Genomic DNA, 56,192 nt, shown 5'->3' with positions numbered 1-56,192 from the left:
AAACCAACCAGCAGATGTTCGAATACCAGGGCGCCTATATCCAGCAACTGGTGGACGCCACCGACTACCCGAACTTCGATATCGCCGCGGTCAACGACACCTTCCTGCACTGGAAGCACGACAAGGCCCACAACATCATGGGTTACCGCGACAAGTCCTACCGATCGCTGATGACTGGTACCCAGTCGCCACCCCACCACACGCCCTGGCTGCATGCCCTTGACGACTCCATGGCGGCGTACCTCGCTGAACCGCCGATGTCCGTCAAGTCGATCGGTTGACCCGGGAGCCTCACCATGAACGCACCTCGTGTTTCCAGCCCGCGGGAGCCCGGACTCTTTGCCCGGGCCCCGGCCCTGGAGCGCTATCGGGTGGCCGCTGGCGGCCTGACCCTTGTCGCGCTACAGCCCGGCGACAGCCTGCAAGTGATCGATCTCGAAGGCCGGCAACCTTGCGAATTGTTGGCCGTGGACAGGCTCGGTCGCAGCGCCTTGGCAGCCTGGGCACTGAGCGGCTCGACGGCCTGCGGATTTATCGGCGCACGGCTCACCGAACCGACCTTGCAGGCTCGGCGCATCTGCCAGGCGTTGAGCCGACGCGGGATTGACCCGCAACACCTGCCCAGCGCCGCGTCACTCTGGGACGAGGACAACCCCGCCGACTTCAGCCGCCACTTCGTCGCCAGCGATGAGCTACTGGTGATCATCGCGGCGCCCGCCGGACCGACCGCCGTTGACCGGCAATACCGGCCTAGCGAACTCAGGTCATGGGTGACACGGGCCAATCCCTCGCCCCTGCTACTCCCCGCGCTGCCAGAACCGTTGGGCGAATTAATTGACGAGTTCACCATTGGCGCCGGCACCGCCCACAGTTACACCGTCGCCAAAGGGCAGTACGTGCAGGTGCTGGACGTCGCCGGCCGCCAGTGCTCGGACTTCGTCGCCCTGGACCGGAGGGCACTGGATCGCGGCCAGGAACTGGACCTGGACCAGACCGTGACCCGCACCCTGAACGGCAGCGCCTACCCGGCACCGGGGCTGTTCTCGAAGTTTTTCGACCGACAGATGCAGCCGATGCTGGAGGTGGTGCGTGACACCGTCGGCCGCCACGATTCCTTCGCCCTGGCCTGCGCCGCGCGCTATTACGAGAGCCATGGCTACTTCGGGCACGACAACTGCAGCGACAACCTCAACCGAGTGCTCGCGCCCCATGGGGTCAAGGCCCGTAATGGCTGGCCGGCGATCAATTTCTTTTTCAATACCGGGATCGACGCCCACCAGCAGATGACGTTGGACGAGCCCTGGTCGCGTCCCGGCGATTACGTGCTGCTGCGGGCCATGACCGATCTGCTGTGTGGCAGCACCTCGTGCCCGGATGACATCGACCCGGCCAACGGCTGGAACCCGACCGATATCCATGTCCGCATCTACAGCGAAAAGGAGCGTTTTTCCATCGCCATGAGCACTCGAACGACGGCCGATGCCGACCCGATTCTGACCCGTGAGTCCGCGTTCCACTCACGCACCAGCGCCTTGACCGGCAGCTTTACCGACTACCGCAATTGGTGGCTGCCGCTGCGCTACGACGGCTATGGCGCCATCGAGGAATACCTCGGTTGCCGCGAACGTGTCGCAGTGATGGACCTGACCGCCCTGCGCAAATTCGAAATCATCGGCCCCGACGCCGAAGCCCTGCTGCAGTACTGCCTGACCCGGGATGTGCGGCGCCTGGCGGTCGGTCAAGTGGTGTACTCGGCGATGTGCCACGAACACGGCGGCATGCTCGACGACGGCACCCTGCTGCGCCTGGGCCCGGACAATTTCCGCTGGATCTGCGGCGAGGATTACGCCGGGGTCTGGCTACGCGAGCAGGCGCAAAAGCTCGGCATGAAGGTCTGGGTCAAATCCGCCAGCGAGCAGATTCACAACCTGGCCGTCCAGGGCCCGATGAGTCGTGAACTGCTCAAACAGATGGTCTGGACCCCACCGACCCAACCGAGCCTGGAGACCCTGGGCTGGTTCCGTTTCCTGGTGGGCCGCCTGGACGGTTACGACGGCTGCCCGCTGATGATCTCGCGCACCGGCTACACCGGCGAGTTGGGCTACGAAGTCTGGTGCCAGCCCGAGGATGCCGAGCAGGTCTGGGACCGGATCTGGCAACTGGGCCAACCCTTGGGCCTGGTGCCGCTGGGCTTGGAAGCGTTGGACATGCTGCGCATCGAAGCCGGGCTGATTTTCGCCGGCTACGAGTTCAACGACCAGACCGATCCGTTCGAGGCCGGTATCGGCTTTTCCGTGCCGCTGAAAAGCAAAACCGACGATTTCATCGGCCGGGATGCGCTGTTGCGGCGCAGCGCCCATCCCGCTCACAAACTGGTGGGCCTGCAACTGAGCGGCAATGAAGGCGCCCACCACGGCGACCCGGTGTACCGCGGCCGAGCCCAGGTCGGGGTCATCACCAGTGCCTGCCGCTCGCCGCTGCTGGCCAGCAATATCGCGCTGTGCCGGGTCGACGTGGCCTGCGCCGACGTCGGCACGACGCTTGAGATCGGCAAAGTCGATGGCCTTCAGAAGCGCATCAGCGCCACGGTCACCGCAGCGATTTTCTACGACCCGGACAAGAGCCGGGTACGCAGTTGATCGATCACACGAGCCTGTGCGTCACCCGACCTTGACTGCCCCACTACCACTCTACTCAGACATGGGAATACGAAGATGGAAGCGACTACGTTCGAGGCCGTACCGCAGGCCGCCAGCTCAGTGGGCAGCTTGCACCGCAAGATCGATTGGCGCGGGGCGTTCTGGGTCGCCAGTGGCGTGCCCGCGCTGGTGCTGTTCTCTATCGGAGCGATTGCCGCCACCGTAGGCAAACCGGCCTGGATCGTCTGGATCGTGTCGATCCTGTTCGGGTTCATCCAGGCCTTCACCTATGCCGAAATCGCCGGGCTGTTCCCGCACAAATCCGGTGGTGCCTCGGTCTATGGCGCGGTCGCCTGGGTGCGCTACAGCAAGCTGATCGCACCGGTCTCGGTGTGGTGCAACTGGCTGGCCTGGTCGCCGGTGCTGTCGATCGGTTCAGGGCTGGCAGCCGGTTACATCCTCACCGCGCTGTTTCCCGCTGATGCGCTGATCAACACCTGGCAACTGACCCTGCTTGACCTGGGCTGGATCAAGAGTGGCCTGTCGCTGCGGATCAACGCGACGTTCGCCATCGGCCTGTTGATTTTACTGACGGTGTTCGCCGTGCAGCATGGCGGTATCTTGCGCTCGGCACGCCTGACCCTGGTGCTTGGCGTGACCTCGCTGATTCCACTGTTGCTGGTGGGTGTGGTGCCGTTGTTCACCGGGGATTCAGCCCAAGCCAACTTCCTGCCCCTGTACCCGCTGGCCCATGATGCGGCCGGGCAAGTGATCGACGGGCCTTGGGATATTTCCGGATGGTCATTGATGGCCGGAGGCCTGTTCATGGCCGCGTGGTCCACTTACGGCTTCGAAACCGCAGTGTGCTATACCCGGGAATTCAAGGACCCCAAGCGTGACACCTTCAAGGCCATTTTTTACGCCGGCCTGCTGTGCATTCTGGTGTTCACCCTGGTGCCCCTGGCGTTTCAAGGCAGCCTGGGACTCGGGCAACTGGTGACCCCGGCGGTGCTCGATGCCAGCGGCGCGGTGGTTACACCGGCGGTCTACAGCGGACTGTTGTCGCCGGCGATCTACAGCGGCATGGGCGTCGGCCAGGTGATGGCGGACAGCATCGGCGGCGGCAAACTGGTCGCCAACATCGTGCTGATCATGCTGGTCCTGGCCACCCTGCTGGCGATCATGACTTCGATGTCCGGCTCGTCGCGCACCTTATATCAAGCGTCGGTGGATGGCTGGCTGCCGAAGTACCTGGGCCGCACCAATGAACATGGCGCGCCCACCGCCGCGATGTGGACCGACCTGTCGTTCAACCTGCTGCTGTTGCTGATGTCCGACTATGTCTTCGTGCTCGCCGCGTCCAACGTCAGCTACATCATCTTCAACTTCCTCAACCTCAATGCCGGCTGGATCCATCGCCTGGACCGTCCCGACTGGATACGCCCGTACAAGGCCCCGACCGTGCTGTTGGTCGCGGGTGGCGTACTGAGTTTCGTCAACCTGGCGTGTATGGGGCTGGGCGCCGATATCTGGGGCGCCGGCACCCTGTTGACCGGCCTGTTGCTGGCGTTGTTGATTCTTCCGGTGTTCTGCTTCCGCCACTATGTGCAGGACAAGGGACGCTTCCCCGAGACCATGCTCAGCGATCTGTACATTCAGACCGATGCCGGTCAAAAACGCGCCGGCTGGTTGCCTTATGCCACGCTGATCGCGGGCGTACTGGTGGTGTACGGTTGCCATCAACTGGTAGCCTGAGCGCCCTTGCCAGCGGGTCTCTGACGGATCATCGGGGCGCAACGACGCCTCGATGATCACTTCGCCCCCTATCAATCAAGACCACGGTGACTCTTTTGATCAGCACCCCCCCTGCACTTGCCCGTGTTATCGACGGCAAAGCCATCTCTGTCCAGGTTCTCGACGAAGTTCGAGAAGAGGTTCTGCTCTTGGCCGGACAGCAGATTTACCCCGCCCTGGCCGTGCTGCTCGTTGGTGAAGACCCGGCCAGCGAGGTCTATGTGCGCAATAAATTACTGCGGGCCAAGGACGTCGGGATCCGCTCCCTTGAATACCGTCTGCCGGAAACCGCCAGCCAGGTGCAAATACTGGAACTGATTGCGCAGCTCAATGCCGATACCACGGTGAACGGCATCCTGGTGCAGCTGCCATTGCCGGTCCATGTCGACGAAGGAGCGGTGATCCATGCCATTGCTCCGATCAAGGACGTGGACGGTTTTCATCGCGAAAACGTTGGCGGCCTGGTGCAAGGCATCGACGTCCTGACACCCTGCACACCCAGTGGCTGCATGCGCCTGCTGCACGAAACCTGTGGTGATGTGAGCGGCTTGCACGCCGTGGTCGTCGGGCGTTCGAACATCGTCGGCAAACCCATGGCGACCTTGCTGCTGCAGGCTCACTGTTCGGTCAGCGTGGTGCACTCACGCAGCGTCGATGCCCCGGCGTTGTGTCGACTGGCCGATATCGTCGTCGCGGCAGTGGGCCGTCCTGGGCTGATCGATGCCAGTTGGCTCAAGCCTGGAGCGGTGGTGATCGATGTCGGAATCAATCGTGTTACTGACGAATCCGGCAGCCATCTGGTGGGCGATGTCGACTACGCCAGTGCGCGCACCGTCGCCCGTGCGATCACGCCGGTTCCGGGAGGTGTGGGGCCCATGACCATTGCTTATCTGCTGAAGAACACCCTGATCGCCAGTCAATTGCAGCGTGCGGCCCAGGCCCGTGAGCAGAAATCCGCCAGCCATCTGGCTGAGATTTGAGCACCACGAAAACGGCCCACTCGAAGGTGGGCCGTGTCGTTGAACAGTAACGATCAGTGGTTGTAGGCACGCTCATTGTGCTCGGCCAGGTCCAGTCCCATCTCCTCCACCGACTCATCGGCGCGCAAGCCGATCACCGCGTTGATGACCTTGAGAATGATCCAACTGATGGCGAAGCAGTACACCGTCGTCAGCAACACGCCCTTGATCTGCGCCACGACCTGAGCGCCCATGCTCACGCCTTCCACCAACCCGCCCAGGGACGGCACGCAGAACACGCCGGTCAACACCGCGCCAATCATTCCGCCGATACCGTGCAAGCCGAACACGTCAAGGCTGTCGTCATACCCGAAGCGGCGCTTCAGCACCGTGACGCTCAAGTAGCAGAACACCCCGCACAGCAGACCGATGGCCAACGCGCCGCCGACGCCCACATACGCACACGCCGGAGTAATGCCGACCAAACCGGCCAAGGCACCGCTGGCCAGGCCCAAAGCACTCGGCTTGCCGACCTTGAACCACTCGGTGAACATCCAGCCGAGAACCCCGGCGCAGGCACCCAGTTGCGTATTGAGCATGACAATGCCCGAAGTGCCATTGAGACCGCCACCGGAACCGATGTTGAAGCCGAACCAGCCCACCCAGAGCATCGCCGCGCCGGCCATGGTCAGGCTCAGGTTGTGGGCTGGCATCGGCGTGTTCTGATAGCCCTTGCGCTTGCCGAGAATCAGGCACGCCGCCAATGCAGCGACGCCGGCATTGATATGCACCGCAGTGCCACCGGCAAAATCGAGAACGCCCCAGTTATGCATCAAAGCGCCCGCACCACCCCAAACCATATGCGCCACTGGGGCATACACCAGGGTGAACCACAACGCCATGAACCACAGCGCTGCCGAGAACTTCATGCGCTCGGCGAATGCACCGGCAATCAGCGCCGGGGTGATGATCGCGAAGGTCATCTGGAAGGTCACGAACACGCCTTCCGGGATGTCGCCGACCAGGCTTTCCGGGGTCATGCCCGCCAGAAACGCCCGGTTCAAACCACCGACGAAACTGTTGAACGTCACCTGCCCCTCAATCATGCCGGTGCTGTCGACCACCATGCTGTAGCCATAGATCACCCACAGCACGCCGACCAGGCCGGCGATGCCGAAGCACTGGGTAAACAGCGAGAGCATGTTTTTCGCCCGCACCAGACCGCCGTAAAACAAGGCGAGACCCGGTAGACACATAAACAGCACCAGCACCGCGGCAGTAACCATCCAGGCGGTGCTGCCGGTGTTCAAGGTGGGGGCGTCGGCTGCCTGGGCGAGCGGCGCGAGCGCGCTGGCCGCCAATAAGCCAAGAAGGGATTTGCCGAGAAGACGATTGACCATGTTCAAAGCTCCTGCGAAGAAAGGTGGGTGTCGGGCAGCGAGCAATAAAGAATGAGATACGGGCCTTTTCGGCCTCTCGAATATAAATGCCATGGACAGGACTTGTGGGAGCAAGCCTGCTCGCGATAGCGGTGGGTCAACTTGCATCGGTTTTGACTGTGCCACCTTCATCGCGAGCAAGCTCGCTCCCACAAGGGATTTGTGGCGTGCGCAATGTAAGTGAACGCCCCGAAAAATTGTGGGAGCGAGCTTGCTCGCGATGAAGGTGGCACAGTCAAAACCGATGCAAGCTGACCCACCGCTATCGCGAGCAAGCTCGCTCCCACAAGGGATTAGCGGCGGACACAACGCCTGTGAGCACCGCAAAAAACTGTGGGAGCAAGCCTGCTCGCGATAGCGGCAGCAGCCCCATCCCTGTCCAACCGCCAGAATTAATCCCCGCTTAACCTTCTTGCGGTCTATTCCCTCCAATGTCGACGCTCGCTGCTCGTTCACTGTCATGGTCAGCGTGTAGACTTCGGTACATCCGATCGCGCGCCGGGTGTCGCGAGGCTGCGCGTCGATCCATGTAGACAAAGGGAAACGCAATGAGTGAGGAAATGATGCGGCTAGGCCGTGAGCGGCGCTATCTGGTGTTGCTGGGGCTGATCTGCCTGGCGCTGATCGGCGGCGCGCTGTACATGCAGGTGGCCCTCGGCGAGGCACCGTGCCCGCTGTGTATCTTGCAACGCTATGCGCTGTTGCTGATCGCAATCTTCGCCTTCATCGGCGCCGCCATGCGCACCCGCCGCAGCCTGACGATCTTCGAAGGCCTGGTGGTGCTCTGTGCCCTGGCCGGTGCCGGTGTGGCAGGGCATCACGTGTACACCCAGTTCTTCCCCGCGGTCAGTTGCGGCATCGACGTATTGCAACCGATTGTCGATGACCTGCCGCTGGCGAAGATCTTCCCGCTGGGTTTCCAGGTCGATGGCTTTTGCTCCACGCCCTACCCACCGATCCTGGGCCTGTCCCTGGCGCAATGGGCGCTGGTGGCCTTCGTGTTGACGGTGGTGCTGGTGCCGTTGCTGGTGTCGCGTAACCGCAAACCGCTTCGCTGAAACGCCTCGATGAAACGCCCCGGTTCTCTCCTGGAGAGCCGGGGCGTTTTACGTTTCACGCTCAAGACGGAGCGTCCTTGATCCGAGGCAAGAATGACCTGCGGCAATGTGCGACACGTTGTCACATATCTTGCGGCGCTCAGCCTTTGCGAGAGAGATAACGCACGCTTTCCTGTAACAAAAAAATGTCTGGTTTCGCAACTGGCGTATCGCCTGCAGCAGGCATTTTTAACAGCGACGCGTCAGGCGCCGAAGGCCCCGAAAACTGGGCGCTTGTCGGGCAAAAAACCTCTTGATGATCCTCTCGAGCTGTCTAAATCGGGCGTAGTAGACCTACGTTTTTTGGGGTTCTTGTTGAGAATGAATTTCGATAACATGCTGGCCCGTTGCAATATCGGCAAGAGATTGTTGCCGGATCGGATAAAAATTATTTCGGGATGAGACATGGTCTACAGCGCGTCACCTCACTACAATCGCCCGCACCGATTTTCCGACCCGGCTCAGGCTTGAGCATGAGAGTGGTCGAAGGGCGCCAGCGCCCCATGCGACCCCAGGTGTCGGTGCCTCCAACTACCCGCACCAAATGGAATTGGGCTTGAACTAGGCCTTTTGACCAACGAATAAGAACTCACTGCTGGCCCGGGATGTGTCGAACAGCCGCTGACGTTCGATGGGCAGCCCTTATTCAATCCAAGAAATGCCAACCCTTGGCAGGGTGAAGTGTTGGCGATCAAAACCCAACTGCATTGCGCAAGCTGCTTTAGAGGTCGTGAGATGAGTAAAAACAGGTACCCCCGATTACTAGGCTTGTTGCCGCTGCTCGGCACGTTGCTGCTGGGAGGCTGCAACATGACCTTGCTCGATCCCAAGGGCCAGGTCGGCCTGGATGAACGAAACCTGATCATCACCGCCACACTGCTGATGTTGCTGGTCGTCGTGCCGGTCATCGTCATGACCTTCCTGTTCGCCTGGAAGTACCGCGCAACCAACACCAAGGCCACCTACACGCCGAAATGGTCGCATTCGACCAAGATCGAAGTGGCGGTGTGGACGATTCCAGTGCTGATCATCATTGCCCTGGGTTACATCACCTACAAGTCGACCCACGCCCTGGACCCGTATCGTCCGCTGGATTCGGACGTCAAGCCGATCACCATTGAAGTGGTTTCGATGGACTGGAAATGGCTGTTCATCTATCCGGAACAAGGCATCGCCACCGTCAACAAGATCGTGTTCCCGGCCCACACGCCGATCAACTTCAAGGTCACCTCCGACACCGTGATGAACTCGTTTTTCATCCCGGGCCTGGGCGGCCAGATCTACGCGATGGCGGGCATGCAGACCAAGCTGCACCTGATCGCCAACCAGAACGCCGAACTCGACGGTATCTCCGCCAACTACAGCGGCGCGGGTTTCACCGGCATGAAGTTCAAAGCGACCGCCACCACCCAGGAAGAATTCGACGCCTGGGTCAACGATGTGAAGAAGGCACCTAAACAGCTTGAAAAAGCTGAATACGAAGCCCTTTCCAAGCCGAGCCAGAACAACCCAGTCGAACTCTACTCGTCAGTCACGCCGAACCTGTTCCAGACCATCATCGACAAGTATGAAGGGATGAATCCGGGCAAGCCGATGCACCACGAGAAGAACGAGAAGGAAGTGGCTCACAACATGGAAGGGATGGACATGAGCTCGCATTCAGCTGCCGGGGCAGAGGAGTAAACGATGTTTGGTAAATTAAGTTGGGAAGCGATCCCGTTCCACGAGCCGATTGTCATGGTGACCCTCGCCATCATCGCGCTCGGTGGTCTGGCATTGTTTGCAGGCATCACTTACTTCAAGAAGTGGACCTACCTGTGGACCGAGTGGCTGACATCGGTCGACCACAAGAAAATCGGCGTGATGTACATCATCGTCGCCATGATCATGCTGCTGCGCGGTTTTGCCGACGCCATCATGATGCGTACCCAGTTGGCCATGGCCACCGAGGGTTCGCCTGGCTACCTGCCGCCTGAACACTATGACCAGATCTTCACCGCCCACGGTGTGATCATGATCATCTTCATGGCGATGCCGTTCTTCACCGGCCTGATGAACCTTGCAGTGCCGCTGCAGATCGGCGCCCGTGACGTGGCCTATCCGTTCCTGAACTCCCTGAGCTTCTGGCTGCTGGTGTCCGGCGTGGTGCTGATCAACCTGTCCCTGGGCGTTGGCGAATTCGCCAAGACCGGCTGGGTGGCCTATCCGCCGCTGTCGGGCTTGCAATACAGTCCGGGCGTGGGGATGGATTACTACATCTGGGCGCTACAGCTTTCCGGATTGGGTACGACGCTGACGGGGGTCAACTTCCTCGCCACCGTACTGAAGATGCGTACGCCAGGCATGAAGCTGATGGACATGCCGATCTTCACCTGGACCTGCACCTGGGCCAACGTCCTGATCGTCGCTTCCTTCCCGATCCTGACCGCTACCCTGGCTTTGCTGACGCTTGACCGCTACATGGATTTCCACATTTTCACCAATGAACTGGGTGGAAATCCGATGATGTACGTCAACCTGTTCTGGGCCTGGGGTCACCCCGAGGTGTACATCCTGATCCTGCCGGCGTTCGGGATTTTCTCCGAAGTCATCTCGACCTTCTCCGGCAAGAAGCTGTTTGGCCACCACTCGATGATCTACGCTTCCGGCGCGATCTCGGTACTGGGCTTCATGGTCTGGCTGCACCACTTCTTCACCATGGGTTCGGGTGCCAGCGTCAACGCCTTCTTCGGCCTGGCGACGATGCTGATCTCGATCCCGACGGGTGTGAAGCTGTTCAACTGGCTGTTCACCATCTACCAAGGCCGCCTGCGTTTCACCAGCCACGTGCTGTGGACGCTGGGCTTCATGGTGACCTTCGCCATCGGCGGCATGACCGGTGTACTGCTGGCCATTCCGGGTGCTGACTTCGTCCTGCACAACAGCCTGTTCGTGATCGCGCATTTCCATAACGTGATCATCGGCGGCGCCGTGTTCGGCTACATCGCCGGCTTTGCGTTCTACTTCCCGAAAGCGTTTGGCTTCAAGCTGCACGAAGGTTGGGGCAAGGCTGCGTTCTGGTTCTGGATCTCCGGCTTCTTTGTCGCGTTCATGCCGCTCTATGCACTGGGCTTCATGGGTATGACCCGTCGCCTGAACGCCACCACCAACCCTGAGTGGGTGCCGTACCTGTACGTCGCCATGTTCGGTGCGGTGATGATCGCTGTCGGCATCGCCTGCCAGTTGATCCAGTTGTATGTCAGCGTGCGCGACCGCAACAAGCCAGAGAACATGTGCGAACACGGCGACCCGTGGAATGCCCATACCCTGGAATGGTCGACCTCTTCGCCACCGCCGTTCTACAACTTTGCCGTACTGCCAAAAGCAGACGTCATCGACCCGTTCACCGAAGCCAAGGAAGCCGGCACCGCGTACCAGGCTCCGACCAAGTACGAGCCGATCCACATGCCTAACAACACCGCCACCGGTGTGGTCATGGGCGCGCTGTTGACCGTGTTCGGTTTCGCGATGATCTGGCACATCTGGTGGCTGGCCATCGCCAGCCTGGTCGGCACCGTGGTGTATTTCGTGATCCATGCCGCCCGTGACGATCAGGGCTACATGGTGCCGGTGGATGTCATCGAACGCATCGAAGCCGAGCAGCACAAGCGCCTGGTAGCGGCCGGGAAAGTTCCCGCCACCGCCACCCGTGTTGAAACCTCGTTGGAACAGGCTTAAACCATGTCGAACTTAGTGACCAATGTTGGACACGCCCATGGTCATGACCATGGGCACGATGACCATCACCACGACTCGGGCGAGATGACCGTATTCGGTTTCTGGCTCTACCTGATGACCGACTGCATTCTGTTTGCGTCGATCTTCGCGGTATACGCGGTGCTGGTTAACAACGTCGCCGGTGGCCCGTCGGGCCACGACATCTTCGAACTGCCGTACGTACTGGGCGAAACCGCTCTGCTGCTGTTCAGCTCGATCACCTACGGCTTCGCCATGCTGGCGTTGTTCAAGGGCAAGAAAAACCAGGTCCTGGGCTGGCTGGCCATGACCTTCCTGTTCGGTGCCGGCTTTATTGCCATGGAGATCAACGAGTTCCACATCCTGATCGCCGAAGGCTACGGTCCTAGCCGCAGTGGCTTCCTGTCCGGGTTCTTCACCCTGGTCGGCACCCACGGTCTGCACGTGACCAGCGGCCTGATCTGGATGGCGATCATGATGTATCAGGTCCAGAAAAACGGCCTGACCGCCACCAACAAGACGCGCCTGAGCTGCCTGAGCCTGTTCTGGCACTTCCTGGACGTGGTGTGGATCTGCGTATTCACCGTTGTTTATCTGATGGGGACCTTGTAAATGGCTAACGCACATTCCCATGATGGCCATGACGCCGGCCACGGCAGCGTCAAGTCCTACGCCATCGGTTTCATCCTGTCGGTGATCCTGACCGTCATCCCGTTCGGCCTGGTGATGTACCCGTCGCTGCCCAAGAGCCTGACCCTGTGGATCATCCTGATCTTCGCCGTGGTCCAGGTATTGGTGCACCTGGTGTACTTCCTGCACCTGGACCGCTCCGCCGCCCAACGTAACAACGTGGTCGCGTTTGTCTTTGCCGCGATCGTGATTGTCCTGCTGGTTGGCCTGTCGTTGTGGATCATGTTCAGCATCCACACCAACATGATGGCGCACTGAGGAAAGTCCGGATGTCCCTGAAGCACTTTATCCAAATCACCAAGCCGGGGATCATTTTCGGTAACGTGCTTTCTGTGGCAGGCGGGTTTTTCCTGGCCTCGAAAGGGCATGTCGATCTGGCCATCTTCCTGGCGGCGATGATCGGCACTTCCCTGGTGGTGGCGTCCGGTTGCGTGTTCAACAACTGCATCGACCGCGACATCGACATCAAGATGGAACGCACCAAGAATCGGGCGCTGGTCCAAGGCCTGATTCCGGTGCAACTGGCCCTGGCATTCGCCACGGTGCTGGGTGTGGCCGGGGTGGCGCTGCTGTATTGGGTCGCCAATCCGTTGGCGGCGTTGTTCGCGGTGATCGGTTTTGTCATCTACGTCGGCCTCTACAGCCTGTACCTCAAGCGCAAGTCGGTCCACGGCACGCTGGTGGGCAGCCTGTCGGGGGCGATGCCGCCGGTGATCGGCTACGTGGCGGTGAGCAACAGCTTCGACATGGCGGCGCTGACGCTGCTGGTGATGTTCAGCCTGTGGCAGATGCCGCATTCCTACGCCATCGCGATCTTCCGCTTCAACGACTACCTGGCGGCCTCGATTCCGGTGCTGCCGGTCAAGCGCGGTATCCGCGTGGCCAAGAAGCACATCCTGCTCTACATCCTGGCCTTCCTGGTGGCGACCTTGATGCTGACCTTCAGCGGCTACGCCGGCATGAGCTACCTCGCCGTCGCCGCCGCCATGGGCATGTACTGGCTGTACATGGCCTGGACCGGCTACAAGGCGGTGGATGACACGGTCTGGGCACGCAAGCTGTTCGTGTTCTCGATCTTCACCATCACCGCCCTGAGCGTCATGATGTCCCTGGACTTCAAAGTGCCGAGTGAGCTGCTGCTGACGTACGCGCCTTAAGCTTCAAATGCTGCAAAAAAAGCCCCGCCTTCGAGAGAAGCGCGGGGTTTTTTCATGGACGTTGCCCTGGCTGCCGATGTTCCTGTGGGAGCGAGCTTGCTCGCGATAGCGGTGGTTCAGCCTGCATGAGTGCTGAATATGACGGCCTCATCGCGAGCAAGCTCGCTCCCACAAGGGTTGCGGAGTATCTGTTATTGCCTTATGAATGCTGGTCGGTTTTGGATGTTCGCTATCTCTGATAAGCAAGGACGAGTTGGAAAACCTGACCTCCGAGCAAGAGAAGATGCTCAAGCGCGCCATAGAAGCTGAGTTGAAAGTGCGAGGTACCTTATGAAAAAACGTGATCTGTTTGCCGAGATGATACAAGGCGTCGAGGAGATGGCCGCTCACCGGGAGGGCAAGATCACCCTTCGTCAGCTGTCGATCGAGGATAAACCGGTTCCCGAGGTGTCGGCTCGGGAAATCGTGGCGTTGCGCGACAAGCTCCATATGTCTCAGGCCGTTTTCGCCAAGAGCATCAGGACCAGTCCTGGCACCCTTAGGAACTGGGAGCAGGAGAAGTCCAAACCCAACGCCCAGGCGGCTCTTCTGATCAGGTTGGTCGAGAAGTTTCCAGACATGGTCGAGCGGCTCGGCGCTGTTTGAGGAACTCATATCTCTCCCATGAAAAAGCCCCGCCTTCGAGAGAAGCGCGGGGCTTTTTCATGGGGGTTGCGGGCTGCCGATGTTCCTGTGGGAGCGAGCTTGCTCGCGATGGCGGTGGTTCAGCCTGCATGAGTGCTGAATGTGCCGGCTTCATCGCGAACAAGCTCGCTCCCACAGTGGCCTCGGGTGAGGCTTATTGCTGGGCGATGCTGTAGCCGTCGAAGGCTTTCTGCTGTTGCAACGCAGTGACGATGCCTTTGCGGGTGGCCGGTTGTTCGGTGCCGTCGTTGTCCAGGAAGGTTTCGCTTTCCAACTCGGCTTCGTCGCCTTCGCCTACGAAGTTGAAGCCCAGGAACTCGAAGGCTTCGCGGTCGACGTTCGGCTTGGAGCGTGGTGTGCGCAGGGGCAGGGTGACGCTGATGCCGTCCTTGCTGATGACAAACACTTCGGCTTCCTTCTTGCGCGAGGCCTTGCCCTTGCTGCCGCTTGGGTTGCTGATGGCCTGATGGGTCTGGTTCAGTACTTTCAGGGCCAGGCCGTAGACCAGTTCCTGGAACGATGGGTCGTCCTTGTAGCTGGAGAGGATGCGGCTGATCGGGAAGCGGCTGCTCAGGTCTTCCAGGGCCGCGAAGTCAGCGGCTTCGGCGTCCTTGAGCTGTTTGAGCTGGCCCATCAGTTCGTAGGCCTTGTCGTCGTCGAAGGCATCGTGGGCCTGACGGATGGCGTTGCGCAGTTCGCGGATCTGGTCGCTTTCGCGGTTCGACTGGAACGCATCGAGGACCATTTCGCTGATGGTTTTGGCCTGGGGCAGATGCTGTGAAAGATTGATGGAGTTTTCGTATTCCGCTTTGGACGACAGGGTGACTACGGATTCAGCGGTGTTGGAATCGGACATTGAAATTTCACTACTTCTGTTAGCGGGATGAGGCGAGAAAGGCATTGAGCTTTTTTCCGGTCGCCTAATCTATTGGACCCGAGCGGTGTTGTCACGGTCGGACCGGCAGCAACTGACCATTTGTTGCCGGTGACGGCTTTGCGTCTTGCATCAGGCCCATCAAGCGCAACGCGTCGGCGGTCGCAGCGCCACTGGCGGTGTTGTCGAAGATGCACCAGGTCGGGGTACCGTTCATTCGCAAATCACATTCTTGCCCGCCATCTTGGAGCGATACAGCGCCTGGTCTGCCCGGTGCAGCAACGCCGAGTGCTGTTCATCCTCCAAGCGCTGCACCACGCCAAAACTCATGGTGATCTGGAAGTCGCCCACCGGCAGCAGGTCGGACAGGCCACGACGAATGCTTTCCGCCAGCAGGCGGGCGTCGGCCAGGGTGGTGTTGGGCAAGATCATGATGAATTCGTCGCCGCCCCAGCGCACCAGCAGGTCACTGCCGCGCTCGCAGCGCTTGACGCTCTGTACCACTTGCACCAGCGCTGCGTCACCGAAGGCGTGGCCGTAGCGATCGTTGATGTCCTTGAAGTCATCGACGTCCATGGCGATCAGCGACAACGGCTCGCGGAAACGCTGTGCGCGCTCACAGGCCAGCGGCAGTGCCTGGTCCAGGCGATAACGGTTGGCGACCCGCGTCAGGGCATCGGTTTCGGCAAGCCTGCGGTTTTCGTCGAGTTGGAGCTGCAACTGATGGTTGACCCGGGACAGTTCGCGGGTGCGTTCTTCAATGATGGCTTCCAAGGATTTGTTACGCCGTTCCAATTGTTCGAACAGGCGCTTCTTGTCGTCGATACTGCGATGGGCGCCGATCATGCGGGCCACCGTGCCGTCCGGATTGCGGGCGATCACGTAGCCGCGATCCTCGATCCAGATGTAGGACCCGTCGCACGTGCGGCAACGGTACTCGGCTTGGTAGCGGTGGGATCGTTGTTCCAGGTAGTCGTCGAACAACGCCATGACCCGTGGGTAATCCTCCGGGTGGATCACGCTTTCCCAGGTCAGCACGGTGTTGTCCAGTGAATGAGGCAGGTAGCCAAGCATCGTGTACCAGCCGGGGTTGCGGTAGACGAAGCCGGTGTTGGCATTCCAGTCCCAGATGCCATCGCTGACCAGTTCCAGGATGGTGTGCAGTACGCCTTCGTCCAGATCGGACAGGTCGAACCGCAGCATGTCGATGTTCGAGGCATCTCCCATCGTCGTTTCCTCATCACCCTTGATATCAAAATGCTCGTCCAAGGAGGAAGAGTAGCTGATGGGGCGCGGGGTCACTAGCGGGGGCGATGTCCTGTAGGAGCTGCCGAAGGCTGCGATCTTTCGGGCTTTCGCTCGGGACTCAAGCGTCTGGGGAAAGATCGCAGCCTCGTTGCACTCGTCAGCTCCTGCGTCGTCATTCGGGTTGGGCTTGGGGTTTACCCCATTTCTCCAGCGCGAACTCGACAAAACTGCGCAGTTTCGGCAAGCGGTAGCGATCCTGCGCGTACATCAGGCTCATCGGCCGATGGGGCAATTGGTAGCCCTGCAGCAACGCCACCAAGTGCCCCTCCTTCAGGTCCTGGGCCACCAGGGCATCGGGCAGCATCACCACGCCCATCCCGGCCAGGGCGGCGCGATGCAGGCCCGAGGAACTGTTGATCAGCATCGGTCCGTTCACCGGGACTTTGATCTCGCCGTCCGGCCCGTTGATGGGCCAGTGATCCTGGGCGAAGCGCCATTCGTCTGCTGCCGAATAGGCAAACGACAGGCAGTCGTGTCGTTGCAGGTCCGCCGGTTGTTCCGGCGTGCCGCGCCGGGCCAGGTAAGCGGGGGAGGCGCAGATGGTCAGGGTGTAGTCCAGCAACGGACGGGCAATCAGCTTCGGGTCGGGATGGCCGAGGCGGATGGCGACGTCGAAGCCATGGTCGAGCAGGTCCAGGCGCTGGTTGGTCAGCACCACGTCGAGCTTGACCTGGGCGAAGCGCTGGCTGAATTCGGCCAGCGCCGGTGAAAGGCGTTCGGTACCGAAGGTCAGTGGTGCGGTGATGCGCAGGGTGCCAGTGGGCTCGCCTTGGGTCTGTTCGGCCAGGCGTTCGGAGTCGGCCACCAGCCCCAGTACTTCCAGACAGCGCTGGTAGTAGGCCGAGCCGAATTCGGTCAGGCGCTGGCGCCGCGTCGTACGGTTGATCAGGCGCACGCCGAGGCGTTGCTCCAGGGCACGAAGATGATTGCCCACCATGGTGGTGGACATTTCGCACGCCTGGGCCGCCGCCGTCAGGCTCCCGGTTTCTACCACCTTCACGTAAACGGTCATCGCCTGGAACAGGTCCATTATCAAGCTCAGCTTATAAATGATTGAAGTAAAGCAGCGTTTATCCAGCCTTGGTGGCTAACCATACTGGAAAAAACCACCCGATGGAGCTTGATGCCATGACCGCTGCCTGCCTGATGACCACTTACCAACCCCTGGCGCTGAATTTCACCCATGGTTTGGGGACGCGCCTGTGGGATCAGGACGGTCGTGAATACCTCGATGCGGTGGCGGGCGTGGCGGTGACCAATGTCGGCCATTCCCACCCGCGGCTGGTGGCCGCCATCAGCGAGCAGGCCGGCCTGCTGTTGCACACCTCCAACCTGTACAGCATCGATTGGCAGCAACGCCTGGCGCAAAAGCTCACCCAGCTGTCGGGGATGGAGCGGGCGTTTTTCAATAACTCAGGCGCCGAGGCCAACGAAACCGCGCTGAAGCTGGCGCGCCTCTACGGCTGGCACAAGGGTATCGAGCAGCCCTTGGTGGTGGTCATGGACAACGCATTCCATGGACGCACCTTGGGCACCATGTCCGCCAGTGACGGTCCGTCCGTGCGGCTGGGTTACAACCGGTTGCCGGGGGATTTCATCAAGGTGCCGTTCGGCGATCTCGCGGCGCTGGAACAGATTCAACAGGCTCACGCCGAACGCATCGTCGCGGTGCTGGTGGAGCCGATCCAGGGTGAGAGCGGTGTGCAACTCGCCCCACCAGGGTACCTCAAGGCCTTGCGGCAGTTATGCAGTCGGCGCGCCTGGCTGTTGATGCTCGACGAGATCCAGACCGGCATCGGGCGCACCGGCCAATGGTTCGCGTTCCAGCACGAGGGCATCGTGCCGGATGTCATGACCCTGGCCAAAGGCCTGGGCAACGGTGTGCCTATCGGTGCCTGCCTGGCACGGGGCAAGGCTGCCGAGCTGTTTACCCCTGGCAGCCATGGCAGTACGTTCGGCGGCAATCCGCTGGCCTGTCGGGTCGGTTGCACAGTGTTGGACATCATCGAGGAGCAAGCGCTGGTGGGTAACGCCAGGCACCAGGGCGAACAATTGCTGAGCCGGCTGCGGACCGAGCTGGCGGACAATCCGAATGTCTTGGCGATTCGCGGCCAGGGCTTGATGATCGGCATCGAACTCAAGCAACCGGTCCGCGACCTGACCCTTCGCGCCGCCCGGGACCACGGCCTGCTGATCAATGTCACCCGGGGCCAGACCATCCGCCTGCTGCCGCCGCTGACGATCGATGGGCGGGAAGTGGAGATGATTGTCAGGGGCGTGAGCCGCTGCCTGGCGCAAGGCTGAGGCAACCCGCCCAGACGACGGTTTTTTCTGAAGCAGCCGGGCGAAGCGCAACGCAGCGGGACGGAATTTTTAACGATTGCCGCGTTCCAACGCCTGCCAGAGTCGATTGCCTACGCCCTGGCACTTCAGACTGAAAACCAGGAGCATTCCATGTTCACCTCGCGTCGCTTGATCGTTGTCGCTACTGCTGTGGCCTTGTTGTCCGGCTGTGCGTCGCCTAACCCCTATGACAACCAGGGCCAGGCCTCTACCGAATCGTCGGGCATGAGCAAAACCGCCAAGTACGGCGGCCTCGGTGCACTGGCGGGGGCGTTGGCCGGTGCGGCCATCGGTCACGATAACCGGGGCAAGGGTGCGTTGATCGGTGCGGCGGTGGTGGGGGCTTCCGCGGCCGGCTACGGTTACTACGCCGACCAGCAGGAAAAGAAACTGCGCGCCAGCATGGCCAATACCGGCGTTGAAGTACAGCGCCAGGGCGACCAGATCAAGTTGATCATGCCGGGCAACATCACCTTCGCCACCGACTCGGCGAACATCGCGTCCAGCTTCTACCAGCCGCTGAACAACCTGGCCAACTCCCTCAAGGAGTTCAACCAGAACCAGATCGAGATCGTCGGTTACACCGACAGCACCGGCAGCCGCCAGCACAACATGGACCTGTCCCAGCGCCGTGCCCAGAGCGTGGCGACCTACCTGACGTCCCAGGGCGTGAGCGGTGCCAACCTCTCGGCCCGTGGCGCCGGCCCGGACAATCCGGTGGCCAGCAACGCCGACGTCAATGGCCGCGCGCAAAACCGTCGTGTCGAGGTCAACCTCAAGGCCATTCCTGGCCAGCAATATCAGGAGGCGCCGCAGCAGCAGGGGCAGACTTACCAACAGTACCCATGATCGCTGGGCGGTAAATGAAACGGGGGCTCTGGAAACAGGGCCCCCGTTTTTTGTGGCTGGCGCCACCCCTGTGGGAGCGAGCTTGCTCGCGATAGCGGTCTGCCTGAGCCGGTGATGTGGGATGTGCCGCCATCATCGCGAGCAAGCTCGCTCCCACAGGGGATTTTCCTGGACTAAAAAAAAGCCCGCCCGATCATGTGATCGGGCGGGCTTTTGGTGTCGCTCGCAAATTACTTCTTCAAACCGTAATGCTCATCGAGCATGCCGGGCGAATTCGGGGCCTTGGGGGCGTAGTCCCGCGGCGGTTCCTGGATCCCTTTTGGTGGGGTCAGGCGTTCCCGTGGAGTCTGTGCCGCATCGGCTTGCAGGGCGGCCAGCAGGCGCTGGCGAGTCTGCTCGTCCAGGGCCAGGCGATTGGCACCCTCGGACAAATGATCCTGGACATCCTGGTAGCTCTGGGTGAGTTTTTTCACCAGAGAAGCGGTGCTGTTGAAGTGGGTGACCACTTCATTCTGATAACTGTCGAAACGTTCCTGAATGTCGTCCAGCTGACGTTGCGTGCTGTTGGGCACCGCATTGGGCAGCAGTCGGGCAAGCAGGAATCCAATGGCGACACCGGCAACCAGGGCAAGAGTCGGCAACAACCAAACTAAGAGCGAGTGTTCCACGAGTCCTTCCTCTATAAACGGCTTTGCTTTACGTTAACGGCTCGGACCTGCGCTGTATACCGCGAAGAACATCGCAATCATGCCAGGCACAGACTTTAGCTAGACGAGTCGACCCAATTCGGGGTCACGGAGTTCTTTCCCTTGCTTATGCGCGAAACCCCTGTCGTCATCGATGGCCCCGTGGGCCAACTGGAAGCCTTGTACCTGGACAGCGAGGCCCCCCGTGGCCTGGCGCTGATCTGCCACCCGAACCCGGTGCAGGGCGGGACCATGCTCAACAAAGTGGTCTCGACCCTGCAACGCACTGCCCGCGATGCTGGGCTCGTTACGTTGCGTTTCAATTATCGTGGCGTGGGTGCCAGCGCCGGCACCCATGACATGGGCACTGGCGAAGTGGATGACGCCCAGGCTGTTGCCCAATGGTTGCGTGAAAAATACCCGCAATTGCCCCTGACCCTGTTCGGTTTTTCCTTTGGCGGCTTTGTCGCCGCCAGCCTGGGCGGGCGCCTGGAAGCCCAGGGGCAACCGGTCAAGCACCTGTTCATGGTGGCCCCGGCGGTGATGCGCCTGGACGAGCGATCGCCCTTGCCGACCGGTGGCGAATTGACCGTGATCCAGCCGGAAACCGACGAAGTGGTCGATCCGCAGCTGGTTTACGAATGGTCCGACACGCTCCAACGCCCCCATGAGCTGCTGAAAGTGGCAGAATGCGGACACTTTTTTCATGGCAAGCTGACCGATCTCAAGGATCTGATCCTGCCGCGCCTCTCGAATTGATAGCAGTCTGACAAGCGATAACCCATGACGACGCGTACCCGTATCCTGACCGGCATCACCACCACCGGCACCCCGCACCTGGGCAACTATGCCGGCGCCATCCGTCCGGCGATCCTCGCCAGCCGCGACAGCAACGCCGATTCGTTCTACTTCCTGGCCGACTACCACGCCCTGATCAAGTGCGATGACCCGCTGCGTATCCAGCGTTCGCGCCTGGAGATCGCCGCCACTTGGCTGGCCGGCGGCCTGGATGTGGACCGCGTGACGTTCTATCGCCAGTCCGATATTCCCGAGATCCCGGAACTGACCTGGCTGCTGACCTGCGTCGCGGCCAAGGGCCTGCTCAACCGTGCCCACGCCTACAAGGCCTCGGTGGACAAGAATGTCGAGGCCGGCGAAGACCCGGACGCCGGTGTCACCATGGGCCTCTACAGCTACCCGATCCTCATGGCCGCCGACATTCTGATGTTCAACGCCCACAAGGTCCCGGTCGGTCGCGACCAGATCCAGCACGTGGAAATGGCCCGCGACATCGGCCAGCGCTTCAATCACCTGTTCGGCCAGGGCAAGGAGTTCTTCACCATGCCCGAGGCGCTGATCGAAGAAAGCGTGGCCACGCTGCCGGGCCTCGATGGCCGCAAGATGTCCAAGAGCTACGACAACACCATCCCGTTGTTCAGCAGCGCCAAGGACATGAAGGACGCGATCTCGCGGATCGTCACCGACTCCCGTGCCCCGGGCGAAGCCAAGGATCCGGACAATTCGCACCTGTTCACCCTGTTCCAGGCCTTCGCCACTGCCGAACAGTCCGCCGAGTTCCGCAGCGAACTGCTGCAAGGCCTGGGTTGGGGCGAAGCCAAGAACCGCCTGTTCCAGTTGCTCGACAACGAGCTGGGTGAAGCGCGCGAGCGTTATCACCAGTTCATCGAACGTCCGTCGGACCTTGAAGACATCCTGCAACTGGGCGCGAGCAAGGCCCGGGCCGTGGCAACGCCGTTCCTCAACGAACTGCGCGAGGCCGTTGGCCTGCGTTCGTTCGTCAGCCAGGTCCAGGTGGCAACCCAGGTCAAAAAGAAAGCGGCCAAGGCGGCTCGTTTCGTCAGCTTCCGCGAGGATGACGGCAGTTTCCGTTTCCGCCTGCTTTCTGCCGATGGCGAGCAACTGTTGCTCTCGAACAATTTTGCCGATGGCAAGACTGCAGGGCAGGTGACCAAGCAATTGCAATCCGGCCAACCCTTGGACGTGCGCAGCGACGACCTGGGTTTCAGCGTCTGGCTCGACGGTGAGTGCGTGGCGAACAGCCCGGCCTTCGCCGACAGCGCCGCCCGGGATGCGGCCATCGATGCGCTGCGCGTTGCCCTGACGCCTGCCCAGGACTGATCGCGGCGCGTCACCCGACCATCGGCCCGAATAAGGGCCGATTGCCATTCCTCTGGGCCATCGCTACAGTGACGGCCCGTTTTTGTTGCCTTGCTAACGAATATGACGCCCCTAGAACGATATCAAGCTGATCTGAAACGCCCGGAGTTCTTCCACGACGCAGCCCAGGAAACGGCGGTGCGGCATTTGCAGCGCCTGTACGACGACCTGGTCGCGGCCTCGAACAACAAGCCGGGCCTGTTGGGCAAACTGTTCGGCAAAAAAGACCAGGCACCGGTCAAGGGCCTGTATTTCTGGGGCGGCGTTGGCCGTGGCAAGACCTACCTGGTGGACACCTTCTTCGAAGCGCTGCCGTTCAAGGAAAAGACACGCACGCACTTCCACCGCTTCATGAAGCGCGTGCACGAGGAAATGAAGACCCTGGGGGGCGAGAAGAACCCGCTGACCATCATCGCCAAGCGTTTTGCCGACGAGACCCGGGTGATCTGCTTCGATGAGTTCTTCGTTTCCGACATCACCGACGCCATGATCCTGGGCACCTTGATGGAAGAGCTGTTCAAGAATGGCGTGACCCTGGTCGCCACCTCGAACATCGTGCCGGACGGCCTGTACAAGGACGGCCTGCAGCGGGCGCGGTTCCTGCCGGCCATCGCGCTGATCAAGGAACACACCGAAATCGTCAACGTCGACAGCGGCGTCGACTACCGCCTGCGTCACCTCGAACAAGCGGAGTTGTTCCACTTTCCGTTGGATGCCGCCGCCGAAGAAAGCCTGCGCAAGAGCTTCCGCGCCCTGACGCCGGAATGCACCCAGGCGGTGGAAAACGATGTGCTGATCATCGAAAACCGCGAGATCCGCGCCATCCGCACCTGTGACGACGTGGCCTGGTTCGACTTCCGCGAACTGTGCGACGGCCCGCGCAGCCAGAACGACTACATCGAGCTGGGCAAGATCTTCCACGCCGTGTTGCTCAGCGGCGTCGAGCAGATGAGCGTCACCACCGACGACATCGCCCGTCGCTTCATCAACATGGTCGACGAGTTCTACGACCGTAACGTGAAGCTGATCATTTCGGCCGAAGTCGAACTCAAGGACCTCTACACCGGCGGTCGCCTGACCTTCGAGTTCCAGCGGACCTTGAGTCGTTTGCTGGAGATGCAGTCCCACGAATTCCTGTCGCGAGCGCATAAGCCGTAGGGCGATTCGCAAAGCAAAAAAAGCCTGCGATTGCAGGCTTTTTTTGTACGCTCGAAATCAGTCGTTCACTGCAAAACCCTGTGGGAGCGAGCTTGCTCGCGATGGCGTCTTATCAGTCAACATTAGGCCTGCTGAACCACCGCCATCGCGAGCAAGCTCGCTCCCACATGGGATTGCGTTCAGCTCTGGTTCACGCCGCCTGCTGAAACTGCTGCCGATACTGGTTCGGCGACAGGTCGGTATGTTGCCGGAACAACCGTGCGAAAAAGCTCGCGTCGTCGTAGCCGACTTCGTAGCTGATGGTCTTGATGCTCTTGCGACTGCCGGAGAGCAGGCCCTTGGCGGTTTCGATCCGCAGTCGTTGCAGGTAATGCAGCGGCTTGTCGCCCGTGGCGGTCTGGAAGCGGCGCATGAAATTGCGGATGCTCATGCCATGCTCCCGGGCAACATCCTCGAAGCGGAATTTATCGGCGAAGTGCTCTTCGAGCCATTGCTGGATCTGCAGGATGATCACGTCCTGGTGCAGTTTCTGCCCGCCAAAGCCGATCCGTCCCGGCGAATAGCTGCGTTGCACTTCATACAGGATGTCCCGCGCCACGGCCTGGGCCACATTGGCGCCGCAGAAGCGTTCAATGAGGTAAATGTAGAGGTCGCAGGCTGAGGTCGTGCCGCCGGCGCAAAACAGGTTGTCGGCGTCGGTCAGGTGCTTGTCCTGGTTCAGGTGCACCTGGGGGAAGCGCTCCTTGAAGGCGTTGAAGAAGCGCCAGTAGGTGGTCGCTTCCTTGCCGTCGAGCAGACCGGCTTCGGCCAGCCAGAACACCCCGGTGGCTTCGCCGCAGAGGACCGCGCCGCGAGCGTGTTGTTCGCGTAGCCAGGGCAGTACCTGGGGGTAGCGTTGGCAGAGGTTGGCGAAATCATCCCAGAAGGCCGGCAGGATGATGACGTCGGTGTTTTCCAGGCCTCCGTCCACCGGCATGATCACATCGCTGAAGCTGTTCACCGGTTTGCCATCGGGGCTGACCAGCCGGGTTTCAAACGCCGGTGTCAGACCGTGGCCCAGCTGTTTGCCATAGCGCAGGCTGGCCAGGTGGAAAAAATCCTTGGCTTGCATGAGGGTGAAGGCGAAGACCCGGTCGATTGCCAGGATGCTGACGCGCCGCAAGGGCGTGGAGGCGTGCATAGACATAATTCATCTTTTTTTTTATAGGGGAAAGTGGTCACTAGACGGCTGGATCGTCTTATTTTTTGTCGGATGTGTCCAGTGTCCTGTCGTACACCGCAGGCTTAGGCTCTGTCGGATAACCACGTCCAACAATAATCAAAGGTGCGCCATGATCCCAAGAACACTGTTCAGTCCCGAGCACGAATTGTTTCGCGACAGCGTACGAACCTTCCTCGAAAAAGAAGCCGTGCCGTACCACAGTCAGTGGGAAAAACAGGGGCATGTCGATCGCCAGCTCTGGGACAAGGCGGGGGAGGCGGGCATGTTGTGCTCGCACCTTCCAGAGGCTTATGGCGGGTTGGACGCGGACTTCCTCTACAGCACGGTGGTGATCGAGGAGATCGGCCGCCTGGGGCTGACGGGGATCGGTTTCTCGCTGCATTCCGACATCGTCGCGCCGTACATCCTGCATTACGGCAGTGAGGCGCTGAAACACAAGTACCTGCCGAAACTGGTGTCTGGCGAAATGGTCACGGCCATCGCGATGACCGAGCCGGGCGCCGGTTCCGACCTGCAAGGGGTTAAGACCACGGCGGTGCTGGACGGTGACGAATACGTCATCAACGGCTCCAAGACGTTCATCACCAATGGTTTCCTGGCGGACCTGGTGATTGTGGTCGCCAAGACCGATCCCAAGGCTGGTGCCAAGGGCACCAGCCTGTTCCTGGTGGAGGCGGGCACGCCGGGCTTCGAAAAGGGCAAGCGCCTGGAAAAAGTCGGAATGAAGGCCCAGGACACGTCGGAACTGTTTTTCCAGGATGTCCGCGTGCCGAAGGACAACCTGCTCGGGCAGGCCGGAATGGGCTTTGCCTACCTGATGCAAGAGCTCCCCCAGGAGCGCCTGACCGTCGCCATCGGCGGCCTGGCTTCGGCCGAAGCGGCGCTGCAATGGACCCTGGACTACACCCGCGAGCGCAAGGCGTTCGGCAAAACCATCGCCGACTTCCAGAACACCCGTTTCAAGCTCGCGGAAATGGCTACCGAAATCCAGATTGGCCGGGTCTTCGTCGACCGCTGCCTGGAACTGCACCTGCAAGGCAAGCTGGACGTGCCGACGGCGGCGATGGCCAAGTACTGGGGCACCGACCTGCAATGCAAGGTGCTCGACGAGTGCGTGCAGTTGCATGGCGGCTACGGCTTCATGTGGGAATACCCGATTGCCCGGGCATGGGCGGATGCGCGGGTGCAGCGGATCTATGCCGGGACCAATGAAATCATGAAGGAGATCATTGCGCGGTCGCTTTGATGCGGTGGTGGGCTTGGGTCCGCTATCGCGAGCAAGCTCGCTCCCACATGGGGCTCCTGCATTGGCGCAGAAACCCTGTGGGAGCGAGCTTGCTCGTGATGGGGCCTATGAATCAATCAAGGCGCAGGGTTCGGCTGATCCTTGTGAATCGCCTCGATCCCCGCCAGCACTTCGTCCGACAGCTTCAGGTCGGCGCTTTCGATGTTGCTGTCCAGTTGCTCCAGGGTGGTGGCGCCAATGATGTTGCTGGTCACGAACGGCTGTTGGGTGACGAACGCCAGGGCCATCTGCGCCGGGTCCAGGCCGTGCTCACGGGCCAGCGCCACGTACCGGCTGCACGCGGCTTCCGATTGAGCGTTGAAATAGCGTGTGAAGCGGCTGTAGAGCGTCAAACGACCCTTGGCCGGTCGTGCGCCGTTCTCATATTTGCCCGACAGGAAGCCGAACGCCAAGGGTGAGTAAGCCAGCAGGCCGCACTGTTCACGGATGGCGATTTCCGCCAGGCCGACCTCGAAGCTGCGGTTGAGCAGGTTGTACGGGTTCTGGATCGACACCGCCCGCGGCCAGCCACGGGCCTCGGCCAGGGCCAGGAACTTCATGGTGCCCCACGGTGTTTCGTTGGACAGGCCGATGTGGCGGATCTTGCCGGCCCGGACCTGTTCGTCCAGGGCTTCGAGGGTTTCCTCCAGTGGGGTGAACGTTTCGTCGGCCTTGTGCTGGTAGCCCAGTTGACCGAAGAAGTTGGTGCTGCGCTCCGGCCAGTGCAACTGATAGAGGTCGATGTAGTCGGTTTGCAGGCGCTTGAGGCTGGCGTCCAGCGCTTCGACGATGTGCTGGCGGTTGTGCTTGAGGTTCTTGTCGCGGATGTAGTCGATGGTGTTGCCGGGACCGGCGATCTTGCTCGCCAGGATCCAGTCGGCACGGTCGCCGCGGCTTTTGAAATAATTGCCGATGTAGCGCTCGGTGGTGGCGTAGGTCTCGGCCTTGGGGGGCACCGGGTACATCTCGGCGGTGTCCATGAAATTGATGCCGGCACCCTTGGCGCGTTCGATCTGGGCGAAGGCCTCGGCCTCGCTGTTCTGCTCACCCCAGGTCATGGTGCCGAGGCACAGGGCACTCACGTTCAGATCGGTACGGCCTAGCTGGCGATAGTCCATCGGGAACTCCTTGGGCAAAACAATCATAAAAGCAGGTTGAAATATTTTTCGCAATCTGCATAATTGCGCACCTCTTTCTGCAGTGGAAGTGATGCGCCGCCGCCGAAGAATCTTGCCGTTGAACGGACGCGCCGACCCGAGCCCCCGAAAGCGTCTGTATCCGGCTGCCTTTGACTTGTCAAAGTACGCACTATTCAGTAAGATCCGCCGTCTAATTTACAGGGCGGCCCCTGAGGCTATAAAGAATGAAAACTTTTACTGCTAAACCGGAAACAGTAAAGCGCGACTGGTTTGTCGTCGACGCTGCTGGTCAGACCCTGGGTCGTCTGGCCACCGAAATCGCGAGCCGTCTGCGTGGCAAGCACAAGCCTGAGTACACCCCTCACGTTGACACCGGTGACTACATCGTCGTGATCAACGCTGAGCAAGTACGTGTTACTGGCGCTAAAACCACTGACAAAATGTACTACTCCCACTCCGGTTTTCCTGGCGGCATCAAGTCGATCAACTTTGAAAAGCTGATCGCCAAAGCCCCTGAGCGCGTGATCGAGACCGCGGTTAAAGGCATGCTGCCTAAGAACCCACTGGGTCGCGACATGTATCGTAAGCTGAAGGTTTATGCGGGCGCTGCTCACCCTCATACTGCTCAGCAGCCCCAAGAACTGAAGTTTTAACGGAATAGTTCATTATGTCGGCGACTCAAAATTACGGCACTGGCCGTCGCAAGACTGCAACCGCACGCGTTTTCCTGCGTCCGGGCACTGGTAACATCTCCATCAACAACCGCTCCCTGGATAACTTCTTCGGCCGCGAAACTGCCCGCATGGTAGTTCGTCAGCCGCTGGAACTGACCGAGACCGTCGAAAAATTCGACATCTACGTCACTGTTATCGGTGGTGGTGTAAGTGGTCAAGCTGGCGCAATCCGCCACGGCATCACTCGCGCTCTGATGGATTACGACGAGACTCTGCGTGGTGCTCTGCGCAAAGCCGGCTTCGTAACTCGCGATGCTCGCGAAGTTGAACGTAAGAAAGTCGGTCTGCGTAAAGCGCGTAAGCGTCCGCAGTACTCGAAGCGTTAATTTCGCTTCCGCTTTCAAAAGGCGCCCAGTTCCTCACGGAGCTGGGCGTTTTTTTATGGGCAAAAGAATTGCTCTGTGACAACTTGCCACATTCGTAGAGCCCCTATACTACAAGGCTTGGCGGTTTGGCCGCTTGGTAATTACCTTGTCAGAATTGGGGCTTTTCATTACCATTCGGCAAAATTTTTATAAGTTCAGATTTTTACTTAGTAGACGCCTGATCTAACAGGCCACAAAGCTGATGGGAGAGGACTGAATGAGCAATGACGGCGTGAATGCAGGCCGGCGTCGCTTCCTGGTAGCAGCCACATCCGTGGTGGGTGCTGCAGGAGCGGTGGGGGCTGCGGTCCCGTTCGTGGGGTCATGGTTTCCCAGCGCCAAGGCGAAAGCCGCAGGTGCACCGGTGAAAGTGAATGTCAGCAAGATCGAGCCAGGCCAGCAGATGATTGCTGAGTGGCGCGGCCAGCCGGTGTTCATCGTCCGCCGTACAGAGGAAATCCTGGGGAATCTGAAAAAGATCGAGGGTCAGTTGTCCGACCCGTCCTCGAAGAACTCTACGCAACCGACCTATGTCGACCCGCAGACGCGTTCGATCAAGCCAGAGGTCCTGCTGCTGATCGGGATCTGTACGCACCTGGGTTGCTCGCCAACGTTCCGCCCTGAAGTGGCGCCTGCCGACCTGGGCAAGGACTGGGTCGGTGGTTATTTCTGCCCTTGCCACGGCTCCCACTACGACCTGGCCGGTCGCGTCTACAAGTCGCAGCCTGCACCTCTGAACCTGCCAGTTCCCCCGCATTCCTATGAGACCGATGACATCATTGTCGTTGGCGTCGATACGGAGAAAGCGTGATGAGCAAACTAATGGATTGGGTTGATGCGCGCTTTCCCGCGACCAAAATGTGGGAAGACCATCTCAGCAAGTACTACGCTCCGAAGAACTTCAACTTCTTCTACTTCTTTGGCTCCCTGGCGCTGCTCGTTCTGGTCAACCAGATCGTCACCGGTGTCTGGCTGACCATGAGCTACACCCCGTCGGCGGAAGAAGCGTTTGCCTCCGTCGAATACATCATGCGCGACGTCGAGTACGGCTCGATCCTGCGTCTGCTGCACTCCACCGGCGCTTCGGCGTTCTTCATCGTGGTCTACCTGCACATGTTCCGTGGCTTGCTCTACGGTTCGTACCAGAAGCCGCGTGAACTGGTGTGGGTCTTCGGCATGCTGATCTACCTGGCGCTGATGGCCGAGGCCTTCATGGGCTACCTGCTGCCGTGGGGCCAGATGTCCTACTGGGGTGCCCAGGTGATCATCTCGCTGTTCGGTGCGATCCCGGTCATCGGTGACGACCTGACCCAGTGGATTCGTGGTGACTACCTGATCTCGGGCATCACCCTGAACCGCTTCTTCGCCCTGCACGTGGTCGCCCTGCCGATCGTGATCCTCGGCCTGGTGGTGCTGCACATCCTCGCGCTGCACGAAGTCGGCTCGAACAACCCGGATGGCGTGGACATCAAGAAACACAAGGACGAGAACGGCGTACCGCTGGATGGCATTGCCTTCCACCCGTACTACACCGTGAAAGACATCGTCGGCGTGGTGGTCTTCCTGTTCATCTTCTGCTCCATCGTGTTCTTCTTCCCGGAAATGGGTGGTTACTTCCTCGAGAAGCCGAACTTCGAGCAGGCAAACGCGTTCAAGACCCCTGAGCACATTGCCCCGGTCTGGTACTTCACGCCGTTCTACGCGATCCTACGGGCGATCCCGGACAAGCTGCTGGGCGTTATCGCCATGGGCGCGGCCATTGCCGTGCTGTTCGTCCTGCCGTGGCTGGACCGCAGCCCCGTCAAGTCGATGCGCTACAAAGGCTGGCTGAGCAAGATCTGGCTCGTGGTGTTCTGCATTTCGTTCGTGATCCTGGGCGTGCTGGGCGTACTGGCACCGACACCAGGGCGCACGTTGCTGTCGCAGGTTTGCACCTTCCTGTACTTCGCCTACTTCATTCTGATGCCTTTCTACACCAGGCTCGAGAAGACCAAACCGGTTCCGGAAAGGGTGACTGGCTGATGAAAAAGCTATTTGCTGTACTGATTCTTGCTGCTATGCCTGTACTGTCCTTCGCGGCTGAACACGGTGGTCCGGAGCTGGAAAAAGTCGACATCGACGTTTCCGACAAAGCGGCCATGCAGGACGGCGCACGTACGTTCGCCAACTACTGCATGGGTTGCCACAGTGCCAAGTTCCAGCGCTATGAGCGCGTTGCCGATGACCTGGGTATCCCCCATGAGCTGATGCTCGAGAAGCTTGTGTTCACCGGTGCCAAACTGGGCGATCACATGACCATCGGCATGCAGCCTGCGGACGCCAAGACCTGGTTCGGCGCCGCGCCGCCGGACCTGACCCTGGTTGCCCGCGTGCGTGGCACCGACTGGCTTTACGGTTACCTGCGTTCGTTCTACGAAGACCCTGCACGTCCATGGGGCGTGAACAACAAGGTCTTCCCGAACGTCGGCATGCCTAACGTTCTGGTCGGCCTCCAGGGGCGCCAGGTGGTAGGCTGCAAACAGGTTCAGATCGTTGAAGACGGCAAAAAGCAATTCGATCCGCTGACTGGCTCCGCTTTGACCCATGAAGCCTGCGACCAGCTGACCGTATTGCCGAACACCGGCAGCCTGACCCCGGAGCAGTTCGATGAGAAGGTCAAGAACCTGGTGACCTTCCTGGCCTACTCGGCCAACCCGGTGAAGCTGGAGCATCAGCGCATCGGTACCTATGTATTGCTGTACCTGGCGTTCTTCTTCGTATTCGCTTACCTGCTCAAGCGTGAATACTGGAAAGACGTGCATTGATAAAGCTGTAAGCCATTGCTGTGAATCGTGCGCGCCCAAGGGCGTCTCTAGACATGTAACGAGCCTGGCCCGCCAGGTGTTACGGGAGACGCCCTCTGGGCGCGCTCGTTTTTCCGTTTTTCGATAATTTCAACAAGCGAGGAGGATCGCCATGGGCGTGACCAATCGGTTGGCCTGTTACTCCGACCCCGCCGACCACTATTCCCACCGGGTACGCATCGTACTGGCAGAGAAGGGTGTCAGCGCCGAGATCATTTACGTCGAAGCGGGTCGTCAGCCGCCGAAGCTGATCGAAGTGAACCCTTACGGCAGCCTGCCCACATTGGTCGATCGTGACCTGGCGTTGTGGGAGTCGACCGTGGTGATGGAATACCTGGATGAGCGTTATCCGCATCCACCCTTGCTGCCGGTTTATCCTGTCGCGCGTGCCAACAGCCGTTTGCTGATCCATCGCATCCAGCGTGACTGGTGCGGGTTGGTGGATCTGATCCTGGATTCCCGGACCAAGGAGCCGGCGCGGGTCGTGGCGCGCAAGGAATTGCGTGAAAGCCTGACGGGCGTATCGCCGTTGTTCGTCGACAAGCCGTTTTTCCTCAGTGAGGAACAAAGTCTGGTGGATTGCTGCCTATTGCCCATACTCTGGCGTTTGCCGATTCTGGGTATCGAACTGCCGCGGCCTGCCAAGCCGCTGCTTGATTATATGGAGCGCCAATTTGCGCGTGAGGCATTCCAGGCGAGTCTGTCTGGTGTCGAACGCGACATGCGCTAAGGCTTAGGGAGCCGCTATGAACTCCAGTCGACCTTATCTGGTCCGCGCGCTCTACGAGTGGATTGTGGACAATGATTGCACCCCGCACATGCTCGTCAATGCCGAGTTTCCATCGGTGCAGGTGCCGCAGGGTTTTGCCAATGATGGGCAGATTGTCCTGAACGTGTCGCCAGCCGCTGTGCGTCACCTGCACATGGATAATGATGCCGTCAGTTTTGAAGGGCGCTTTGGTGGTGTGCCACACACCCTGTACGTGCCTGTTGCGGCGATTCTGGGGATTTATGCCCGGGAGAATGGCCAGGGCATGGTGTTTGAGCTGGAAGCGCCGTTGGACGGTGAAGAAGAGTTCGAGCCGGATGATGACCTGCCACCGCCGGATGACGAGCCGCCGAGGCCTAGTGGTCGGCCTAGTCTTAAGGTGGTGAAGTAGCGGGGCAGGTAATCTGTTCGCTGTTCGCTGTTCGCTGTTCGCTGTTCGCTGTTCGCTGAGGAAAATGCCCGTGTCGTGAGATGTGGGCATTTTTTTTTGGCTGCATTCACTGGTGGATTGGTGTGTATATCCGTTTCTGCGGTAACGGCTACTGGCGGTTCCGCCCTTACGGCGGGTCACTTTTGAAAGGGCGCCAAAAGTAACCAAAAGCGCCTTGCCCCACCACTAGGCACCTCGCCTAGGCTCGGTGTTCCCTCACTCCGGCATTGCTCCGTGGGCCGCCGCGAAGGGCCATCCATGGCCCAGCGCGGCTATCCCGGCATCCATGCCGGGATGCCCACTGCGCAATGCCTGCGTTCGGCCGGCGTGGTTAATGGGGCGCCCAGATCAAAAGCAAAAGCAAAGCAAAGCAAAAGCGAGGCGGCCTTATAGCCGACCTGTCTCCTCCGGCTGTACCCGATGATCCCATTGTGGGAGCGAGCTTGCTCGCGATGGCGTCAGGTCAGCGGCATCGATGTTGGCTGATACACCGCAATCGCGAGCAAGCTTGCTCCCACAGTTGATTGGGGTGCAGCCAGAGAGGCGGGTCGGCTATAAGGCCGCCTGGCTTTTGCTTTTGATCTGGGCGCCCCGACCAAATAAAAAAACGGCGCTCCTCTGTATGAGTGAGCGCCGTTTTTTCCAGCCACATGCAGCCTCAAGAGCCGCGAGTCGCCTCAGTCGATGTATTCAAACAACTTGACGATTTTCTGCACGCCGGACACACCCTGCACCAGGTTGGTCGCCTGGGCGGCTTCCTGCTTGGTCAGCAGGCCCAACAGATAGACGATGCCGTTCTCGGTCACAACCTTGATGCGCGAGCCAGGAATGCTGGCGTCGGTGAGCATCTGGGTCTTGATCTTGGTGGTCAGCCACGCATCGTTCTGGCGCGCCAGCAGCGAGGAGGGTTGCAGGACCTGCAGTTCGTTATGCACGGTCTTGACCCGCTGTACGGCGCTGGCTTCCTGCTCGGCCTTGGCCTTGAGGTCGGCACGTGGGGTCTGGCCGGCCAGCAGTACGACACCGTTGAAGCTGGTGACGACGATGTGCGAGTTGTTGTCCAGGTCCGGGTCGGCCTTGGCAATGTTCACGCCGACCTTGGTTTCAATCAGGGAGTCGTCGATCTTGCTGCCGAAGGTGCGGGTGCCGCGGTCGTCTTCAATCGGCTTTTCCCGGCTGGCGTTAACCACCGATGTGCAGCCGCTGATGCCGAGGCACAGGGTCAGGGCCAGAAGGCCTAGGCGATTAGGGGTCATTCTTCACTCCCGAACAGTTGGCTGTCGATCAAGTCGCAAAGGCAGTGGATCGCCAGCAGGTGGACTTCCTGGATACGTGCGGTGACATTGGCCGGTACGCGGATCTCGACGTCTTCGGGCAATAGCAGTGATGCCATGCCGCCGCCGTCACGACCGGTCAATGCTACGACAATCATTTCGCGATCATGTGCGGCCTGGATCGCTTGAATAATATTGGCCGAGTTGCCGCTGGTGGAAATCGCCAGCAGCACATCGCCGGGTTGGCCCAGGGCGCGGATCTGTTTGGAGAAGACTTCGTTGTAGCTGTAGTCGTTGGCGATCGAGGTGATCGTCGAGCTGTCGGTGGTCAGGGCGATTGCCGGCAGGCTCGGGCGTTCGCGCTCGAAGCGGTTGAGCAGCTCCGACGAGAAATGCTGGGCGTCGCCGGCCGAGCCGCCATTGCCGCACGAAAGCATTTTGCCCTCGTTGAGCAAGGCGTTGACCATCACTTGGCTGGCTTGCTCGATGTGCGGTGCAAGTACGTCCATCGCCTGTTGCTTGGTGTCGATACTGGCCTGAAAAAGCTGGCGAATTCGCGATTGCATGTCCATCTGTGTGACCTTAAGTAGCGCGGCTTATGGGCACAAACATGTGCGGCGCGCAAAGCAAAGAGCAAAAAAGTTAGGTGAAGGTGTCCGGCTCGGCATGGGCGCTCAACTGTCGAAGGCGTTCTGCAGCCAGTTCAACTGGGCGGCGTTGCTGTCGATGGCAACCACGTCGAAGCGGCAGGGGTAATCGGCCCAGCGAGACTCGCGTTGCAGGAAATACTGCGCGGCGAACACCAGCTTCTGGCGCTTGCGCTCGTCAATGCTGTCGAGCGCGCCACCCCATTGGGTATTTTTTCTGTAGCGGACTTCGACGAATACTACTGTATCGCCGTCAAGCATGACCAGATCAAGCTCGCCGCGTTTGCACAACCAGTTCTGCGCCACCAGCCGCAGACCGTGTTGCTGGAGATGCGCGAGGGCCTGGCCCTCGGCATCCCGTCCGCTTTGCTGGCGTGATCGGTCAGGCATCAGCGCTGGGTGTCCGGCAGGCGCTGCACCTGGCCATTGACGAACTCGGCCCATGGCAGTTGACGCTGTACGCGCTGGGTGGGCGACACGGCCAGACTGCCCGACAAGCCTTCGATGCGGCTGTCCGGCAACGTCTTGAGTTGGCCAAGGCGTGGTGCCAGGCGATAGGCATCTGCGCCCATCGCGTACAGCCGACCCAGGCTGCCACCCGCCTGGGGCCACTGCGCCGTGACCTGCTTGCGCAGCGGGTCATTGGCGTCGAGCAGCCACGGAGTTTCGCAGAAGCGGATGCCGCTCATGTCGTTGTACTGGTTCTGGTCGCCGCTGGCGCTGAACACCGAAGACGTCGCGTAGACCGGCACGTCGCCGGCGTATTGGAAGTTCAGGGTTGGCTTGATCTGCTGGGCCTGCTGCGGTGTCGAGGCCAGGAAGATGAATTCGATGTCCTGGCGACGGGACGGCTGGGCCGCGACCGTGGTGCCCACGGTGCTTTGCAGGCTCTTGGCGCGACCTTCGCTCTGGCGCAACTGGAACATGTCGGCGATCTGCTGGGCCAGTTGGACCGGCTGGTCGACCCGTTCGATCGCGACGATGGTGCCGCCGTTGGCCTGCCAGTCCTGGCTGAAGGCTTTCAGTACACGATCGCCCCATTCGCCCTTCGGCACCATGGCGGCGGCGCGGTGCAGGCCATCGGCGCGGGCGCGACGGGACACTTCGCGAGCTTCATCCTCGGGTGCCAGGCCGAACTGGAACAGTTGCGGTGGCCCTTGTTCACCTTCGCTGTAGTTCAGCGCCAGGGTAGTGATTGGCAATTGCGGGCGGGTGCTGATCTGCTTGACCAGGGGTTTTTCCAGCGGGCCGATGACCAGTTGCACGCCGTCGGCCTGGGCCTTGCGATAGAACTCCTCCATGGAGGTCAGGCTGGCGCTGTCATAGAACTGGATGCTTGGTGGCGTTTGCCCGGCCTGCTGGGCCTGGTAGTGCGCGGCCATGAAACCCTCGCGCAAGGCCTTGGCAACCGCTGCCAGCTGGCCACTTTGTGGCAGCAGCAGGGCGATCTTGCTCAGTGGCTGGCTGGCCAGTTCCTTGAGCTTGACCAGGGGCGTCGGCAGTTGCAGGGCCGCGGGATGCTTCGGGTTCTGTTCGCGCCAGTGGTCGATGGCCGCCTGCTGCTGTTCCAGGGTGCCGGCGGTCTTGACGGCCTGGGCCAGGCTCAGCCAGCCGCCGAGGTCGTCGTTGGAGGCGGGCTGCAACTGGTCGGTGGGCAGCGAGGCGATCAGCGACCAGATGGCTTCGTGGTTTTTCGCCGCGGCGTCGTCCTTCAGCAAGGGCGCGATGAAGATGCGCTCCTTGGCGGCGGCCAGGGTCTGGCCGTCGGCTTCGAGGGCGCGGGCGCGGACGGTCCCGGTGCGGACCTGCTGCTCCACTGGCATTTCGCTCAGGTGTTGCAGGCTTGGGTGGCTCAGGGCGGTCAGCGCGGCCTTGGGCTGGTTGCGGGTCATCGCCAGTTCCGCCGACAGCGTGCTGGCGAAAATCTGCTGGCCGGGCTTGAGTTGTTCCATCGGCACTTGTTGCAGGATCTGTGCGGACTGGCCGGCATTGCCCTGGCGGTAGGCCAGGTCTGCGGCGCTCAGGCGCAGCAGGGCGGCTTTTTCCGGGGTTTTGCTTTGGGTGGCCTGTTCGAGCAACTGCTCGATACTGGCATCCGGGGTCCGTGGAAGTTCGCCAAGGCTGGACGAGGGCGAGCTGGCGCAGGCCGCCAGGAGGGCAGCGAGGCAGAGGGCGGAGAGCAGCCGCAGGCAAGCGATCATGTAAGTGTTCCTGATACGAGATCAAATTAGCGTCGAATTGTACCCAAGCACTGGCCGGGGCGCGATGTTACTGGCGTGAATCGATCAATTTAGGTATTTCAAAGAGTGCGGCGCGCCACAAAAGACAGGGTATTGCCTCTGTGGTGAACAGCTTAGGCGGCCGTCACACGCTACAATGGCGGTTTTTACGATCATGAGGTGCGCGTTTTGACTGCTCCAGGTGCTTTGAATTCCGCTGCCGGCTCGCTTTATGTGGTGGCGACGCCCATCGGCAACCTGGACGATATCAGTGCCCGGGCGCTGAAAATCCTGCAGGAGGTCGCGCTGATCGCGGCTGAAGATACGCGTCACTCCCAGCGCCTGCTGCAACATTTCGGCATCTCCACGCCGTTGGCGGCCTGTCATGAGCACAATGAGCGGGACGAAGGCAGTCGTTTTATTACCCGGCTGCTGGCTGGCGATAACATCGCGCTGATTTCCGATGCGGGTACGCCGTTGATTTCCGACCCCGGCTATCATCTGGTGCGCCAGGCCCGGGCGGCGGGTATCAGTGTGGTACCGGTGCCGGGGGCTTGCGCGTTGATCGCGGCGCTGTCGGCGGCAGGCCTGCCGTCGGACCGTTTCATCTTCGAAGGTTTCCTGCCGGCCAAGGCGGTGGGGCGGCGGGCGCGCCTGGAAGCTATAAAGGAAGAGCCGCGCACGCTGATCTTCTATGAGGCGCCGCACCGCATTCTGGAGTGCCTGCAGGACATGGAGCTGGTGTTCGGTGCCGAACGCCAGGCGCTGCTGGCCCGGGAGTTGACCAAGACCTTTGAAACCCTCAAGGGGCTGCCGTTGACCGAGTTGCGCGCCTTTGTGGAAAACGACAGCAACCAGCAGCGCGGCGAGTGCGTCGTGCTGGTGGCGGGCTGGACGCCGCCGCAAAGCGAGGATGCCGTCAGCGGCGAGGCGATGCGCGTCCTGAACCTGCTGCTCGAGGAAATGCCCCTCAAGCGCGCCGCGGCCCTTGCGGCGCAGATCACTGGCGAGCGCAAGAATGTGCTGTATCAGGTCGCACTGGAAAAACAGAAAGACCAGTGAAACCGGGACAAGGTGCTGGCCCGGGGCTTTTAGCGCTTGTTCTTCAAGCGCTCTACCGTTAACCTTCGCGGCGGAGAGTCGATCGGACAGTCGCTGCCCTCTATGAGAATTAGGGGGGGGAGGAAAGTCCGGGCTCCATAGGGCGAAGTGCCAGGTAATGCCTGGGAGGCGTGAGCCTACGGAAAGTGCCACAGAAAATAACCGCCTAAGCGTTTCGGCGCCGGTAAGGGTGAAAAGGTGCGGTAAGAGCGCACCGCACGGCTGGCAACAGTTCGTGGCTAGGTAAACCCCACTTGGAGCAAGACCAAATAGGGTCCCAAGGCGTGGCCCGCGCTGGGACCGGGTAGGTTGCTAAAGATGTCCAGTGATGGCCATCGTAGACGAATGACTGTTCAAGACAGAACCCGGCTTACAGATCGACTCTCCACCTTTTCCCTTCCTGCCGGAATCACTGGCAGACGCAGTTCCTAAGACCAAAAAAATCTTACTCTTAACAAATCACTTTAACTTGTGCGCGCAGTCCCCTGTGCTGCTTCAGGTTGGGGCGAATTTTCCTACGTCAGATTCTTGTTACCCCTCCTGAAACGCTCCTAAATCTCCGATCTATAAGGCTTTTCCTTCATTACGCGCCTTGACGGTGCGGTGGGCGCATTCCTATAGTGTGCGCAAGTGGCGGAAAGTGGCATGAAGTGGGTTTTTTTGAAGGTAAAACGCCAAAAAGTGGAGAAACGCTGACGTGTTTCGCGGAGCTAACGCTATCAGTCTCGATGCAAAAGGCCGGCTTGCCATGCCCAGCCGGTATCGTGACGAGCTCGTTTCGCGAAGTTCGGGGCAGTTAATCGTCACGATCGACGCCGTTGACCCATGTTTGTGTGTTTACCCTCTGGATGAGTGGGAAATTATCGAAACCAAACTGCGCGCACTGCCTTCGCTGCGTGAAGAAAACCGCCGTCTGCAACGCTTGCTGATCGGTAATGCCGTCGACCTCGAGCTCGATGGCAGTGGTCGTTTCCTGGTGCCGCCGCGCCTGCGCGAGTACGCCAAGCTGGACAAGCGCGCGATGCTGGTGGGCCAACTGAACAAGTTCCAACTGTGGGACGAAGATGCCTGGAATGCGGTTTCTGCCGCTGACCTCGCTGCTATTCAACAACCGGGCGCCATGCCTGACGAACTGCGTGATTTGATCCTGTGACTATTGATAGCGGCTTTAACCACATCACCGTACTGCTTGACGAAGCCGTCGAGGCTCTCGCCGTACGTCCTGATGGCTGCTATCTGGACGGCACGTTCGGGCGTGGCGGGCACAGCCGGTTGATTCTCAGCCAGCTCGGGCCGGACGGCCGGTTGCTGGGGTTCGACAAGGATCCTCAAGCGATTGCCACCGGGCAAGCGCTGGCGGCCGAAGACGGCCGCTTTGTCGTTGTGCAGCGCAGCTTTGCCGAGCTGGGCGCGGAAGTCGCCGAGCGTGGCCTGGCCGGCAAGGTCAGTGGCGTGCTGCTCGACCTGGGCGTGTCGTCGCCACAACTGGACGACCCGGAGCGCGGCTTCAGTTTCCTCAATGACGGCCCGCTGGACATGCGCATGGACCCGTCCCGCGGGATCAGCGCCGCCGAATTCGTCAACACCGCCCCGGTGGAAGAAATCGCCCGTGTCTTCAAGGAGTACGGTGAAGAGCGTTTCTCCGGTCGCATGGCCCGCGCCGTGGTCGAGCGCCGCGACATCAAGCCTTTCGAGCGCACCGGCGACCTGGCCGAGGTGTTGAAAGTGGCCAACCCGGCCTGGGAAAAGGGCAAGAACCCGGCGACCCGGGCTTTCCAGGGCCTGCGCATCCACGTCAATAACGAACTGGGCGATCTGCAAGTGGGTCTCGAAGCGGCACTCGAGGCACTGGAAATCGGCGGTCGTCTGGTGGTGATCAGCTTCCATTCCCTGGAAGACCGCATCGTCAAGCTGTTCATGCGCAAGCTCACCAAGGGTGAAGCCGATAACCTGCCGCGCAACCTGCCGGTGCGTTTCGAAGCCTTCGTGCCGAAAATCAAGATCCATGGCAAAGCGCAGTTCGCTTCCGAAGCCGAACTCAAGGCCAACCCACGTGCCCGTAGCGCCGTCATGCGCGTCGCGGAGAAGTTGCGGTGAGCAAGCTCTTCGCCAAGCCCCTGCCCGGCGGCAGCTTTTTCATGCTGCTGCTGTTTATCGGCGTGCTCGTGTCGGCCATCGCCGTGTCCTATAGCGCGCACTGGAACCGGCAGTTGCTCAATACCCTTTATAACGAACTCAGCGTGCGCGACAAAGCGCAGGCCGAGTGGGGGCGGTTGATCCTGGAGCAGAGCACCTGGACCGCCCACAGCCGTATCGAAGTCCTGGCCACCGAACAGTTGAAAATGCGCATTCCCGGCGCCGCCGAAGTGCAGATGGTGGCGCCATGATGAAACTCGAAGGGGCGCTGTTCCCGTGGCGGTTTCGTCTGGTCCTGGGCTTGCTCGGGATCATGGTGGCGGCGATTTCGTGGCGCATCATCGACCTGCAGGTCGTCGACCGTGATTTCCTCAAGGGGCAGGGCGATGCCCGCAGTGTGCGGCATATTCCGATCCCGGCTCACCGTGGCCTGATCACCGACCGCAATGGCGAACCCCTGGCCGTGAGTACCCCGGTGACCACCTTGTGGGCCAACGCCAAGGAAATGCAGTTGGCCAAGGAAAAATGGCCGGCCTTGGCCGCCGCCCTCGGGCAGGACCCCAAGGCCCTGGCCGAGCGCCTCGAAGCCCAGGCCAACAAGGAATTCATTTACCTGGTGCGCGGCTTGACGCCCGAGCAGGGCCAGAGCGTGCTCGACTTGAAAGTACCCGGTGTCTACGGCATCGAAGAGTTCCGGCGTTTCTACCCGGCCGGTGAAGTCACGGCCCACATGGTCGGGTTTACCGACATCGATGACCGGGGCCGGGAAGGTGTCGAACTGGCCTATGACGAATGGCTCGCCGGGGTCGCCGGCAAGCGACAGGTCATCAAAGACCGGCGCGGCCGGCTGATCAAGGATGTCCAAGTCACCAAAAACGCCAAGGCCGGCAAGCCCTTGGCGTTGTCCATTGACCTGCGCCTGCAATATCTTGCCAACCGCGAGCTGCGCAATGCCATCGTCGAGAACGGTGCCAAGGCTGGCAGCCTGGTGATCATGGACGTGAAGACCGGCGAGATCCTGGCGATGGTCAATCAGCCGACCTACAACCCGAACAACCGTCGCAACCTGCAGCCGGCGATGATGCGCAACCGCGCGATGATCGACGTGTTCGAGCCGGGTTCGACCATGAAGGCCGTGTCCATGGCCGCCGCCCTGGAAACCGGGCGCTGGAAGCCGAGCGATACCGTCGAGGTGTACCCGGGCACCCTGCAGATTGGCAAGTACACCATTCGCGACGTGTCCAAGACCGAAGGTCCGGTGCTCGACCTGACCGGCATCCTGATCAACTCCAGTAACGTTGGCATGAGCAAGATCGCCTTCGATATCGGCGGCGAAACGATCTATCGCCTGGCCCAGAAAATCGGCCTCGGCCAGGACACCGGCCTGGGCTTCCCGGGCGAGCGTGTCGGCAACCTGCCGAACTACCGTGACTGGCGCAAGGCTGAAACCGCCACGTTGTCCTACGGCTACGGTGTTTCCGTGACCGCGATCCAGTTGGTCCATGCGTTTTCCGCCCTGGCGAACAACGGGCGCATGGCACCGCTGACCCTGATCAAGACCGACAAGGCGCCGCAGACCACCCAGGTGATCCCGGAAAATGTCGCCAAGACCATGCAGGGCATGCTGCAGCAGGTGATCGAGGCGCCGCGTGGTGTCTATCGCGCCCAGGTGCCGGCGTACCACGTGGCAGGTAAATCGGGTACGGCCCGTAAAACCTCCGTGGGCACCAAAGGCTACGCCGAGAACTCCTACCGTTCGCTGTTTGCCGGCTTCGGCCCGATGAGCGACCCGCGCTACGCCATCGTCGTGGTCATCGACGAACCGAGCAAGGCGGGTTATTTCGGTGGCCTGGTCTCGGCGCCGGTGTTCAGCAAAGTGATGTCCGGCACCCTGCGCCTGATGAACATTACCCCGGATAACCTGCCGCCGACCCAGCAGGCCAATACCGCACCGGTCGTTCCCTTGAAAGCCGAAGGAGGGCGTGGCTGATGTCCTTGAGCCTGAACAAGATTTTCGCCCACGCCGGTCACGATCTGCTGATTCGTGAATTGGCCCTGGACAGCCGCAATGTACGTGCCGGGGACTTGTTCCTGGCGGTGCCGGGCGCTCGTGTCGATGGCCGCGACCATATCGCCGACGCCTTGAAGCGTGGCGCGGCTGCCGTGGCTTATGAAGTGCAAGGCGCCACCGTGCTGCCCATCACTGATGTTCCCTTGATTCCGGTCAAGGGCCTGGCGGCGCAGCTGTCGGACATCGCCGGGCGTTTTTATGGCGACCCGAGCCGTCACCTGAACCTGGTGGGCGTGACGGGTACCAACGGCAAGACCAGCGTGACCCAACTGGTGGCCCAGGCGTTGGACCTGCTCGGCCAGCATTGCGGGATTGTCGGCACCTTGGGCAACGGTTTTCATGGCGCGCTGGAAAGCGGCCTGCACACCACGCCGAACCCGATTGCCGTGCAAGCGACCCTGGCGGACCTGAAGAAGGCCGGTGCCAAGGCCGTTGCGATGGAAGTCTCGTCCCATGGCCTGGACCAGGGCCGAGTGACGGCGCTGGCATTCGATGTGGCGGTGTTGACCAACCTGTCCCGGGACCACCTGGATTACCACGGCACCATGCAGGCCTACGGCGAAGCCAAGGCCAAGCTGTTTGCCTGGAATGACTTGAAATGCCGGGTCATCAACCTCGACGACGAGTTCGGTCGGCAACTGGCCGCCGACAAGCGCGAGTCCCGGTTGATCACCTATAGCCTGGAAGATACCAGCGCCTACCTTTATATACGTCAGGCGCAGTTCAATGACGAAGGCGTGCGCGCCACGCTGGTCACGCCCCAGGGCGAGCACCATTTGCGCAGCACCTTGCTCGGCCGCTTCAACCTGAGCAACGTATTGGCGGCCATTGGCGCCTTGCTCGGCCTGGACTATGCGCTGGACGAAATTCTCAAGGTGTTGCCAAAGCTCGAAGGGCCAGCCGGGCGCATGCAGCGCCTTGGCGGTGGGGCCCAACCGTTGGTGGTGGTCGATTACGCCCATACCCCTGACGCGTTGGAAAAAGTCCTCACGGCCCTGCGTCCTCACGCCAAGGGCAAGTTGCTGTGCCTGTTCGGCTGCGGTGGCGATCGTGATCGCGGCAAGCGGCCATTGATGGCCGAAGTCGTGGAGCGGCTGGCAGACGGCGTGCTGGTCACCGACGACAACCCGCGCAGCGAAGACCCACTGCGAATTTTCGACGACATCCGCGCCGGTTTTACCGCTGTGGATAAGGTCAACTTCGTCGCTGGTCGCGGCCAGGCCATCGCCCAGTTGATCGCCAGCGCCTCGGCGGACGATGTCATCGTCCTGGCAGGCAAGGGCCACGAGGACTATCAGGAAATCAACGGCGAACGCCATGCGTTCTCCGATCTGGTGGAAGCCGATCACGCCCTGACCGCGTGGGAGGTGGCCCATGCTTAAGGCCCTGAAACTCAGCGAACTGACCAACGCCCTGAATGCGCGCCTCATCGCCGCGGACGCCAGCTTCGACGGCGTCAGCATCGACAGCCGGGCGATCGCACCGGGGCAATTGTTCGTCGCCCTGGCCGGGCCGCGTTTCGACGGTCACGATTACTTGAACGAGGTCGCGGGCAAAGGTGCGGTCGCAGCCCTGGTCGAGCGGGAAGTGAGCAACAGCACGTTGCCGCAATTGCTCGTCAACGACACTCGCCAGGCCCTGGGCCAGCTCGGTGCACTGAACCGTGCGGCGTATGGCAACCCGGTCGCCGCCATCACCGGCTCCAGCGGTAAGACCACGGTCAAGGAAATGCTTGCCAGCATCCTGCGCACCCGCGGTCCGGTGCTGGCGACCCGGGGCAACCTGAACAACGACCTCGGCGTGCCGCTGACCTTGCTGGAGCTGGCGCCGGAACACAGCGCCGCCGTCATCGAGCTGGGGGCTTCGCGGCTCGGCGAGATTGCCTACACCGTGGCGATGACCAAGCCTCATGTGGCGGTGCTCAACAACGCCGGTACCGCCCACGTCGGCGAGTTCGGCGGCCCGGAAAAAATCGTCGAGGCCAAGGGCGAGATCATCGAAGGGCTGGATGCCGATGGCGTCGCCGTGCTGAATCTCGACGACAAGGCTTTCGAAATCTGGAAGACCCGGGCGGGCGAGCGCAAGGTGCTGACCTTTGCCCTGAGCAACCTCGCCGCGAATTTCTACGCCAGCGACCTGGACCGTGATGCCCGTGGTTGCCCGGCCTTCAACCTGCACAGCCCCGACGGCGCCGAGCGGGTCCAGTTGAACCTGCTGGGTACCCATAACGTTGCCAACGCCCTGGCCGCGGCGGCTGCCGCCCATGCCCTGGGTGTGTCGCTGCCGGGCATCGTCGCCGGGCTGAACGCCGTGCAGCCGGTCAAGGGGCGCTCCGTCGCGCAACTGGCCAGCAACGGCATGCGCGTGATCGACGACACCTACAACGCCAACCCGTCGTCCATGTGCGCGGCCGTGGACATCCTCGCCGGTTTCTCCGGCCGCACCGTGCTGGTGCTGGGGGATATCGGTGAACTGGGCGAGTGGGCGCAACAGGGCCATCACGACGTTGGTGCCTATGCCCGCGGCAAGGTCGATGCGCTGTATGCGGTCGGTCCGATGATGGCCCATGCGGTCGCCGCGTTTGGCGAACACGCGCGGCATTTCACCACTCAAGCCGAACTGATCCAGGCCCTGGGCGCCGAGCAGGACCCGAACACCACCTTATTGATCAAGGGCTCACGCAGCGCAGCGATGGAAAACATCGTCGCGGCACTGTGCGGCGCCTCCACGGAGAAACATTAATGCTGCTGCTGCTAGCGGAGTACCTGCAACAGTTCCACAAAGGCTTCGCGGTCTTCCAGTACCTGACCCTGCGCGGGATCCTGGGTGTGCTGACCGCGTTGTCGTTGTCGCTGTTCCTGGGCCCGTGGATGATCCGCACCCTGCAGAACCTGCAGATCGGCCAGTCGGTCCGTAACGACGGTCCGCAATCGCACCTGTCCAAATCCGGCACCCCGACCATGGGTGGCGCGTTGATCCTGTCGTCCATCGGCATCAGCACCTTGCTCTGGGCCGACCTGGCGAACCGCTACGTCTGGGTCGTGCTGTTGGTGACTTTGCTTTTCGGTGCCATCGGCTGGGTCGATGATTACCGCAAGGTGATCGAGAAGAACTCCCGGGGGCTGCCGAGCCGCTGGAAATATTTCTGGCAGTCGGTGTTCGGCCTCGGCGCGGCGATCTTCCTTTACATGACCGCCGCCTCGCCGGTGGAAACCACCCTGATCCTGCCGATGCTCAAGGACTACAGCATTCCGCTGGGCGCCGGTTTCATCGTGCTGACCTACCTGGTGATCGTTGGCTCGAGCAACGCGGTCAACCTCACCGACGGCCTCGACGGCCTGGCGATCATGCCGACGGTCATGGTCGGCGGCGCGTTGGGAATCTTCTGCTACCTGTCGGGTAACGTGAAGTTCGCCGAATACCTGCTGATCCCTTATGTGCCGGGGGCGGGCGAGCTGATCGTGTTCTGCGGTGCACTGATCGGTGCCGGCCTGGGCTTTTTGTGGTTCAACACCTACCCGGCGCAAGTCTTCATGGGCGATGTCGGCGCGCTGGCGCTGGGCGCGGCCCTGGGCACCATCGCGGTGATCGTTCGCCAGGAAATCGTCCTGTTCATCATGGGCGGCGTGTTCGTGATGGAGACCCTGTCAGTCGTCATTCAGGTTGCTTCCTTTAAATTGACCGGCCGCCGCGTATTCCGCATGGCGCCGATCCACCACCACTTTGAACTCAAGGGCTGGCCCGAGCCGCGTGTGATCGTCCGTTTCTGGATCATCACCGTGATTCTGGTGCTGATCGGCCTTGCCACCCTGAAGCTGAGGTAGAACGAGTGTCCCTGATCGCTTCTGACCACTTCCGCATCGTTGTCGGCCTCGGCAAGAGCGGCATGTCCCTGGTTCGCTTCCTGGCGAACCGGGGCGTGTCGTTTGCCGTGGCCGACACGCGGGAAAATCCGCCTGAGCTGGCCACGCTGCGCCGTGACTATCCCCAGGTGGACGTGCGTTGTGGCGAGCTGGACGTCGAATTCCTGTGCCGCGCCGATGAGCTCTACGTGAGCCCCGGCCTGGCCCTGGCGACTCCGGCCCTGCAGGCGGCCGCTGCCCGTGGCGTGAAACTGTCCGGCGACATCGAGCTGTTCGCGCGTAACGCCAAGGCGCCGATCGTTGCCATCAGCGGTTCGAACGCCAAGAGCACCGTCACCACCCTGGTGGGCGAGATGGCCACGGCGGCCGGCAAGCGCGTCGCCGTGGGCGGCAACCTCGGTACCCCGGCCCTGGACCTGCTCAGCGACGACGTCGAGCTGTACGTGATGGAGCTGTCGAGCTTCCAGCTGGAAACCACCGACCACCTGGGCGCCGAAGTGGCCACCGTGCTCAACGTCAGCGAAGACCACATGGACCGCTACAGCGGCCTGCCGGCCTATCACCTGGCCAAGCACCGGATCTTCCGCGGGGCCCGGCAGGTGGTGTTCAACCGCCAGGACGCCTTGACCCGTCCGTTGCTGGGCGAGGGCATGCCGTGCTGGTCCTTCGGCCTGGGGGTTCCGGATTTCAAAGGCTTCGGCTTGCGCGAAGAGAATGGCGAGAAATACCTGGCCTTCGAATTCCAGAACCTGATGCCGGTGCGCGAACTGAAGATTCGTGGCGCCCATAACCAGGCCAATGCCCTGGCCGCGTTGGCCCTGGGGCATGCGGTCGGCCTGCCGTTCGACGCCATGCTATCGGCCCTGCGCACGTTTGCCGGTCTCGAACACCGCTGCCAGTGGGTGCGCGACCTTGATGGCGTGGCCTGGTACAACGACTCCAAGGCCACCAACGTCGGTGCCGCGCTGGCGGCCATCGAAGGGTTGGGGGCGGACATCGCAGGCAAGCTCGTGCTGATTGCCGGCGGCGACGGCAAGGGCGCCGACTTCAAGGACTTGCGCGACCCTGTGGCAGCCAACTGCCGTGCCGTGGTGCTGATGGGCCGCGACCGCGAATTGATCGCCCAGGCCCTCGGCGATGCCGTGCCGCTGGTTCGCGTCGGTTCGCTGGACGAGGCGGTGCAGCAATGCCGCGCTCTCGCGCAGCCGGGCGACGCGGTGCTGTTGTCGCCGGCCTGCGCCAGTTTCGACATGTTCAAGAACTATGAAGAGCGCGGGCAGTTGTTCGCCCGGGCCGCGGAGGACTTGGCATGAGCCTGATGAACATCATCAAGCCGTACCCGTCGCCGTTGATCACCGGACGTGGCATCGACCTGGATTTCCCGATGCTCGCCGGTTGCCTGGCCTTGCTGGGACTGGGCCTGGTGATGATCACCTCCGCGTCGTCGGAAGTGGCCGCCGTGCAGTCGGGCAACACCCTTTACCACATGATCCGCCACCTGGTTTACCTGGTGATCGGCCTGGGCGCGTGCGTTGTCACCATGATGGTGCCAATCGCCACCTGGCAACGCCTGGGCTGGTTGATGCTGCTCGGTGCCTTCGGCCTGTTGGTGATGGTGCTGGTGCCGGGGATCGGCCGCGAGGTCAACGGCTCGATGCGCTGGATCGGCTTCAGCTTCTTCAACGTGCAGCCCTCGGAGATCGCCAAGGTCTTCGTGGTGATTTTCCTGGCCGGTTATCTGGTGCGTCGCCAGAAAGAAGTGCGCGAGAGCTGGATGGGCTTCTTCAAGCCGTTCATCGTCTTGCTGCCCATGGCGGGCCTGCTGCTGATGGAGCCGGACTTCGGCGCCACGGTGGTGATGATGGGCGCCGCCGCGGCGATGCTGTTCCTCGGTGGGGTCGGGCTGTTTCGCTTCATCCTGATGGTGGCGTTGGCGGTGGCGGCCGTGACCGTGCTGGTTCAGGCGCAACCGTACCGGATGGCGCGCCTGATCACCTTCACCGACCCGTGGGCCGACCAGTTCGGTTCCGGCTATCAATTGACCCAGGCCTTGATTGCCTTCGGTCGCGGCGAATGGTTGGGCGTGGGCCTGGGCAACAGCGTGCAGAAGCAGTTCTACCTGCCGGAAGCCCACACCGACTTCGTATTCTCGGTACTGGCCGAAGAGCTGGGCGTCGTCGGCTCCCTGTGCACCGTCGCCCTGTTCGTGTTCGTCTGTGTGCGCGGCATGTACATCGGCTTGTGGGCCGAAAAGGCCAAGCAGTTTTTCGCCGCTTACGTGGCGTATGGCTTGTCGTTCCTGTGGATCGGCCAGTTCCTGATCAACATCGGCGTGAACGTCGGCCTCTTGCCGACCAAAGGTCTGACGCTGCCGTTCCTCAGTTATGGCGGCAGTTCCCTGGTGATCTGCTGCGCGTGCCTTGGTTTGTTGCTGCGCATCGAGTGGGAGAGCCGAACCCACCTGGGCAGCGAAGAGATGGAATTCCAGGAGAGCGACTTCGCCGAGGAGCCGACTCATGGGCGCTAACGTGCTGATCATGGCGGGCGGTACCGGCGGGCACGTGTTCCCGGCGCTGGCCTGTGCCCGGGAGTTCCAGTCACGGGGCTACACCGTGCACTGGCTGGGTACGCCGCGGGGGATCGAGAACGAATTGGTGCCTGGCGCCGGCCTCGAACTGCACCGGATCGACGCCAGCGGCCTGCGGGGCAAGGGCAAGTTGTCGTTGCTCAAGGCGCCGCTGATGCTGCTCAAGTCGATCTGGCAGGCGCGAGCGATCATTCGTCGGTTGCGCCCGGTGTGCGTGGTCGGGTTCGGTGGTTATGTGACCGGCCCTGGCGGCGTTGCGGCAAAACTGGCCGGCGTGCCGGTGATCGTCCACGAGCAGAACGCCGTGGCCGGTACCGCCAATCGGTTACTGGTGCCGTTGGCCGCCCGGGTCTGTGAAGCCTTTCCCGACACCTTTACCCTGTCGGGCAGCCGCCGCACCACCGGTAATCCGGTGCGTACCGAGCTGTTCCTGGAGACACCGCGCCCGGCCCTGGCTGGACGCAAGGCGCGTTTGCTGATCCTGGGTGGAAGCCTGGGGGCAGAACCGTTGAACAAATTGCTGCCCGAAGCCTTGTCGCTGGTCGCTCCCGACCTGCGGCCGGAAGTGTTCCATCAGGCTGGCAAACATCACGATGAAGTGACCGCCGAGCGCTACCGCGCCGCCGGCGTCGAGGCGCAAGTGCAGCCTTTCATCAAAGACATGGCCCAAGCCTATGGCTGGGCCGACCTGGTGGTCTGCCGCGCAGGCGCGCTGACCATCAGTGAACTGGCTGCCGCCGGTCTGCCCTCGATGCTGGTGCCTTTGCCCCACGCCATCGACGATCACCAGACCCGTAACGCCGATTATTTGGCCCGTGAAGGCGCTGCCTTCCTGATGCCGCAAAGAACGACTGGCGCCGCGGATCTCGCCGCCCGCCTGACAGAGGTTTTGATGCAGCCGCAACGACTTGAAGACATGGCCCGCGCCGCCCGCCGCCTGGCCAAACCCGATGCCACGGCCCAAGTGGTCGATACCTGCCTGGAGGTGGCCCATGGTTGAGAATCGCAAAGCCATGCCGCAACCGGAAATGCGCCGTATCCGCCGTATCCACTTCGTCGGTATCGGCGGCGTGGGCATGTGCGGGATCGCCGAGGTATTGCTGAACCTGGGTTACCAGGTCTCGGGTTCCGACCTGAAAGCTTCCCCGGTCACCGAGCGCCTGGAGTCCTTCGGTGCGCAGATCTTTATCGGTCACCGTGCCGAGAACGCCGCCGATGCTGACGTGCTGGTGGTTTCCAGCGCCGTGAACACCTCCAACCCGGAAGTCGCCACCGCCCTGGAACGCCGCATTCCGGTGGTGCCACGGGCTGAGATGCTCGCCGAGCTGATGCGCTATCGCCATGGCATCGCCGTCGCCGGTACCCACGGCAAAACCACCACCACCAGCCTGATCGCCTCGGTGTTCGCGGCCGGTGGCCTGGACCCGACGTTCGTGATCGGTGGTCGTTTGAATGCCGCGGGCACCAATGCCCAGCTGGGCACCAGCCGCTACCTGATCGCCGAAGCCGACGAGAGCGATGCGAGCTTCCTGCACCTGCAACCGCTGGTGGCCGTGGTGACCAACATCGACGCCGACCACATGGCGACCTACGACGGTGACTTCAACAAACTGAAGAAAACCTTCGTCGAGTTCCTCCACAACCTGCCGTTCTACGGTCTGGCCGTGGTGTGCCTGGACGACCCGGTGGTGCGTGAAATCCTGCCGCTGATCAAGCGTCCGACCGTGACCTACGGCTTTGGCGAAGACGCCGACGTGCGCGCCATCAATGTGCGCCAGCAAGGCATGCAGACGTTCTTCACCGTCTTGCGCCCTGATCGCGAGCCGTTGGACGTGTCGGTGAACATGCCCGGCAACCACAACGTGCTCAATTCCTTGGCCACCATCTGCATCGCCACCGACGAAGGCGTCAGCGATGAAGCCATCGTCCAGGGCCTGTCCGGGTTCCAGGGCGTGGGCCGACGTTTCCAGGTCTACGGCGAACTGCCGGTGGACGGCGGCAACGTGATGCTGGTGGACGACTATGGCCACCACCCGACCGAAGTCGCGGCGGTGATCAAGGCCGTGCGCGGTGGCTGGCCGGAGCGGCGCCTGGTGATGGTTTACCAGCCGCACCGCTATAGCCGCACCCGCGACCTGTATGACGATTTCGTCCAGGTGCTGGCCGACGCCAACGTGCTGCTGTTGATGGAAGTCTACCCGGCCGGTGAAGAGCCGATCCCCGGGGCCGACAGCCGCCAGCTGTGCCACAGCATTCGTCAACGCGGCCAGTTGGACCCGATCTACATCGAACGTGGCGTGGACCTCGCGCCGCTGGTCAAGCCGTTGCTGCGCGCCGGCGACATCCTGCTGTGCCAGGGGGCCGGTGACATCGGTGGCCTGGCCCCGAAACTGTTGAAAAGTCCGTTATTCGCCGGAGCAATCGTGGCCTCCAGCGAGGGGAAACTGAAATGACTGCTGCCTACGCCAACCTGGTCTCGACCCTCGATCCGCAAGCCTTCGGCCGCGTGGCCGTGCTGTTCGGTGGCAAGAGCGCCGAGCGCGAGGTGTCCCTCAAGTCCGGCAACGCCGTGTTGCAAGCCTTGCAAAGTGCCGGCGTCGACGCCTTCGGCATCGATGTGGGCGACGATTTCCTGCAGCGCCTGCTGAGCGAAAAGATCGATCGCGCGTTCATCATCCTCCATGGTCGCGGCGGCGAAGACGGCAGCATGCAAGGCCTGCTCGAATGCCTGGGGATCCCCTACACCGGCAGCGGCATCCTGGCATCCGCCCTGGCGATGGATAAACTGCGCACCAAGCAGGTCTGGCACAGCCTCGGTATTCCGACGCCGCGTCACGCCGTGCTGGCGTCCGAGGCCGATTGTATTTCGGCGGCCACGGAACTGGGCTTCCCTTTGATCGTCAAACCGGCCCATGAAGGTTCAAGTATCGGCATGGCGAAAGTGAATTCGCTGCCTGAGTTGACCGCGGCATGGAAGGACGCCAGTTCCTACGATTCGCAAGTGTTGGTCGAACAATGGATCACCGGTCCCGAGTTCACCATCGCCACCCTGCGTGACCAGGTGTTGCCCCCGATTGCGCTGGGCACGCCCCACACGTTCTACGACTACGACGCCAAGTACATCGCCAACGATACCCAGTACCGCATTCCCTGCGGGCTGGACGCTGCCAAGGAAAAAGAACTGATGGACCTCACGGCCAAGGCCTGTGAGGCGCTGGGTATCGCCGGTTGGGGCCGGGCAGACGTGATGCAGGACGCCGATGGGCAGTTCTGGTTCCTGGAAGTCAACACCGCGCCCGGCATGACCGATCACAGCCTGGTACCGATGGCGGCCCGTGCCGCCGGTCTGGATTTCCAGCAACTGGTGTTGTCGATCCTGGCGGCCAGTGTCGGCCCTCAAGAGCCAAGAGGTTAAGCCATGCAAGGCGCATCGCTTCGTCATCAGCCATCCGCACCCGGTCGCAAGCCGGTGCCGCGGGGTGCCAGCCGAATGGTGGCCAAAGAGCCGATGTCGGCGCGCTTGCCGAAAGCCAACTTTGGTTTTCTCAAGAGCCTGTTCTGGCCGGTGCTGCTGGTGGCGTTGGGGTTCGGTACCTATGAAGGCGCGCAACGGTTGCTGCCTTATGCCGACCGGCCGATCGCCCGGATCAACGTCCAGGGCGACCTGAGCTACATCAGCCAGCAGGCAGTGCAGCAGCGGATCGCCCCGTTCGTCGCGTCGAGTTTCTTCACCATCGACCTGGCGGGCATGCGCACGGAGCTGGAGCAGATGCCCTGGATCGCTCACGCCGAAGTCCGGCGGGTGTGGCCCGACCAGGTGTCGATTCGCCTGGAAGAGCAACTGCCGGTGGCCCGTTGGGGCGACGAGTCGTTGCTGAACAACCAGGGCCAGGCGTTTACGCCGCGAGAACTGGCCAATTATGAACATTTGCCACAACTGTTCGGTCCACAGCGGGCCCAGCAGCAAGTGATGCAGCAATACCAGGTGTTGAGCCAGATGCTGCGGCCGTTGGGCTTCTCCATCGCGCGCCTGGAATTGCGTGAGCGCGGCAGTTGGTTCCTGACCACTGGCGCGGGCAGCTCGGGGCCGGGCATCGAGCTGTTGCTCGGGCGCGGCAACCTGGTGGAAAAGATGCGCCGCTTCATCGCCATCTATGACAAGACGCTCAAAGAACAGATTACGAACATTGCGCGCATCGATCTGCGCTACGCCAACGGCCTGGCCGTTGGCTGGCGGGAACCTGTAGCGCCGACGACGGCCGAACCCGCCGTCGCGAAGAATTAAGAAGAGGCAGGACCCATGGCAAACGTGCAAAGCGGGAAAATGATCGTCGGTCTCGATATCGGCACTTCCAAGGTGGTGGCGCTGGTAGGCGAAGTCGCGGACGACGGCACGCTGGTCATCGTCGGGATCGGTACACACCCGTCCCGCGGCTTGAAAAAAGGCGTGGTGGTGAATATCGAGTCCACCGTGCAATCGATCCAGCGCGCCATCGAAGAGGCGCAGCTGATGGCCGGTTGCCGGATCCACTCGGCGTTCGTCGGCGTGGCGGGCAATCACATCCGCAGCCTGAACTCCCACGGCATCGTGGCGATTCGTGATCGCGAAGTCAGCTCCGCGGACCTTGAGCGCGTACTCGACGCGGCCCAGGCCGTGGCGATCCCGGCCGACCAGCGTGTGCTGCACACCCTGCCGCAGGATTACGTGATCGATAACCAGGAAGGCGTGCGTGAGCCCCTGGGCATGTCCGGCGTGCGCCTGGAAGCCAAGGTCCACGTGGTGACCTGTGCGGTGAACGCTGCGCAGAACATCGAGAAATGCGTGCGTCGCTGCGGCCTGGAAATCGACGACATCATCCTCGAGCAACTGGCCTCGGCCTACTCGGTGCTGACCGACGACGAGAAAGAGCTGGGCGTGTGCCTGGTGGACATCGGCGGCGGCACCACCGACATCGCGATCTTCACCGAAGGCGCGATCCGCCACACGGCCGTGATCCCGATTGCCGGCGACCAGGTGACCAACGACATCGCCATGGCGTTGCGCACTCCGACCCAGTACGCCGAGGAAATCAAGATCCGTTACGCCTGCGCCCTGGCGAAGCTGGCCGGTGCCGGTGAAACCATCAAGGTGCCAAGCGTCGGCGACCGTCCACCGCGCGAATTGTCGCGCCAGGCCCTGGCCGAAGTGGTCGAGCCGCGCTACGACGAGCTGTTCACGCTGATCCAGGCCGAACTGCGTCGCAGCGGCTACGAAGACCTGATCCCGGCCGGCATCGTGCTGACCGGCGGTACGTCGAAGATGGAAGGTGCGGTGGAGCTGGCCGAAGAGATTTTCCACATGCCGGTGCGCCTGGGCGTGCCCCATGGCGTCAAGGGCCTGGATGACGTGGTCCGCAACCCGATCTATTCCACCGGCGTGGGCCTGTTGATGTACGGCCTGCAGAAACAGTCCGACGGGATCTCGTTTTCAGGGATCGGCAGCCGCGACAGCTACAGCAGCGACGAGCCGAAGGCACCGCTGTTCGAGCGGCTCCAGGCTTGGGTCAAAGGCAACTTCTAAACAGTTTCAAAGCTTCACGCGGCAGGTTTCAGGCTTGGCGCTGGAAGACGCAGCAAACGCAGTAGGCGAAAAAACTAGAGAATGAAAGGAGAGGGAAAATGTTCGAACTCGTAGACAACATCCCCGCTAGCCCGGTTATCAAAGTAATCGGTGTCGGCGGTGGCGGCGGCAACGCTGTCAACCACATGGTCAAGAGCAACATTGAAGGCGTTGAATTCATCTGCGCCAACACTGATGCCCAGGCGCTGAAATCCATCGGCGCGCGGACCATCCTGCAACTGGGCACTGGCGTGACCAAAGGCCTGGGTGCCGGCGCCAACCCTGAGGTCGGTCGTCAGGCCGCTCTCGAAGACCGTGAGCGCATCGCTGAAGTCCTGCAAGGCACCAACATGGTGTTCATCACCACCGGCATGGGCGGCGGTACCGGTACGGGTGCGGCGCCAATCATCGCCGAAGTGGCCAAGGAAATGGGGATCCTCACCGTTGCGGTGGTGACCCGTCCGTTCCCTTTCGAAGGCCGCAAGCGTATGCAGATCGCCGACGAAGGTATCCGTCTGCTGTCTGAAAGCGTCGACTCGTTGATCACCATTCCCAACGAGAAGCTGCTGACCATCCTGGGTAAAGACGCAAGCCTGCTGTCGGCTTTCGCCAAGGCTGACGACGTACTGGCCGGTGCCGTTCGCGGTATCTCCGACATCATCAAGCGTCCAGGCATGATCAACGTCGACTTTGCCGACGTACGGACTGTCATGAGCGAAATGGGCATGGCGATGATGGGCACTGGCTGCGCCAGCGGTCCGAACCGTGCACGCGAGGCCACCGAAGCGGCCATCCGCAACCCGTTGCTCGAAGACGTGAACCTGCAAGGTGCACGCGGCATCCTGGTGAACATCACCGCCGGTCCTGACCTGTCCCTGGGTGAGTACTCCGACGTGGGTAGCATCATCGAAGCCTTCGCTTCCGAGCACGCGATGGTCAAGGTCGGTACCGTTATCGATCCGGACATGCGCGACGAGTTGCACGTTACCGTGGTTGCCACCGGTCTGGGCGCGAAAATCGAGAAGCCTGTGAAGGTCATCGACAACACCGTTCACACCTCCATGGCTTCGCAACCGCAACAACAAGTGGCTTCGCGCCAGGAAGCGCCTGCGGTGAACTACCGTGACCTGGACCGTCCGACCGTCATGCGCAACCAGGCCCAGGCCGGTACTGCGACTGCCGCGAAGATGAATCCGCAAGACGATCTGGATTACCTGGACATCCCGGCTTTCCTGCGTCGTCAGGCCGATTGATGAAATGTATCAGGGGGATACGGGTGATTGGTGTTCAGCAAAGGTCTGGTCTGCTATCATCGCCAGCCTTTGTTGATACCAGTTCGCAATTTGCGCTGAAGCGGCCCATGCCATGATTAAACAACGCACCCTGAAGAATATTATCCGTGCCACAGGTGTCGGCTTGCACTCCGGCGAGAAGGTCTACCTGACCCTCAAGCCCGCGCCTATCGATACCGGCATTGTGTTTTGTCGTGCCGACCTCGACCCTGTGGTGCAGATTCCTGCTCGCGCGGAAAACGTTGGTGAAACCACTATGTCGACCACACTGGTCAACGGTGACACCAAAGTGGATACGGTGGAGCATTTGCTCTCGGCCATGGCTGGCCTGGGCATCGATAACGCCTACGTCGAGCTCTCCGCGTCCGAAGTCCCGATCATGGATGGCAGTGCCGGACCCTTCGTATTCCTGATTCAATCGGCTGGCCTGGAAGAGCAGGACGCAGCCAAGAAGTTCATCCGCATCCTGCGGGAAGTGACAGTGGAAGACGGCGACAAGCGCGCCACTTTCGTCCCTTTCGAAGGTTTCAAGGTGAGCTTCGAGATCGATTTCGATCATCCGGTTTTCCGTGACCGCACCCAGAGTGCAAGCGTGGATTTTTCCAGTACTTCGTTCGTAAAAGAAGTCAGCCGCGCCCGTACCTTTGGTTTCATGAGTGATATCGAGTACCTGCGCAAGCACAACCTCGCACTCGGCGGCAGTGTTGAAAACGCGATCGTGGTCGATTCCGATGGTGTATTGAACGAAGACGGTCTTCGTTATGAAGACGAATTCGTCAAGCACAAGATCCTCGATGCAATCGGCGACCTCTACCTGCTGGGCAATAGCCTGATTGGTGAGTTCAAGGGCTTCAAGTCCGGCCACGCACTGAACAACCAGTTGCTGCGCAAGTTGATTGAGCAGAAAGATGCTTGGGAAGTCGTGACGTTCGAAGACGCCAGTACCGCACCAATCTCTTACATGCGCCCTGTCGCGGCGGTGTAAGCAAAAAACCTCTCTAGTTTTTAAGGGCTGCCTTCGGGTGG

General features: G+C 61.2%; 54 protein-coding genes and 1 other RNA gene (1 of these 55 running past the window's edge). 43 read left to right on the top strand and 12 right to left on the bottom strand.

Annotation, left to right across the window (positions count from 1 at the left end; all coding sequences use genetic code 11):
* From J4E53_RS02930 to J4E53_RS02915, 4 genes are all read left to right on the top strand, one after another.
* A protein-coding gene (locus tag J4E53_RS02930; RefSeq protein ID WP_103307839.1) for an NAD(P)-binding domain-containing protein crosses the window boundary here: on the top strand, positions 1–281 show its end. The gene continues 1,087 nt to the left of window position 1, outside the view; the window shows 281 of its 1,368 coding nt (coding positions 1,088–1,368); its start codon lies off the left edge, out of view; its stop codon occupies positions 279–281.
* Positions 282–296: 15 nt separating this feature from the next.
* Positions 297–2,639 (top strand): DUF1989 domain-containing protein, encoded by a 2,343-nt coding sequence (locus J4E53_RS02925; protein ID WP_103307840.1) that lies wholly within the window; start codon positions 297–299, stop codon positions 2,637–2,639.
* A 75-nt stretch (positions 2,640–2,714) separates the two neighbouring features.
* Complete coding sequence (locus J4E53_RS02920; RefSeq protein ID WP_103307841.1) at positions 2,715–4,394, top strand: APC family permease; 1,680 nt, start codon at positions 2,715–2,717, stop codon at positions 4,392–4,394.
* Between the two features lie 95 nt (positions 4,395–4,489).
* The gene (locus tag J4E53_RS02915) at positions 4,490–5,413 is read left to right on the top strand and encodes a bifunctional 5,10-methylenetetrahydrofolate dehydrogenase/5,10-methenyltetrahydrofolate cyclohydrolase (protein ID WP_177431664.1); all 924 of its coding nucleotides are present in this window, start codon (positions 4,490–4,492) and stop codon (positions 5,411–5,413) included.
* Positions 5,414–5,466: 53 nt separating this feature from the next.
* Here the strand turns inward: J4E53_RS02915 and J4E53_RS02910 are convergent, their stop codons facing one another.
* Positions 5,467–6,792 (bottom strand): ammonium transporter, encoded by a 1,326-nt coding sequence (locus J4E53_RS02910; RefSeq protein ID WP_103307843.1) that lies wholly within the window; start codon positions 6,790–6,792, stop codon positions 5,467–5,469.
* A gap of 587 nt (positions 6,793–7,379) precedes the next feature.
* Here J4E53_RS02910 and J4E53_RS02905 point away from each other — a divergent pair.
* The 8 genes from J4E53_RS02905 to J4E53_RS02870 all read left to right on the top strand — a co-directional run bounded on the left by J4E53_RS02905 (position 7,380) and on the right by J4E53_RS02870 (position 14,155).
* Positions 7,380–7,889, top strand: a complete 510-nt coding sequence (locus J4E53_RS02905; RefSeq protein ID WP_060740730.1) for a disulfide bond formation protein B — start codon at positions 7,380–7,382, stop codon at positions 7,887–7,889.
* A gap of 93 nt (positions 7,890–7,982) precedes the next feature.
* Complete coding sequence (locus J4E53_RS02900; protein WP_146042604.1) at positions 7,983–8,330, top strand: hypothetical protein; 348 nt, start codon at positions 7,983–7,985, stop codon at positions 8,328–8,330.
* Between the two features lie 333 nt (positions 8,331–8,663).
* Positions 8,664–9,611, top strand: coding sequence for a ubiquinol oxidase subunit II (cyoA, locus tag J4E53_RS02895; RefSeq protein WP_103308307.1), 948 nt, complete (start codon positions 8,664–8,666; stop codon positions 9,609–9,611).
* A 3-nt stretch (positions 9,612–9,614) separates the two neighbouring features.
* Positions 9,615–11,645 carry a cytochrome o ubiquinol oxidase subunit I gene (gene cyoB, locus J4E53_RS02890; RefSeq protein WP_103308306.1) on the top strand — a complete coding sequence of 677 codons (2,031 nt, stop codon included), beginning with the start codon at positions 9,615–9,617 and terminating at the stop codon, positions 11,643–11,645.
* A gap of 3 nt (positions 11,646–11,648) precedes the next feature.
* Entirely contained in the window at positions 11,649–12,275 is a 627-nt protein-coding gene (locus J4E53_RS02885) for a cytochrome o ubiquinol oxidase subunit III (protein WP_103308305.1), read from the top strand.
* The gene (gene cyoD / locus J4E53_RS02880) at positions 12,276–12,611 is read left to right on the top strand and encodes a cytochrome o ubiquinol oxidase subunit IV (RefSeq protein WP_014340102.1); all 336 of its coding nucleotides are present in this window, start codon (positions 12,276–12,278) and stop codon (positions 12,609–12,611) included.
* Positions 12,612–12,622: 11 nt separating this feature from the next.
* Positions 12,623–13,510, top strand: a complete 888-nt coding sequence (gene cyoE, locus J4E53_RS02875; RefSeq protein ID WP_003178131.1) for a heme o synthase — start codon at positions 12,623–12,625, stop codon at positions 13,508–13,510.
* A gap of 330 nt (positions 13,511–13,840) precedes the next feature.
* The gene (locus tag J4E53_RS02870; protein WP_060740734.1) at positions 13,841–14,155 is read left to right on the top strand and encodes a DNA-binding transcriptional regulator; all 315 of its coding nucleotides are present in this window, start codon (positions 13,841–13,843) and stop codon (positions 14,153–14,155) included.
* Between the two features lie 193 nt (positions 14,156–14,348).
* Here J4E53_RS02870 and J4E53_RS02865 read toward each other — a convergent pair whose 3' ends face one another.
* From J4E53_RS02865 to J4E53_RS02850, 4 genes are all read right to left on the bottom strand, one after another.
* Entirely contained in the window at positions 14,349–15,050 is a 702-nt protein-coding gene (locus J4E53_RS02865) for a hypothetical protein (protein ID WP_060740735.1), read from the bottom strand.
* Between the two features lie 91 nt (positions 15,051–15,141).
* Positions 15,142–15,285 carry a DUF72 domain-containing protein gene (locus J4E53_RS02860; RefSeq protein WP_146042603.1) on the bottom strand — a complete coding sequence of 48 codons (144 nt, stop codon included), beginning with the start codon at positions 15,283–15,285 and terminating at the stop codon, positions 15,142–15,144.
* Positions 15,282–16,295: a sensor domain-containing diguanylate cyclase gene (locus J4E53_RS02855; RefSeq protein WP_060740736.1), complete on the bottom strand. Its 1,014-nt coding sequence runs from the start codon at positions 16,293–16,295 to the stop codon at positions 15,282–15,284. The genes J4E53_RS02860 and J4E53_RS02855 overlap by 4 nt, the downstream gene beginning before the upstream one ends.
* A gap of 193 nt (positions 16,296–16,488) precedes the next feature.
* Positions 16,489–17,406: a LysR family transcriptional regulator gene (locus tag J4E53_RS02850; protein WP_103308303.1), complete on the bottom strand. Its 918-nt coding sequence runs from the start codon at positions 17,404–17,406 to the stop codon at positions 16,489–16,491.
* Positions 17,407–17,504: 98 nt separating this feature from the next.
* On the opposite strand from J4E53_RS02850, the gene J4E53_RS02845 reads away from it, so the two are divergent.
* Both J4E53_RS02845 and J4E53_RS02840 read left to right on the top strand, forming a co-directional pair.
* Positions 17,505–18,680, top strand: a complete 1,176-nt coding sequence (locus J4E53_RS02845; RefSeq protein WP_103308317.1) for an aspartate aminotransferase family protein — start codon at positions 17,505–17,507, stop codon at positions 18,678–18,680.
* Between the two features lie 150 nt (positions 18,681–18,830).
* Entirely contained in the window at positions 18,831–19,568 is a 738-nt protein-coding gene (locus tag J4E53_RS02840; RefSeq protein WP_063324469.1) for an OmpA family protein, read from the top strand.
* 230 nt (positions 19,569–19,798) lie between these two features.
* Here the strand turns inward: J4E53_RS02840 and J4E53_RS02835 are convergent, their stop codons facing one another.
* Positions 19,799–20,236 (bottom strand): YhcB family protein, encoded by a 438-nt coding sequence (locus tag J4E53_RS02835; protein WP_003205372.1) that lies wholly within the window; start codon positions 20,234–20,236, stop codon positions 19,799–19,801.
* Between the two features lie 147 nt (positions 20,237–20,383).
* On the opposite strand from J4E53_RS02835, the gene J4E53_RS02830 reads away from it, so the two are divergent.
* From J4E53_RS02830 to zapE, 3 genes are all read left to right on the top strand, one after another.
* Positions 20,384–21,013, top strand: a complete 630-nt coding sequence (locus tag J4E53_RS02830; RefSeq protein ID WP_060740740.1) for an alpha/beta hydrolase — start codon at positions 20,384–20,386, stop codon at positions 21,011–21,013.
* 24 nt (positions 21,014–21,037) lie between these two features.
* Positions 21,038–22,393: a tryptophan--tRNA ligase gene (locus J4E53_RS02825; RefSeq protein ID WP_060740741.1), complete on the top strand. Its 1,356-nt coding sequence runs from the start codon at positions 21,038–21,040 to the stop codon at positions 22,391–22,393.
* A 102-nt stretch (positions 22,394–22,495) separates the two neighbouring features.
* Positions 22,496–23,590, top strand: coding sequence for a cell division protein ZapE (gene zapE, locus J4E53_RS02820; RefSeq protein WP_060740742.1), 1,095 nt, complete (start codon positions 22,496–22,498; stop codon positions 23,588–23,590).
* 190 nt (positions 23,591–23,780) lie between these two features.
* On the opposite strand, the gene J4E53_RS02815 is transcribed toward zapE, so the two are convergent.
* The gene (locus J4E53_RS02815) at positions 23,781–24,677 is read right to left on the bottom strand and encodes a GlxA family transcriptional regulator (RefSeq protein ID WP_177431688.1); all 897 of its coding nucleotides are present in this window, start codon (positions 24,675–24,677) and stop codon (positions 23,781–23,783) included.
* Between the two features lie 244 nt (positions 24,678–24,921).
* Here J4E53_RS02815 and J4E53_RS02810 point away from each other — a divergent pair, with 244 nt between their 5' ends.
* The gene (locus J4E53_RS02810; protein ID WP_103308301.1) at positions 24,922–26,058 is read left to right on the top strand and encodes an acyl-CoA dehydrogenase family protein; all 1,137 of its coding nucleotides are present in this window, start codon (positions 24,922–24,924) and stop codon (positions 26,056–26,058) included.
* 116 nt (positions 26,059–26,174) lie between these two features.
* Here the strand turns inward: J4E53_RS02810 and J4E53_RS02805 are convergent, their stop codons facing one another.
* Positions 26,175–27,215, bottom strand: coding sequence for an NADP(H)-dependent aldo-keto reductase (locus tag J4E53_RS02805; RefSeq protein WP_060740745.1), 1,041 nt, complete (start codon positions 27,213–27,215; stop codon positions 26,175–26,177).
* 245 nt (positions 27,216–27,460) lie between these two features.
* Here J4E53_RS02805 and rplM point away from each other — a divergent pair, with 245 nt between their 5' ends.
* From rplM to J4E53_RS02770, 7 genes are all read left to right on the top strand, one after another.
* Positions 27,461–27,889, top strand: coding sequence for a 50S ribosomal protein L13 (gene rplM, locus J4E53_RS02800; RefSeq protein ID WP_003205365.1), 429 nt, complete (start codon positions 27,461–27,463; stop codon positions 27,887–27,889).
* A gap of 14 nt (positions 27,890–27,903) precedes the next feature.
* Positions 27,904–28,296, top strand: a complete 393-nt coding sequence (gene rpsI / locus J4E53_RS02795; protein ID WP_003205364.1) for a 30S ribosomal protein S9 — start codon at positions 27,904–27,906, stop codon at positions 28,294–28,296.
* 256 nt (positions 28,297–28,552) lie between these two features.
* Positions 28,553–29,146, top strand: coding sequence for a ubiquinol-cytochrome c reductase iron-sulfur subunit (gene petA, locus J4E53_RS02790; RefSeq protein WP_060740746.1), 594 nt, complete (start codon positions 28,553–28,555; stop codon positions 29,144–29,146).
* On the top strand, positions 29,146–30,357 hold the full coding sequence (locus J4E53_RS02785) for a cytochrome bc complex cytochrome b subunit (protein WP_030138561.1): 1,212 nt from the start codon (positions 29,146–29,148) through the stop codon (positions 30,355–30,357). Before petA ends, J4E53_RS02785 begins: the two co-directional genes overlap by 1 nt.
* On the top strand, positions 30,357–31,139 hold the full coding sequence (locus J4E53_RS02780; RefSeq protein ID WP_060740747.1) for a cytochrome c1: 783 nt from the start codon (positions 30,357–30,359) through the stop codon (positions 31,137–31,139). The genes J4E53_RS02785 and J4E53_RS02780 overlap by 1 nt, the downstream gene beginning before the upstream one ends.
* A 151-nt stretch (positions 31,140–31,290) precedes the next feature.
* Positions 31,291–31,908: a glutathione S-transferase N-terminal domain-containing protein gene (locus J4E53_RS02775; protein WP_003178195.1), complete on the top strand. Its 618-nt coding sequence runs from the start codon at positions 31,291–31,293 to the stop codon at positions 31,906–31,908.
* 16 nt (positions 31,909–31,924) lie between these two features.
* Complete coding sequence (locus J4E53_RS02770) at positions 31,925–32,338, top strand: ClpXP protease specificity-enhancing factor (RefSeq protein WP_053124982.1); 414 nt, start codon at positions 31,925–31,927, stop codon at positions 32,336–32,338.
* 716 nt (positions 32,339–33,054) lie between these two features.
* Here the strand turns inward: J4E53_RS02770 and J4E53_RS02765 are convergent.
* From J4E53_RS02765 to J4E53_RS02750, 4 genes are all read right to left on the bottom strand, one after another.
* Complete coding sequence (locus J4E53_RS02765) at positions 33,055–33,633, bottom strand: BON domain-containing protein (protein ID WP_030139689.1); 579 nt, start codon at positions 33,631–33,633, stop codon at positions 33,055–33,057.
* The gene (locus tag J4E53_RS02760) at positions 33,630–34,223 is read right to left on the bottom strand and encodes a phosphoheptose isomerase (RefSeq protein WP_007928463.1); all 594 of its coding nucleotides are present in this window, start codon (positions 34,221–34,223) and stop codon (positions 33,630–33,632) included. Before J4E53_RS02760 ends, J4E53_RS02765 begins: the two co-directional genes overlap by 4 nt.
* Before the next feature lie 102 nt (positions 34,224–34,325).
* Positions 34,326–34,688, bottom strand: coding sequence for a YraN family protein (locus tag J4E53_RS02755; RefSeq protein WP_060740748.1), 363 nt, complete (start codon positions 34,686–34,688; stop codon positions 34,326–34,328).
* Complete coding sequence (locus J4E53_RS02750) at positions 34,688–36,499, bottom strand: penicillin-binding protein activator (protein WP_103308300.1); 1,812 nt, start codon at positions 36,497–36,499, stop codon at positions 34,688–34,690. The genes J4E53_RS02755 and J4E53_RS02750 overlap by 1 nt, the downstream gene beginning before the upstream one ends.
* Positions 36,500–36,706: 207 nt before the next feature.
* Here J4E53_RS02750 and rsmI point away from each other — a divergent pair, with 207 nt between their 5' ends.
* The 18 genes from rsmI (at position 36,707) to lpxC (ending at position 56,151) form a co-directional block, all read left to right on the top strand.
* Positions 36,707–37,579 (top strand): 16S rRNA (cytidine(1402)-2'-O)-methyltransferase, encoded by an 873-nt coding sequence (rsmI, locus tag J4E53_RS02745; protein WP_103308299.1) that lies wholly within the window; start codon positions 36,707–36,709, stop codon positions 37,577–37,579.
* A gap of 74 nt (positions 37,580–37,653) precedes the next feature.
* An RNA gene (rnpB, locus tag J4E53_RS02740) (RNase P RNA component class A) lies at positions 37,654–38,007 on the top strand.
* Between the two features lie 308 nt (positions 38,008–38,315).
* Positions 38,316–38,771: a division/cell wall cluster transcriptional repressor MraZ gene (mraZ, locus tag J4E53_RS02735; protein WP_003205355.1), complete on the top strand. Its 456-nt coding sequence runs from the start codon at positions 38,316–38,318 to the stop codon at positions 38,769–38,771.
* Positions 38,768–39,715: a 16S rRNA (cytosine(1402)-N(4))-methyltransferase RsmH gene (rsmH, locus tag J4E53_RS02730; RefSeq protein ID WP_060740751.1), complete on the top strand. Its 948-nt coding sequence runs from the start codon at positions 38,768–38,770 to the stop codon at positions 39,713–39,715. Before mraZ ends, rsmH begins: the two co-directional genes overlap by 4 nt.
* Positions 39,712–40,005: a cell division protein FtsL gene (gene ftsL, locus J4E53_RS02725; protein ID WP_003178214.1), complete on the top strand. Its 294-nt coding sequence runs from the start codon at positions 39,712–39,714 to the stop codon at positions 40,003–40,005. Before rsmH ends, ftsL begins: the two co-directional genes overlap by 4 nt.
* The gene (locus tag J4E53_RS02720; RefSeq protein ID WP_170842280.1) at positions 40,005–41,744 is read left to right on the top strand and encodes a penicillin-binding protein 2; all 1,740 of its coding nucleotides are present in this window, start codon (positions 40,005–40,007) and stop codon (positions 41,742–41,744) included. The genes ftsL and J4E53_RS02720 overlap by 1 nt, the downstream gene beginning before the upstream one ends.
* Positions 41,744–43,207, top strand: coding sequence for a UDP-N-acetylmuramoyl-L-alanyl-D-glutamate--2,6-diaminopimelate ligase (locus J4E53_RS02715; RefSeq protein ID WP_060740753.1), 1,464 nt, complete (start codon positions 41,744–41,746; stop codon positions 43,205–43,207). The genes J4E53_RS02720 and J4E53_RS02715 overlap by 1 nt, the downstream gene beginning before the upstream one ends.
* Positions 43,200–44,567: a UDP-N-acetylmuramoyl-tripeptide--D-alanyl-D-alanine ligase gene (murF, locus tag J4E53_RS02710; RefSeq protein WP_060740754.1), complete on the top strand. Its 1,368-nt coding sequence runs from the start codon at positions 43,200–43,202 to the stop codon at positions 44,565–44,567. The genes J4E53_RS02715 and murF overlap by 8 nt, the downstream gene beginning before the upstream one ends.
* Positions 44,567–45,649, top strand: a complete 1,083-nt coding sequence (mraY, locus tag J4E53_RS02705; protein ID WP_003205349.1) for a phospho-N-acetylmuramoyl-pentapeptide-transferase — start codon at positions 44,567–44,569, stop codon at positions 45,647–45,649. The genes murF and mraY overlap by 1 nt, the downstream gene beginning before the upstream one ends.
* 5 nt (positions 45,650–45,654) lie before the next feature.
* Positions 45,655–47,001: a UDP-N-acetylmuramoyl-L-alanine--D-glutamate ligase gene (murD, locus tag J4E53_RS02700; protein ID WP_060740755.1), complete on the top strand. Its 1,347-nt coding sequence runs from the start codon at positions 45,655–45,657 to the stop codon at positions 46,999–47,001.
* Positions 46,998–48,215, top strand: a complete 1,218-nt coding sequence (gene ftsW / locus J4E53_RS02695; protein WP_060740756.1) for a putative lipid II flippase FtsW — start codon at positions 46,998–47,000, stop codon at positions 48,213–48,215. Before murD ends, ftsW begins: the two co-directional genes overlap by 4 nt.
* The gene (murG, locus tag J4E53_RS02690; RefSeq protein ID WP_060740757.1) at positions 48,205–49,275 is read left to right on the top strand and encodes an undecaprenyldiphospho-muramoylpentapeptide beta-N-acetylglucosaminyltransferase; all 1,071 of its coding nucleotides are present in this window, start codon (positions 48,205–48,207) and stop codon (positions 49,273–49,275) included. The genes ftsW and murG overlap by 11 nt, the downstream gene beginning before the upstream one ends.
* Positions 49,268–50,728 carry a UDP-N-acetylmuramate--L-alanine ligase gene (murC, locus tag J4E53_RS02685; RefSeq protein ID WP_060740758.1) on the top strand — a complete coding sequence of 487 codons (1,461 nt, stop codon included), beginning with the start codon at positions 49,268–49,270 and terminating at the stop codon, positions 50,726–50,728. The genes murG and murC overlap by 8 nt, the downstream gene beginning before the upstream one ends.
* A complete protein-coding gene (locus J4E53_RS02680; protein ID WP_060740759.1) occupies positions 50,725–51,690 on the top strand; it encodes a D-alanine--D-alanine ligase in 966 nt (321 codons plus the stop codon). The genes murC and J4E53_RS02680 overlap by 4 nt, the downstream gene beginning before the upstream one ends.
* Before the next feature lie 3 nt (positions 51,691–51,693).
* On the top strand, positions 51,694–52,560 hold the full coding sequence (locus J4E53_RS02675; RefSeq protein WP_042729561.1) for a cell division protein FtsQ/DivIB: 867 nt from the start codon (positions 51,694–51,696) through the stop codon (positions 52,558–52,560).
* A 15-nt stretch (positions 52,561–52,575) separates the two neighbouring features.
* Positions 52,576–53,835 (top strand): cell division protein FtsA, encoded by a 1,260-nt coding sequence (gene ftsA, locus J4E53_RS02670; RefSeq protein WP_003205342.1) that lies wholly within the window; start codon positions 52,576–52,578, stop codon positions 53,833–53,835.
* Positions 53,836–53,933: 98 nt separating this feature from the next.
* The gene (gene ftsZ / locus J4E53_RS02665) at positions 53,934–55,127 is read left to right on the top strand and encodes a cell division protein FtsZ (RefSeq protein WP_003205341.1); all 1,194 of its coding nucleotides are present in this window, start codon (positions 53,934–53,936) and stop codon (positions 55,125–55,127) included.
* A gap of 112 nt (positions 55,128–55,239) precedes the next feature.
* Positions 55,240–56,151, top strand: coding sequence for a UDP-3-O-acyl-N-acetylglucosamine deacetylase (lpxC, locus tag J4E53_RS02660; RefSeq protein ID WP_003178240.1), 912 nt, complete (start codon positions 55,240–55,242; stop codon positions 56,149–56,151).
* Positions 56,152–56,192: the final 41 nt, after the last annotated feature.

The organism is Pseudomonas sp. FW305-28 (assembly GCF_017351395.1).
Classification (GTDB): Bacteria; Pseudomonadota; Gammaproteobacteria; order Pseudomonadales; family Pseudomonadaceae; genus Aquipseudomonas; species Aquipseudomonas fluorescens_AA.
Note: the sequence above shows the minus strand (reverse complement) of the source record. Positions and strands in the feature narration are given on the sequence as shown.

Excerpts from the sequence above, each read along its gene's own strand:
- J4E53_RS02845 (WP_103308317.1), top strand. The coding sequence starts at position 17,505 with ATGACCGCTGCCTGCCTGATGACCACTTACCAACCCCTGGCGCTGAAT.
- J4E53_RS02840 (WP_063324469.1), top strand. The coding sequence starts at position 18,831 with ATGTTCACCTCGCGTCGCTTGATCGTTGTCGCTACTGCTGTGGCCTTG.
- J4E53_RS02825 (WP_060740741.1), top strand. The coding sequence starts at position 21,038 with ATGACGACGCGTACCCGTATCCTGACCGGCATCACCACCACCGGCACC.
- J4E53_RS02900 (WP_146042604.1), top strand. The coding sequence starts at position 7,983 with ATGACCTGCGGCAATGTGCGACACGTTGTCACATATCTTGCGGCGCTC.
- J4E53_RS02830 (WP_060740740.1), top strand. The coding sequence starts at position 20,384 with ATGCGCGAAACCCCTGTCGTCATCGATGGCCCCGTGGGCCAACTGGAA.
- J4E53_RS02680 (WP_060740759.1), top strand. The coding sequence starts at position 50,725 with ATGACTGCTGCCTACGCCAACCTGGTCTCGACCCTCGATCCGCAAGCC.
- ftsZ (WP_003205341.1), top strand. The coding sequence starts at position 53,934 with ATGTTCGAACTCGTAGACAACATCCCCGCTAGCCCGGTTATCAAAGTA.
- J4E53_RS02865 (WP_060740735.1), bottom strand. The coding sequence starts at position 15,050 with ATGTCCGATTCCAACACCGCTGAATCCGTAGTCACCCTGTCGTCCAAA.
- J4E53_RS02810 (WP_103308301.1), top strand. The coding sequence starts at position 24,922 with ATGATCCCAAGAACACTGTTCAGTCCCGAGCACGAATTGTTTCGCGAC.
- zapE (WP_060740742.1), top strand. The coding sequence starts at position 22,496 with ATGACGCCCCTAGAACGATATCAAGCTGATCTGAAACGCCCGGAGTTC.
- J4E53_RS02675 (WP_042729561.1), top strand. The coding sequence starts at position 51,694 with ATGCAAGGCGCATCGCTTCGTCATCAGCCATCCGCACCCGGTCGCAAG.
- murC (WP_060740758.1), top strand. The coding sequence starts at position 49,268 with ATGGTTGAGAATCGCAAAGCCATGCCGCAACCGGAAATGCGCCGTATC.
- J4E53_RS02755 (WP_060740748.1), bottom strand. The coding sequence starts at position 34,688 with ATGCCTGACCGATCACGCCAGCAAAGCGGACGGGATGCCGAGGGCCAG.
- J4E53_RS02760 (WP_007928463.1), bottom strand. The coding sequence starts at position 34,223 with ATGGACATGCAATCGCGAATTCGCCAGCTTTTTCAGGCCAGTATCGAC.
- J4E53_RS02920 (WP_103307841.1), top strand. The coding sequence starts at position 2,715 with ATGGAAGCGACTACGTTCGAGGCCGTACCGCAGGCCGCCAGCTCAGTG.
- ftsW (WP_060740756.1), top strand. The coding sequence starts at position 46,998 with ATGAGCCTGATGAACATCATCAAGCCGTACCCGTCGCCGTTGATCACC.
- J4E53_RS02860 (WP_146042603.1), bottom strand. The coding sequence starts at position 15,285 with ATGAACGGTACCCCGACCTGGTGCATCTTCGACAACACCGCCAGTGGC.
- J4E53_RS02855 (WP_060740736.1), bottom strand. The coding sequence starts at position 16,295 with ATGGGAGATGCCTCGAACATCGACATGCTGCGGTTCGACCTGTCCGAT.
- J4E53_RS02720 (WP_170842280.1), top strand. The coding sequence starts at position 40,005 with ATGAAACTCGAAGGGGCGCTGTTCCCGTGGCGGTTTCGTCTGGTCCTG.
- J4E53_RS02750 (WP_103308300.1), bottom strand. The coding sequence starts at position 36,499 with ATGATCGCTTGCCTGCGGCTGCTCTCCGCCCTCTGCCTCGCTGCCCTC.
- J4E53_RS02905 (WP_060740730.1), top strand. The coding sequence starts at position 7,380 with ATGAGTGAGGAAATGATGCGGCTAGGCCGTGAGCGGCGCTATCTGGTG.
- J4E53_RS02775 (WP_003178195.1), top strand. The coding sequence starts at position 31,291 with ATGGGCGTGACCAATCGGTTGGCCTGTTACTCCGACCCCGCCGACCAC.
- ftsA (WP_003205342.1), top strand. The coding sequence starts at position 52,576 with ATGGCAAACGTGCAAAGCGGGAAAATGATCGTCGGTCTCGATATCGGC.
- J4E53_RS02715 (WP_060740753.1), top strand. The coding sequence starts at position 41,744 with ATGTCCTTGAGCCTGAACAAGATTTTCGCCCACGCCGGTCACGATCTG.
- J4E53_RS02850 (WP_103308303.1), bottom strand. The coding sequence starts at position 17,406 with ATGGACCTGTTCCAGGCGATGACCGTTTACGTGAAGGTGGTAGAAACC.
- J4E53_RS02885 (WP_103308305.1), top strand. The coding sequence starts at position 11,649 with ATGTCGAACTTAGTGACCAATGTTGGACACGCCCATGGTCATGACCAT.
- J4E53_RS02785 (WP_030138561.1), top strand. The coding sequence starts at position 29,146 with ATGAGCAAACTAATGGATTGGGTTGATGCGCGCTTTCCCGCGACCAAA.
- J4E53_RS02770 (WP_053124982.1), top strand. The coding sequence starts at position 31,925 with ATGAACTCCAGTCGACCTTATCTGGTCCGCGCGCTCTACGAGTGGATT.
- petA (WP_060740746.1), top strand. The coding sequence starts at position 28,553 with ATGAGCAATGACGGCGTGAATGCAGGCCGGCGTCGCTTCCTGGTAGCA.
- rpsI (WP_003205364.1), top strand. The coding sequence starts at position 27,904 with ATGTCGGCGACTCAAAATTACGGCACTGGCCGTCGCAAGACTGCAACC.
- J4E53_RS02910 (WP_103307843.1), bottom strand. The coding sequence starts at position 6,792 with ATGGTCAATCGTCTTCTCGGCAAATCCCTTCTTGGCTTATTGGCGGCC.
- cyoE (WP_003178131.1), top strand. The coding sequence starts at position 12,623 with ATGTCCCTGAAGCACTTTATCCAAATCACCAAGCCGGGGATCATTTTC.
- J4E53_RS02870 (WP_060740734.1), top strand. The coding sequence starts at position 13,841 with ATGAAAAAACGTGATCTGTTTGCCGAGATGATACAAGGCGTCGAGGAG.
- lpxC (WP_003178240.1), top strand. The coding sequence starts at position 55,240 with ATGATTAAACAACGCACCCTGAAGAATATTATCCGTGCCACAGGTGTC.
- J4E53_RS02805 (WP_060740745.1), bottom strand. The coding sequence starts at position 27,215 with ATGGACTATCGCCAGCTAGGCCGTACCGATCTGAACGTGAGTGCCCTG.
- J4E53_RS02765 (WP_030139689.1), bottom strand. The coding sequence starts at position 33,633 with ATGACCCCTAATCGCCTAGGCCTTCTGGCCCTGACCCTGTGCCTCGGC.
- J4E53_RS02780 (WP_060740747.1), top strand. The coding sequence starts at position 30,357 with ATGAAAAAGCTATTTGCTGTACTGATTCTTGCTGCTATGCCTGTACTG.
- murF (WP_060740754.1), top strand. The coding sequence starts at position 43,200 with ATGCTTAAGGCCCTGAAACTCAGCGAACTGACCAACGCCCTGAATGCG.
- rplM (WP_003205365.1), top strand. The coding sequence starts at position 27,461 with ATGAAAACTTTTACTGCTAAACCGGAAACAGTAAAGCGCGACTGGTTT.
- mraY (WP_003205349.1), top strand. The coding sequence starts at position 44,567 with ATGCTGCTGCTGCTAGCGGAGTACCTGCAACAGTTCCACAAAGGCTTC.
- cyoD (WP_014340102.1), top strand. The coding sequence starts at position 12,276 with ATGGCTAACGCACATTCCCATGATGGCCATGACGCCGGCCACGGCAGC.
- J4E53_RS02925 (WP_103307840.1), top strand. The coding sequence starts at position 297 with ATGAACGCACCTCGTGTTTCCAGCCCGCGGGAGCCCGGACTCTTTGCC.
- murG (WP_060740757.1), top strand. The coding sequence starts at position 48,205 with ATGGGCGCTAACGTGCTGATCATGGCGGGCGGTACCGGCGGGCACGTG.
- cyoB (WP_103308306.1), top strand. The coding sequence starts at position 9,615 with ATGTTTGGTAAATTAAGTTGGGAAGCGATCCCGTTCCACGAGCCGATT.
- cyoA (WP_103308307.1), top strand. The coding sequence starts at position 8,664 with ATGAGTAAAAACAGGTACCCCCGATTACTAGGCTTGTTGCCGCTGCTC.